Source organism: Hominisplanchenecus faecis (assembly GCF_020687205.1).
Classification (GTDB): domain Bacteria; phylum Bacillota; class Clostridia; order Lachnospirales; family Lachnospiraceae; genus Hominisplanchenecus; species Hominisplanchenecus faecis.
In genome coordinates, this window is sequence record NZ_JAJEQE010000021.1 from 1 (window position 1) to 45,893 (window position 45,893).

General features: G+C 45.2%; 47 protein-coding genes, 2 pseudogenes and 1 riboswitch. Of the genes and pseudogenes, 3 read left to right on the forward strand and 46 right to left on the reverse strand.

Features of this window, described 5'->3' with window-relative positions; translation table 11 throughout:
• Nucleotides 1–77: 77 nt before the first annotated feature.
• From LKD42_RS07540 to LKD42_RS07620, 17 genes are all read right to left on the reverse strand, one after another.
• Entirely contained in the window at nucleotides 78–1,457 is a 1,380-nt protein-coding gene (locus LKD42_RS07540) for a phosphodiester glycosidase family protein (RefSeq protein ID WP_248835298.1), read from the reverse strand.
• 90 nt (nucleotides 1,458–1,547) lie between these two features.
• Nucleotides 1,548–1,856, reverse strand: coding sequence for a hypothetical protein (locus tag LKD42_RS07545; protein WP_248835299.1), 309 nt, complete (start codon nucleotides 1,854–1,856; stop codon nucleotides 1,548–1,550).
• A 72-nt stretch (nucleotides 1,857–1,928) separates the two neighbouring features.
• Nucleotides 1,929–3,215: a bifunctional phosphoribosyl-AMP cyclohydrolase/phosphoribosyl-ATP diphosphatase HisIE gene (gene hisIE, locus LKD42_RS07550; RefSeq protein ID WP_173866378.1), complete on the reverse strand. Its 1,287-nt coding sequence runs from the start codon at nucleotides 3,213–3,215 to the stop codon at nucleotides 1,929–1,931.
• The gene (gene hisB / locus LKD42_RS07555) at nucleotides 3,215–3,802 is read right to left on the reverse strand and encodes an imidazoleglycerol-phosphate dehydratase HisB (protein WP_022118561.1); all 588 of its coding nucleotides are present in this window, start codon (nucleotides 3,800–3,802) and stop codon (nucleotides 3,215–3,217) included. Before hisB ends, hisIE begins: the two co-directional genes overlap by 1 nt.
• Nucleotides 3,795–5,102: a histidinol dehydrogenase gene (gene hisD / locus LKD42_RS07560; RefSeq protein WP_248835300.1), complete on the reverse strand. Its 1,308-nt coding sequence runs from the start codon at nucleotides 5,100–5,102 to the stop codon at nucleotides 3,795–3,797. Before hisD ends, hisB begins: the two co-directional genes overlap by 8 nt.
• Before the next feature lie 4 nt (nucleotides 5,103–5,106).
• A complete protein-coding gene (gene hisG / locus LKD42_RS07565; RefSeq protein ID WP_248835301.1) occupies nucleotides 5,107–5,754 on the reverse strand; it encodes an ATP phosphoribosyltransferase in 648 nt (215 codons plus the stop codon).
• Entirely contained in the window at nucleotides 5,751–6,980 is a 1,230-nt protein-coding gene (hisZ, locus tag LKD42_RS07570) for an ATP phosphoribosyltransferase regulatory subunit (RefSeq protein ID WP_248835302.1), read from the reverse strand. Before hisZ ends, hisG begins: the two co-directional genes overlap by 4 nt.
• Before the next feature lie 195 nt (nucleotides 6,981–7,175).
• Nucleotides 7,176–7,709, reverse strand: coding sequence for a Holliday junction resolvase RecU (locus tag LKD42_RS07575; protein ID WP_248835303.1), 534 nt, complete (start codon nucleotides 7,707–7,709; stop codon nucleotides 7,176–7,178).
• Nucleotides 7,682–8,680, reverse strand: a complete 999-nt coding sequence (locus LKD42_RS07580) for an RluA family pseudouridine synthase (protein WP_248835304.1) — start codon at nucleotides 8,678–8,680, stop codon at nucleotides 7,682–7,684. Before LKD42_RS07580 ends, LKD42_RS07575 begins: the two co-directional genes overlap by 28 nt.
• 70 nt (nucleotides 8,681–8,750) lie before the next feature.
• Nucleotides 8,751–9,326 (reverse strand): hypothetical protein, encoded by a 576-nt coding sequence (locus tag LKD42_RS07585; protein WP_022118555.1) that lies wholly within the window; start codon nucleotides 9,324–9,326, stop codon nucleotides 8,751–8,753.
• A gap of 63 nt (nucleotides 9,327–9,389) precedes the next feature.
• On the reverse strand, nucleotides 9,390–10,166 hold the full coding sequence (locus LKD42_RS07590) for an SDR family NAD(P)-dependent oxidoreductase (protein WP_248835305.1): 777 nt from the start codon (nucleotides 10,164–10,166) through the stop codon (nucleotides 9,390–9,392).
• 1 nt (nucleotide 10,167) lies between these two features.
• Complete coding sequence (locus tag LKD42_RS07595) at nucleotides 10,168–12,159, reverse strand: YgiQ family radical SAM protein (protein ID WP_248835306.1); 1,992 nt, start codon at nucleotides 12,157–12,159, stop codon at nucleotides 10,168–10,170.
• Nucleotides 12,156–12,884, reverse strand: a complete 729-nt coding sequence (locus LKD42_RS07600) for a pseudouridine synthase (RefSeq protein ID WP_248835307.1) — start codon at nucleotides 12,882–12,884, stop codon at nucleotides 12,156–12,158. Before LKD42_RS07600 ends, LKD42_RS07595 begins: the two co-directional genes overlap by 4 nt.
• Nucleotides 12,881–14,263: an RsmF rRNA methyltransferase first C-terminal domain-containing protein gene (locus LKD42_RS07605; protein ID WP_248835308.1), complete on the reverse strand. Its 1,383-nt coding sequence runs from the start codon at nucleotides 14,261–14,263 to the stop codon at nucleotides 12,881–12,883. The genes LKD42_RS07600 and LKD42_RS07605 overlap by 4 nt, the downstream gene beginning before the upstream one ends.
• Before the next feature lie 87 nt (nucleotides 14,264–14,350).
• Entirely contained in the window at nucleotides 14,351–15,154 is an 804-nt protein-coding gene (locus tag LKD42_RS07610) for a GTP pyrophosphokinase (protein WP_147631247.1), read from the reverse strand.
• An 84-nt stretch (nucleotides 15,155–15,238) separates the two neighbouring features.
• On the reverse strand, nucleotides 15,239–16,072 hold the full coding sequence (locus LKD42_RS07615) for a M23 family metallopeptidase (RefSeq protein ID WP_248835309.1): 834 nt from the start codon (nucleotides 16,070–16,072) through the stop codon (nucleotides 15,239–15,241).
• Nucleotides 16,050–16,385, reverse strand: a complete 336-nt coding sequence (locus LKD42_RS07620) for a hypothetical protein (protein WP_248835310.1) — start codon at nucleotides 16,383–16,385, stop codon at nucleotides 16,050–16,052. Before LKD42_RS07620 ends, LKD42_RS07615 begins: the two co-directional genes overlap by 23 nt.
• Between LKD42_RS07620 and LKD42_RS15500 the strand changes: the two genes are divergently transcribed.
• Nucleotides 16,299–17,090: a hypothetical protein gene (locus LKD42_RS15500; RefSeq protein ID WP_408610694.1), complete on the forward strand. Its 792-nt coding sequence runs from the start codon at nucleotides 16,299–16,301 to the stop codon at nucleotides 17,088–17,090. The genes LKD42_RS07620 and LKD42_RS15500 overlap by 87 nt on opposite strands.
• On the opposite strand, the gene LKD42_RS07625 is transcribed toward LKD42_RS15500, so the two are convergent.
• The 18 genes and pseudogenes from LKD42_RS07625 to LKD42_RS07710 all read right to left on the reverse strand — a co-directional run bounded on the left by LKD42_RS07625 (nucleotide 17,087) and on the right by LKD42_RS07710 (nucleotide 33,073).
• Entirely contained in the window at nucleotides 17,087–17,686 is a 600-nt protein-coding gene (locus tag LKD42_RS07625) for an ATP synthase F0 subunit B (protein WP_147631245.1), read from the reverse strand. The two genes, LKD42_RS15500 and LKD42_RS07625, sit on opposite strands and share 4 nt — an antisense overlap.
• A gap of 87 nt (nucleotides 17,687–17,773) precedes the next feature.
• Nucleotides 17,774–18,265: a pantetheine-phosphate adenylyltransferase gene (coaD, locus tag LKD42_RS07630; protein ID WP_022118546.1), complete on the reverse strand. Its 492-nt coding sequence runs from the start codon at nucleotides 18,263–18,265 to the stop codon at nucleotides 17,774–17,776.
• The gene (gene rsmD / locus LKD42_RS07635; RefSeq protein WP_022118545.1) at nucleotides 18,262–18,840 is read right to left on the reverse strand and encodes a 16S rRNA (guanine(966)-N(2))-methyltransferase RsmD; all 579 of its coding nucleotides are present in this window, start codon (nucleotides 18,838–18,840) and stop codon (nucleotides 18,262–18,264) included. Before rsmD ends, coaD begins: the two co-directional genes overlap by 4 nt.
• A gap of 110 nt (nucleotides 18,841–18,950) precedes the next feature.
• Entirely contained in the window at nucleotides 18,951–19,616 is a 666-nt protein-coding gene (phoU, locus tag LKD42_RS07640) for a phosphate signaling complex protein PhoU (RefSeq protein WP_022118544.1), read from the reverse strand.
• Between the two features lie 14 nt (nucleotides 19,617–19,630).
• Complete coding sequence (gene pstB / locus LKD42_RS07645) at nucleotides 19,631–20,389, reverse strand: phosphate ABC transporter ATP-binding protein PstB (RefSeq protein WP_022118543.1); 759 nt, start codon at nucleotides 20,387–20,389, stop codon at nucleotides 19,631–19,633.
• A 19-nt stretch (nucleotides 20,390–20,408) separates the two neighbouring features.
• A complete protein-coding gene (gene pstA, locus LKD42_RS07650) occupies nucleotides 20,409–21,284 on the reverse strand; it encodes a phosphate ABC transporter permease PstA (RefSeq protein ID WP_147631243.1) in 876 nt (291 codons plus the stop codon).
• Complete coding sequence (pstC, locus tag LKD42_RS07655) at nucleotides 21,274–22,218, reverse strand: phosphate ABC transporter permease subunit PstC (RefSeq protein WP_173896250.1); 945 nt, start codon at nucleotides 22,216–22,218, stop codon at nucleotides 21,274–21,276. The genes pstA and pstC overlap by 11 nt, the downstream gene beginning before the upstream one ends.
• Before the next feature lie 29 nt (nucleotides 22,219–22,247).
• Complete coding sequence (locus LKD42_RS07660; protein ID WP_248835326.1) at nucleotides 22,248–23,192, reverse strand: phosphate ABC transporter substrate-binding protein PstS family protein; 945 nt, start codon at nucleotides 23,190–23,192, stop codon at nucleotides 22,248–22,250.
• A gap of 203 nt (nucleotides 23,193–23,395) precedes the next feature.
• Nucleotides 23,396–23,971: a xanthine phosphoribosyltransferase gene (locus tag LKD42_RS07665; protein ID WP_022118539.1), complete on the reverse strand. Its 576-nt coding sequence runs from the start codon at nucleotides 23,969–23,971 to the stop codon at nucleotides 23,396–23,398.
• 148 nt (nucleotides 23,972–24,119) lie between these two features.
• The gene (locus LKD42_RS07670) at nucleotides 24,120–24,689 is read right to left on the reverse strand and encodes a chromate transporter (RefSeq protein ID WP_248835312.1); all 570 of its coding nucleotides are present in this window, start codon (nucleotides 24,687–24,689) and stop codon (nucleotides 24,120–24,122) included.
• Nucleotides 24,686–25,255, reverse strand: coding sequence for a chromate transporter (locus LKD42_RS07675; protein ID WP_248835313.1), 570 nt, complete (start codon nucleotides 25,253–25,255; stop codon nucleotides 24,686–24,688). The genes LKD42_RS07670 and LKD42_RS07675 overlap by 4 nt, the downstream gene beginning before the upstream one ends.
• A gap of 415 nt (nucleotides 25,256–25,670) precedes the next feature.
• A complete protein-coding gene (locus LKD42_RS07680; protein WP_022118728.1) occupies nucleotides 25,671–26,681 on the reverse strand; it encodes a GGGtGRT protein in 1,011 nt (336 codons plus the stop codon).
• 19 nt (nucleotides 26,682–26,700) lie between these two features.
• Complete coding sequence (locus LKD42_RS07685; RefSeq protein WP_022118727.1) at nucleotides 26,701–27,393, reverse strand: iron-sulfur cluster assembly scaffold protein; 693 nt, start codon at nucleotides 27,391–27,393, stop codon at nucleotides 26,701–26,703.
• Between the two features lie 172 nt (nucleotides 27,394–27,565).
• Nucleotides 27,566–28,618 carry a lysylphosphatidylglycerol synthase transmembrane domain-containing protein gene (locus LKD42_RS07690; protein ID WP_248835314.1) on the reverse strand — a complete coding sequence of 351 codons (1,053 nt, stop codon included), beginning with the start codon at nucleotides 28,616–28,618 and terminating at the stop codon, nucleotides 27,566–27,568.
• Nucleotides 28,608–29,168: a hypothetical protein gene (locus tag LKD42_RS07695; RefSeq protein WP_022118725.1), complete on the reverse strand. Its 561-nt coding sequence runs from the start codon at nucleotides 29,166–29,168 to the stop codon at nucleotides 28,608–28,610. The genes LKD42_RS07690 and LKD42_RS07695 overlap by 11 nt, the downstream gene beginning before the upstream one ends.
• A gap of 17 nt (nucleotides 29,169–29,185) precedes the next feature.
• Nucleotides 29,186–30,214 (reverse strand): annotated as a pseudogene (locus LKD42_RS07700) (glycosyltransferase family 2 protein).
• Between the two features lie 315 nt (nucleotides 30,215–30,529).
• Nucleotides 30,530–32,020, reverse strand: coding sequence for a threonine synthase (thrC, locus tag LKD42_RS07705; RefSeq protein WP_248835315.1), 1,491 nt, complete (start codon nucleotides 32,018–32,020; stop codon nucleotides 30,530–30,532).
• Nucleotides 32,021–32,215: 195 nt separating this feature from the next.
• On the reverse strand, nucleotides 32,216–33,073 hold the full coding sequence (locus tag LKD42_RS07710) for a cell wall hydrolase (protein WP_147631236.1): 858 nt from the start codon (nucleotides 33,071–33,073) through the stop codon (nucleotides 32,216–32,218).
• A gap of 392 nt (nucleotides 33,074–33,465) precedes the next feature.
• Nucleotides 33,466–33,541, forward strand: a riboswitch (Fluoride riboswitch).
• Nucleotides 33,542–33,677: 136 nt separating this feature from the next.
• Here LKD42_RS07710 and LKD42_RS07715 point away from each other — a divergent pair.
• Entirely contained in the window at nucleotides 33,678–34,883 is a 1,206-nt protein-coding gene (locus tag LKD42_RS07715) for a cation:proton antiporter (protein ID WP_248835316.1), read from the forward strand.
• Nucleotides 34,884–34,919: 36 nt separating this feature from the next.
• Here LKD42_RS07715 and LKD42_RS07720 read toward each other — a convergent pair whose 3' ends face one another.
• From LKD42_RS07720 to LKD42_RS07765, 10 genes are all read right to left on the reverse strand, one after another.
• Complete coding sequence (locus tag LKD42_RS07720) at nucleotides 34,920–35,402, reverse strand: helix-turn-helix transcriptional regulator (RefSeq protein WP_248835317.1); 483 nt, start codon at nucleotides 35,400–35,402, stop codon at nucleotides 34,920–34,922.
• 95 nt (nucleotides 35,403–35,497) lie between these two features.
• Nucleotides 35,498–35,638, reverse strand: a complete 141-nt coding sequence (locus LKD42_RS07725) for a hypothetical protein (protein WP_248835318.1) — start codon at nucleotides 35,636–35,638, stop codon at nucleotides 35,498–35,500.
• A complete protein-coding gene (locus LKD42_RS07730) occupies nucleotides 35,601–35,972 on the reverse strand; it encodes a hypothetical protein (RefSeq protein WP_248835319.1) in 372 nt (123 codons plus the stop codon). The genes LKD42_RS07725 and LKD42_RS07730 overlap by 38 nt, the downstream gene beginning before the upstream one ends.
• A gap of 1 nt (nucleotide 35,973) precedes the next feature.
• Nucleotides 35,974–36,573, reverse strand: coding sequence for a helix-turn-helix domain-containing protein (locus LKD42_RS07735; protein WP_248835320.1), 600 nt, complete (start codon nucleotides 36,571–36,573; stop codon nucleotides 35,974–35,976).
• Between the two features lie 204 nt (nucleotides 36,574–36,777).
• Complete coding sequence (locus LKD42_RS07740; protein WP_147631222.1) at nucleotides 36,778–38,463, reverse strand: Na/Pi cotransporter family protein; 1,686 nt, start codon at nucleotides 38,461–38,463, stop codon at nucleotides 36,778–36,780.
• 416 nt (nucleotides 38,464–38,879) lie between these two features.
• Nucleotides 38,880–40,025 carry a lactaldehyde reductase gene (gene fucO, locus LKD42_RS07745; RefSeq protein ID WP_248835321.1) on the reverse strand — a complete coding sequence of 382 codons (1,146 nt, stop codon included), beginning with the start codon at nucleotides 40,023–40,025 and terminating at the stop codon, nucleotides 38,880–38,882.
• A gap of 221 nt (nucleotides 40,026–40,246) precedes the next feature.
• A complete protein-coding gene (locus LKD42_RS07750) occupies nucleotides 40,247–40,813 on the reverse strand; it encodes a TetR/AcrR family transcriptional regulator (protein ID WP_331464834.1) in 567 nt (188 codons plus the stop codon).
• 31 nt (nucleotides 40,814–40,844) lie between these two features.
• A complete protein-coding gene (locus LKD42_RS07755; protein WP_248835322.1) occupies nucleotides 40,845–43,274 on the reverse strand; it encodes an Ig-like domain-containing protein in 2,430 nt (809 codons plus the stop codon).
• Between the two features lie 75 nt (nucleotides 43,275–43,349).
• Nucleotides 43,350–43,553: an Rrf2 family transcriptional regulator gene (locus LKD42_RS07760; RefSeq protein ID WP_248835323.1), complete on the reverse strand. Its 204-nt coding sequence runs from the start codon at nucleotides 43,551–43,553 to the stop codon at nucleotides 43,350–43,352.
• Nucleotides 43,554–43,607: 54 nt separating this feature from the next.
• Entirely contained in the window at nucleotides 43,608–44,156 is a 549-nt protein-coding gene (locus tag LKD42_RS07765; protein ID WP_248835324.1) for a class B sortase, read from the reverse strand.
• A 306-nt stretch (nucleotides 44,157–44,462) separates the two neighbouring features.
• Between LKD42_RS07765 and LKD42_RS07770 the strand changes: the two are divergent.
• Nucleotides 44,463–44,642 (forward strand): annotated as a pseudogene (locus LKD42_RS07770) (IS110 family transposase); the annotation flags it as partial.
• Nucleotides 44,643–44,846: 204 nt separating this feature from the next.
• Here LKD42_RS07770 and LKD42_RS07775 read toward each other — a convergent pair.
• Entirely contained in the window at nucleotides 44,847–45,728 is an 882-nt protein-coding gene (locus tag LKD42_RS07775) for a leucine-rich repeat domain-containing protein (protein ID WP_248835325.1), read from the reverse strand.
• Between the last annotated feature and the right edge of the window lie 165 nt (nucleotides 45,729–45,893).

A 45,893-nucleotide genomic window follows, 5' to 3' on the forward strand; every position in this document is an offset into this window, starting at 1 on the left:
ATTCTATACTAATAACCTGCAAAATTCAACAGTTGTTTATATACTTTTATAAGTTTTATTCAGCTGTTCTTTACCTCTTATTCTTTGAACAGCAGGAAATCTCCACATGCCCGCTCTGCTCCGTCGGATGGATGGTTCAGCACCGTTCCGCGGTAAGCAAGGGTTGCTGATCCGCCGCCGTCCATATTGTAGGCGTAGGTACAGCCGTAGCTTTTGAAAATATTCTGCATCTCGGTTCTGGTAAGTCCGAGGGAACCGCCGATCCCTCTTCCGTCTGCAACGAGTAGAATGTAATGGCCTTTCTCTACCATACCGACGGCACTTCTTGGATCTTTATAGAACATCAGTGACCAGTCGTTTGCAGAATTTGCCATATTGTATGTAACTTTTTTGCCGTTTTCGATCAGCGGCGGTCCGAAATTGTAGCTGTCTTTTACGCCCATTTCCACCAGATCTTCGGCGGAAAGATGTACTTCCGGCGTAAACATGGTTCCGTCCCAGAGAACGGCACAGTTGGAATAGCTTGTACCGCCTGCACGGTTGTAGATCTTGCCTTTCTGGATCTTCACTGCATCAAAACAAGGTCTGCCGTCCGAATAGGAAAAAGCACTGGCATTGATGCCGATGATTGATTTGGTGCGTTTTACCGCATGCGAAGTCGTCTCTCTTGTTCCGCCATACGTCCCATAGGAAAATGCTGAAAACATCTGGTTTGGATTGTTGATCTTAATATCCGCAGTCCAGTAGCAGGTGCTGTACGCTCTGTGTTTGCGAAGGATGACTTTGAGCGTGGAAGTGCGGTACTCGATCTTGGTTGCTGTCAGGCGGCTTCCTGTGTTCATACGCTCGCCTTTGTACACCGAGCCGGTCGTGCTGGTCGGGTAATACCAGCCGCCTTTCTTTTTCCAGGAAGTACTCCGCTGTTTACCTTTTTTCGTAAAATAGTAGGTGGTATTCTTGATCTTCTGCCACTTGGTCAGACGCACACCGTTTTTATCCAGATAGTACTTATTGCCTTTGTACTTTAACCAGCCGGTTTTCTTTACGCCTTCTTTTGTATAATAATACCACTTTTTGTTGATCTTATACCAGCCGCCCTTGAATTTCTTGATCCACTTTCCGTTTTCACCGACAAAATATTTGCCGATCCACTTGTTTTTTTCCAGGGCTCCGTTGTCGCCGACGTGATAATTTCCAACCCATTTGTTGCGGATCAATCTGCCCAGCTGGTCAAAATAATAGTAATTTTTGCCGATCAGCTGCCATTTGCCGCGTACATTCTGCAGAGTAGATGGATCACAGTAGTACGTCTGCCCTTTTTCCTGTATCCAGCCGACCTTTTTGCCGTGTACCGTGCCTGCTGCCTGTGCCGAAAGACTTGCCGGAAATGCCATGCATGCCGCAAGTGCTGCCACAAGCAGTCTTTTTTTCATTTTTCCCCTTTGTTTATTCCCCATGTGGTTCCTCCTGATGCTTATATTACCTGTATTTATTTATGCTTTCTCCTGTTTCGCGAGTCTGAAATCCATGACGTTCTGACCCACATATTATTTTATTCTAACAGAATCTGCCACTTTCTGCAAGTCTATGCTCTGACTGACCGCCGTGACTGCCTCCCGGCTGTTATATCCAAAGATCGAACTGCCGCTCAAATGAAACTGCAAAAACAGTGCCAGCAGCAGCATTGCCGCCAGAAGGCGTGTAAAAAAAGAACTCCCGTTCTGTGAAAGTTCTTCTGTTTTTTCTGAAAAATCATTCACTTTTTCTGCCGTTTTCCGGTAAACCGGCATACGGCCGCTCTGCCGCCGCATCTTTTCGATCTGCCGTCTCTGCTCTTCACTTAAGCCTGTATGCATAAAAATCCCGCCTTTCTGCTATACGCTATGCAAAAAGGCGGGGTTTTATTCGGTTATATCAAAATCATACCCTTAGCGGTTTGCAAGCTCTCTGGTGATATCATCCCAAGTCACACCGCGTTCAGACATCAGTACCATCACATGGTACAGAAAATCGGAAATCTCGTACTTGATCTCCTCCGGATTCGGGTTTTTCGCTGCAATGATGATCTCCGTCGCTTCTTCTCCGACTTTTTTGAGGATCTTGTCAATGCCCTGTTCAAGCAGGTAGTTGGTGTAAGATCCTTCTTTCGGATGCTGTTTGCGATCCTCGATCAGCTTATAGAGATGGTCGAAAACGATCGCCGGATTGGTCTCATGGTAATCTTTCTTTAAGATCTCACGGTAGAAACAGCTGCGGTTCCCGGTATGGCATGCGGCACCGATCTGCTGCACCTTTGCCAGGATGGTATCGTTGTCGCAGTCGATGGAAAGCTGTTTGACATACTGGACATGTCCGGAGGTCGCACCTTTCTGCCACAGTTCGTTGCGGCTCCTGCTCCAGTAGGTCATCTTTCCGGACTCCACAGTCTTTTCAAAAGCTTCACGGTTCATATAAGCGACCATCAGCACTTCCAGATTTTTGTAGTCCTGCACAACAACCGGGATCATGCCGTCGGAGTTCAGTTTCAGCTCATTCCAGCTCATCTTGCTCTCGAACGTATTGATCTCAACGCCATGCTTTTTCGCTTCCAGCTTGGCTGCCATCAGATCTTCATTCAGATCAGAGAATGTATCTCCGCAGACACCGCAGATATTGTCGAGCATCAGAAGCTTCAGCAGGCCGTGACGGTCTGCACGTGTGGAAACCGGAAGTACCGGCACTTCTACAAGGCGGGCAGTTGTACGCACATCCACTTCATCGCAGAGCAGGATCACACGGGAGGTATATTCATTTACCCTCGCCTTGTTTGCCTGCAGCTGTGCAAAACTGTCTGTACAGATCGCGATTTTTTCTTTTCCGAAACGTTTGGATACTTCTTCTGTCAGGTCGATATTAGCTGCTTTGGCATAATTTAAGAAAACCTGCTGGCATCCTGCGTAGAGAAGCTTTTTCACATCTTCCAGATTTTTAATATGGCCGCCACCACTCATCGGGATATCGATCACCCGGCTGATCTGGCGGATCAGATTGAGAGACTGCTCGTGATCTGCATCGTCATCCGACAGATCAAAGATCAGAAGCTCATCTGCCCCGTTGTTGCTGTAATGCTGGGCAATACTCATCACATCGCCATCTTCAAGCAGTTCTTTTCCGTCAAATCCGGTCACTGCTTTCCCGTTTTTCAGATACATATGTACCACAATTTTCTTCTGCATTATAAACTTCCTTTCGTCGAAAGCACATCTGTAATGCGGCTATCCATTCCAACCGCCATGTCCAGTGCTTTCGCAAATGCTTTGAACATTGCTTCCATCATATGATGATTATTTCCGGGTGTCAAGACTTTTATATGCAGATTCATTGCTGCCGCATAGGAAACAGCATAGAAAAATTCACGTACCATTTCGGTGTCCATATCCCCGCATTTCGGTACGGTAAATACATCATCAAAGGATAAATACGGTCTTCCGCACAGATCGACGGCACACACGACCAGGCACTCATCCATCGGAAGAATGAAATGTCCGTAGCGTTTTATGCCTTTTTTGTCACCGACTGCCTCGCGGATCGCATTGCCGAGCACGATCCCGGTATCTTCGATCGTGTGGTGGGAGTCCACATAGAGATCTCCTTTTACGGAAAGTTTCATATCAAACAGCCCATGTCTGGTAAATCCGTCCAGCATATGATCAAAAAATCCGATGCCGGTACTGATCTTGGATTTTCCGCTTCCGTCAAGGGAAAGCGTCATTGCGATATCCGTTTCTTTTGTTGTCCGGGTGATGGTGGCTGTCCTACTCATTGGCATCTTCCTCTTCAAAACGGACACGGATCGAATTTGCATGTGCCGTCAGTTTTTCTGCCTCGGCAAACTGGATGATATCTTTGTGGATATCTTTGAGTGCCTCTCTTGAATAATAGATGATGCTGGAACGTTTGATAAAGTCATCTACGCCAAGCGGGGAGAAGAATTTTGCAGTTCCGTTGGTCGGCAGTACGTGGTTTGGTCCGGCAAAATAATCGCCCAGCGGTTCGCTGCTGTATTCTCCGATAAAGATGGCTCCGGCGTTGCGGATCTTCATCATTACTTCAAACGGGTTGGCCGTCACGATCTCCAGATGCTCAGATGCGATCTCGTTTGCAGTCTCAATCGCCTCGTCCATCGTCTCTGCAATCAGTGCGTAGCCATAATTGTCCAGTGATTTGCGGATGATCTCGCTTCTTGAGAGAGTTTTTAAATAGCCTTCGATCTCTTTGGAAACTTTATCTGCAAAGTCACGGCTTGTCGTTACCAGGATCGCAGAAGCCATCTCGTCGTGTTCTGCCTGAGAGAGCAGATCGGCTGCCACATAATGCGGATTGGCTGTCTCATCTGCCAGTACCAGGATCTCGCTCGGTCCGGCGATGGAATCAATGCTGACATGTCCGTAAACAGCTTTTTTGGCAAGTGCCACATAGATGTTTCCAGGACCTACGATCTTGTCTACTTTTGGTATACTCTCGGTTCCGAATGCCAGAGCTGCAATCGCCTGGGCACCACCCACTTTGTAGATCTCATCGGCTCCTGCCTCCATAGCGGCAACAAGTGTGGACGGATACACTTTTCCGTCCTTTCCGCAAGGGGTCGTCATGATGATCTTCTCCACACCTGCCACTTTTGCCGGTACAACATTCATCAGAACAGAAGAAGGATAAACTGCTTTTCCACCCGGAACATAGACACCGACTTTTGCAAGCGGCATGACTTTCTGTCCAAGCATGGTTCCGTCCGGTTTGCTGTCAAACCAGCTGTATTTTTTCTGTTTTTCGTGATATTCACGAATGTTGACCAGTGCTTTTCGGATAACATCCAGAAGAGACGGATCAACCTGTTCGTAAGCTTCGTCAATCTCTTCTTTTGTCACTTTGATGTTTCCGGCGTTGATATCGGCACCGTCAAATCTTTTCGTATATTCAAACACTGCCGCATCTTTGTTGTTTCGTACATTCTCAACGATCTCTGCCACAGCATCCTCGAATTCTCCATAGCTGCTCGGGCTGCGTTTCAGCAGATTCTCAAGCACGTTTTTTCTGGTTTCCTCTGTAAGTGCTATTGTACGCATTCTTTTATGCCTCCTGTTTGATCACAGATTTCAGATCTGTCAAAATCTTTGTAATTCTTTCATTTTCCATACGCATGCTCACCTGGTTGACTACCACTCTGGCAGATAACGGGCATATTTCTTCGAGTACGACCAGACCGTTTTCGCGAAGTGTGGAACCGGTCTCCACAATATCGACGATCACATCGGAAAGTCCGACGATCGGTGCCAGCTCGATAGAACCGTTCAGTTTGACGATTTCTACTGTCTGGTGTTTTTTATTATAAAAATAGTCTTTTGCAATATGCGGATACTTGGTTGCCACGCGGATCTGCTCATGATGTTTCAGAAGTTCTGCCGCAGACTGTGGTCCGCAGACGCACATCCGGCATTTTCCGAATCCAAGATCCAAAACTTCATACAGTTTCCGCTGTTCTTCCAGGATGGTATCTTCGCCTACGATACCGATATCAGCCGCACCGTATTCGACATAAGTCGGCACATCCGGTCCTTTTGCAAGAAAGAAACGCAGTTTCAGCTCTTCATTGACAAAGATCAGTTTTCTGGAATCTTTGTCCTTCATCTCCTCGCAGGTGATCCCAATTTTCTCAAACAGCTCCAGTGTTTTCTTTGCGAGCCGTCCTTTTCCCAGTGCAAATGTCAGATATCTCATTCTTTTTCCTCCTGCGGTTTCACTGTCTGTACGTTTCCGTCCGCTGCAAAATAAACAACCTTTTCCAGTGCATTGCGTTTCGCATAGGCGCTGTAGAAAGAAAGCGGATAACCTTCTATTCTTCTCATCAGAGCTGCCTTTCCTCCGTCCCTGCGGATCTGAATGGATGCTTCGATCGCCTGATCACGGACGAAACTGTCATAGAGAACCAGCGTCGGTCCTTCTTCGACCGGAACCGCAATCTTCTGTCTGGAAAGTGCATTTAAAAGCTCATCTGCCTGCACGACAAATCCGATCGATGCTGCCGGCTTTCCAAAGTATCCCATCAGCTGATCATAGCGACCTCCTTTTACAACGGCATCTCCCGTTCCGAACGTGTAGGCACGAAACAGTACGCCGGTATAATAACCGTAGCTTCCAAGCATACCAAGGTCAAAGGAAATATATTTCTCATATCCATATTTGCGGATGATCTCATACAGTTTACGCAGGCGGGCGATCGCCGCCAGAGCCTGTGTATTATCCGTCATACTCTCTGCCTGATCGAGCACTTCGATGTTTCCGAACATCTGCGGAAGGCGTTTGAACAGGTTCGTCAGCTTTTCATTCATGTTCCGCTCTTCGAGCAGTGTCTCGACACCGAAATTGTTTTTGTTGGTGATCAGTCTGCGAAGTTCCTGCTCGGTAGCTTTGTCAACACCGGCCTCTGCAAGCAGGCTCTGGAAGAACTCTACATGTCCGATGCTCACCTGAAATTCGGTAAGTCCGGCTGCCAGCAGCATCTCTACGATCATTGCCGTGATCTCGGCATCGGCTTCCACGCTGCCGTCCCCGATCAGCTCCGCACCGAGCTGTGTCATTTCTTTTAAATGTCCCTGAAGGCTTGAGTTGTTTACAAACGTATTTCCCATGTAAGAAAGTCGGACACCCAGTTCCTCATTGGAAAAATATTTTGCATAGGCTCTGGCGATCGCCGGTGTCATATCTGGGCGAAGTACAAGGGTGTTTCCCTCGCGGTCAAAAAATTTATACAGATCTTTGGACGGAGTCGTTCCGATCTCTCTGCTGAATACATCAAAATATTCAAAGGTCGGTGTCTCAATATCACAGTAACCGTAACCCTCTACGACTCTGTGCAGTTTCTGTAAAAGTGCTTTCTTTCTGGCGTACTCTCCGCTGTAAATATCACGCACGCCCTCCGGTGTGTGCAGCAGTCTCTGTTCCATAGGTTCCTCCATTCTCCTCTGCCCTTGCTCTTTGTGAGAATATGCAATAATCCCGTCATGTAAATATCGGCATTACCGTATAAAATCATGCATTAGATCCTTCAAATTCTCCATCTGTTTCACTTTATTGTATTAACGTGTTACCTAATTATCATGCAAAATCAGATGTTATTATATGCTCAATTCTGATTTCTGTCAATCCCTGGCATCCAAATCTTTTTGAATCGCTTCCAGATACGGTACAAATACGCCGTGTCCGGCTTCAATCTGATAGGAAAGATCTACTTCTTCAAAACGGAAACTTTTGCGTCCTCCATTCTGTGCCCGTTCCCAGAAGCGTATCATATCCCTGAACGGAAGATATAAGATCAGATTTCTTCCGGTATAATAGATCAGCAGAAAGGCGATCCCGCCCTGTTTTTCAAAATCCTGCATAAAAGCGACCTGATGCGGATGGATATTCTGGAGAGCAAAGGTATCTGACGCACATTCTTTTGCATCAAAGCAGACCGGGATCCCCTGCACTGCCCCGATATAATCGACCGTACTTTTCTGATCAAAATACGCCAGCGTGATATGACGCTTTTCTTTGTCGATCTTGATCGGCGTGATCGGAGTCGGGATCTTCTGGATCAGTGCCAGCCCTTTCTCGCGATACTGTTCGTTCGTGCGGTTGATCAGTTCCTCAAGTGCGGACCCTCTTAAACCTCTGGAATTCCATGTTCCCATGTTCCAAGTCCTCTTTTCTGTGCAATACTCACAAACTGCTTCGGTGCCGGAGCGTAGATGCTTTTACCGGAAAGTCCTTCAAAATCACCGGAAAGCTCTGGAAATACCAGATGCCAGGCATGCAGAAGCTGCATGTGAAGTCCGTACCCGGAAGTCAGTTTTTTATTCAACACTGCGTCTCCGTATTTCGGATCACCGAAGATCGGATGTCCCATATAGGACAAATGGGCACGGATCTGATGCGTGCGTCCTGTCAGAAGCTCGATCTCCAGAAGCGTCTCCTGCCCATTGTCTGCAAGCGGACGATATTTTGTGTGGATTGGTCTAGCATCCTTTGTCTCGTTTTTGAAAATTCTGACCTGGTTGGTCTTTTCGTTTTTCAGAAGCCATCCTCTGACATCCTGTTCTTCTTTGATCACGCCTTTTACAATACAAAGGTAATATTTGTGCAGGGTACGTTCTTTGAAAAGCCCGGAGAGTATCTGCAAACCCTGCAGCGTCTTGCCCGCTGCCACGATTCCGCTCGTATTGCGGTCCAGACGGTTGCACAGGGACGGCCGGAATGTTTTTAACATTTCTTCGGTCACTTCGCCGGTATCCAGAAGATGGGAAATCAGATGCTCCACCATGGAAATATCGCCTTTTTCCGCCTTCTGCGAGAGCATCCCTGCCGGCTTGTTGATCAGCATGACCTGCTCATCTTCATAGAGAATATCCAGCTTTGCCCCGGTATGTACGGCTCTTTTTTTCTTTTCCCGGAATCCTTCGATCGTCTCTTCGGAGAGAAACAGTTTCACTGTATCTCCCTCTTCCAGTTTTTCATTTCCTGCTGCTTTTTTACCGTTCAGCGTGATGTTTTTCTTTCGCATCATCTTATAGAAAAAGCTTTTCGGTGCCAGTTCCATATATTTTGCGAGAAATTTATCAAAACGCTGCCCTGCCTCGTACTTTGAGATCACAAGTTCTCTCATTGCTTTTCCTTTCCCGGTATTTTACTGTTGTCAGGCGGATATTCGCAATCCTCTTTGCTGCCTGATTTTGTTAAAGTACGATCGCACGCAGCACGTCGCAGATATATTCTGCCTTCCGGCTGCCCGTCGTCTCATGTTCACTCTGTTTCTGGTTCATCTGCTTTAACTGATCCAGAAAACGTTTTTCCTCTCGGAACAGTTTCACACCGACCGATTTACATTTATTGTTCTTTAAAATCTCCCGGATGTGTTCTTCTCCAAACGAAAGATCCGCTTTTTCACTGCTCACATAACCGATCACCTGCGTCCCGCTCACGGCAACTGCATCGACCGGAACTGTTTTCTGATAAGCAGTAAAGGTCATATCATATAAGATCCGTACATTTTCGTTTACCTGCTCGATCTTTTCTTTTAATGCTTCCGATGCCGGTTTTTGCATCAGCATCATGATAAACCCGGTTGCTGCTCTGGCTGCCGGGATACACCCCATGATCGCCACAAAGGTAAACATATTCAGCCTTGTCTTTGTGATAAAAAGCCCGGTCAGAAAAATGATGATCGGGATTGCGAACATCACCAGCGTGATCAGTCCGCGTTTGATTTTCTGGGATTTGATATACCCAAATTCTCCTTTGTCTCTCTTCATGATTTCCTCCAGTTGTTTCCGATTCACAGTCGGTCCTTTCACAGAGTCTGGCTGCCGGTTGCGTTATGGTTTAAAAAATATGGCAGTCAGGTCAATAATCAGACGATGCGGCAAAATCTTGCACGCAAGAAACAACGCTTTCATCGACCATCCGTAAATGGACAATGCCCGCCCGCAGGCCGCATCATAAACGGCCTTTTCCACGACAGGCTTTGGATCTGCCATAGATTTTTTCTTAAACAGCGGCATTTTATGGTATTTCTCGGCTCCTTCAAAAAAAGCCGTGTCCACCGGTCCCGGGCACACACAGGTCACGGTGATACCTTTTTTTCGCACTTCGCTTCGCAGTGCTCTGGAAAAGCTCAGCACATAAGCTTTTGATGCTGCATAGACGGCAAATCCCGGCTGCGGCACAAACGCCGATGCCGATGCCATCTGAATGATATGGCTGCCTTTCTCCATATAAGGAAGGCACAGATACGTGACGGTCATCAGTGCTTCGTCGTTCAGCCTCGTCGTCTGCTGATGCTCCGGAAGTGTGATCTCTTCAAATGTTCCGATCCGTCCCATTCCGGCGGCATTTACCAAAATCTTGACCCGGACATCCTCCGCAAAGAGCCTGCATCTTAACCGCTTCTGCTGTGCTTCCTGCAAAAGATCCAGCGGCAGAAGCACGATCTTTGTCCCAAAACATTCCTGCCACATCTCTTTTTGCAGATGCCTTGCAATCACCCAGATTTCATCGAGTCTGCGGTACTTGTCCATGATCTGCTGTACAAATGCTCTTCCCATACCGGAAGAGGCTCCCGTTACAATGGCAATCTTTTTTCTTTCTGACATATCACTTCTTCTTTCTGTTATGCGTGTTGCGGATTGTCTTCTTTTTGCCTGTCGGACGCTCTTTTGCAGTATTTCGTCCATTTTGATTGCTGCTGTTTCCTGTATTTTTTCTGCCTGCGTTTTTGCCACCCATGTTTCTGTCATCTTGTCCCCGGCGATTTTTATCCGTGCCCTGATAATTTTGACGATTTTTATCCGGACGCGGGCGGATCAGACATTTGGCGTCAAATCCGATCAGGTCGCTGCGGTGTGCCTTTAACAGTGCCTCTTTGACCAGCTCATAATTGGCCGGATTGCGGTACTGGATCAGAGCTCTCTGCATCGCTTTCTCATGCGGATTTTTCGGAACGTAGACCGGCTCCATCGTCCGCGGATCGACACCGGTATAGTACATACAGGTCGAGATCGTGGACGGTGTCGGATAAAAGTCCTGCACCTGCTCCGGCATATAGCCAAGATCACGGAGATATTCTGCCAGTTCCACAGCTTCTGTCAGGGAACAGCCCGGGTGAGAGGACATCAGATACGGCACCAGAAACTGGTTCATACCCTCCTGTCTGTTGAGCTGTTCATATTTTTTAACAAATTTCTGATAAACAGCATGCTCCGGTTTGCCCATCTTTGCGAGCACTTTGTCCGCCACATGTTCCGGAGCCACTTTGAGCTGTCCACTGATATGGTATTTGACCAGTTCCCGGAAGAAGCTCTCATCCTTATCTGCCATCAGATAATCAAAGCGGATACCGGAACGGATAAACACTTTCTTGACTTTCGGGATCTTCCGCAGTTTACGCAGCAGGATCAGATAATCTTTGTGGTCTGCCCGCATATTCTGGCACGGTTTTGGAAACAGACATTGTTTGTTCGGACACACGCCCTTTTTCAGCTGTTTTTCGCATGCCGGATGGCGAAAGTTGGCGGTCGGTCCGCCGACATCGTGGATATAGCCTTTGAAATCCTTATCTTCCGTCATCTGTTTCGCTTCTTCGATAATGGACTCATGCCCTCTCGTCTGGATGATCCGTCCCTGATGGAACGTCAGTGCACAGAAACTGCATCCGCCAAAACAGCCGCGGTTGCTGACCAGGCTGAATTTGACTTCCGAGATTGCCGGAACGCCGCCCCTGGCATCGTAGGACGGATGCCAGGTTCTTTTATAAGGCAATGCATAGACATCATCCATTTCCATCTGCGTAAGTGGTTTTGCTGACGGATTCTGCACAATATAAAGATGCTCTCCGTAAGGCTCCGCAAGCCGCTTTCCGGCAAATGCGTCGGTATTACAGTACTGTGTATAAAAACTTCTGGCATACCAGAGTTTGTCTTCTTTTAATTTTTCATAGGACGGCAGCACGATCGTATCGACGGCTTCATCCAGCATCCTTGTTTTGTAAACGGTTCCCGCAATAAACGTGATATCGCGTACATGGATTCCCGCATCCAGTGCTTCCGCAATCTCTATGATGCTGTGTTCTCCCATCCCATAAGAGATCAGATCTGCCCCCGAATCCAGCAAAATGGAGCGTTTCAGGCTGTCCGACCAGTAATCATAGTGGGCGAGTCTGCGAAGACTCGCCTCGATCCCGCCAATGATGATCGGGGTATGCTTGTAGGTGCGGCGGATCAGGTTGCAGTAGACGATCGTAGCATTGTCCGGGCGTTTTCCCATCACACCGCCCGGTGTGTAAGCATCTTTCTGTCTTCTTTTCCTGGAAACCGTATAATGGTTGACCATGGAATCCATGTTTCCGGCCGACACCAGAAATCCAAGACGCGGCTTCCCTAAAATGGAAATACTCTTTTCATCCTTCCAGTCGGGCTGTGAAATGATCCCCACCCGGAAGCCATGTGCCTCCAGAAGCCGACTGATGATGGCATGTCCGAACGACGGATGGTCCACATAGGCATCTCCGATCACATAGACAAAATCCAGCTGCTCGATCCCTCTCTCTTCCATATCTTTTCTGGAAACAGGCAAAAAATCTGTGCTCATTCTTTTTCCTTTCTTGGCGGCTGTAAAAGTGCCGCAATCTCTTCTTCGGTCAGTTTGCGGAACGCTCCTTTTTCCAGAGCCGGATCCAGCTTAAGGCTTCCCATGGAAAGTCGTTTCAGATAGATCACTTTGCAGCCGATCGCCTCAAACATCCGTTTGACCTGGTGGTAACGTCCTTCGCAGATCGTGACTTTCGCTTCGGAAATCTCTCCCGACGAGAGGATCTCAAGGTCCGCCGGAAGAGTCTTCTTTTCATCTCCGATGTCCAACCCTTCCTTGAATCTGTGGATATCTTCTTCATGGATCTGCCCGGTCACTCTCGTAAAATAGCATTTATCCACATGTTTTTTCGGGGAAAGCAGACGATGAGCCAGCTCTCCGTCGTTTGTGACAAGAAGCAGTCCTTCCGTGTCTTTGTCCAGCCTTCCGACCGGGAACAGATCCTTTTTCTGCTGCAAAGTAATCAGATCCATGACGGTCTTTTCTTTTTTATCTTCGGTTGCGGTGACCACACCTGCCGGTTTGTGCAGCATCAGATAGCAATGCTCTTCATAATATACTGGTTTTCCGTTTAGCGTGATCTGCTCGTTCCCCAGTACTTTTCTCTTTGCCTGCTTTTCGGTGATACCGTCCACCTGGACAAGTCCCTTTTTCAGGAATTGTTTCACCTGGGAGCGACTTCCCTCGCCGGCAAGTGTCAGATACTGATCCAATCGATAACTCATGACTGCATTCTCCATCCTGCATAATACTTGTTTTTTAAGATACCGCCGGCCGCTTTGCCCCAGCCAAGCCCGTAACCGTCCACGCAGACCAGTACCCAGCCTTTTTCGTTTTCCGCCTCTGTGTCGGATAAATCCAGGGTCTCTCCTTTTAAGTAACGGATCACACGCTCATCGTCCCCTTTAAAAGAGACGCTCTTCTTAAAATCTTCTGCTTTTAAGCACATGGCAAGAGCCTGCGACGGCTCAAACCGCTTTTTCTTCTGATCTCCAAGATAAAGCCCGGTGCGAAGATAACGGATACCCCGTTCGATCTTCGTCCCTTCCGGAAGCAGATAGATGCGTTCTTTCTGAACTTCCGTTTTTCCGGATAAAGGCTTTGTTATCTGCTGCATAAATACTGCAAATTCCGGGCAGTCCTTGAGGTCAGACACCGGTGTTTTTTTGCTTTTCGCCGGTTTTTTCAGACATTTTTCACTCTGTTCTTCGCCGTCGGTGCGTTTTCCAAGCAGAGCCGCAAAATGACCTTCGCCCGGTGCCAGATGCGGGAAAATGCGGATACAGTTCTCAAATCCTTCTTTTTTTCCATGGGAGAAATATTCATCCCATTCTGGCATCAGAAGTTCCATATCCGGCCGCTCCTGCAAAAGATAAGCGATGTTTTCTTCGTTTTCTTTTACAGAAAATGTACAGGTCGAATACAGGAGCATTCCGCCCTTTTTCAGCATATCCGCCGCATCGAGCAGCAGCTTTCTCTGGATCGGCACATAGTAATCCGGTCCTTTTTGCAGCCAGTCTTTTACCATTGCCTTATCCCGGCGGAACATCCCTTCTCCGGAACACGGTGCATCGATCAGGATCTTGTCAAAATACGCCGGATAAGCTTTTTTGAGCTTATCGGACTCTTCACTTGATACAAACAGATTCGAAATGCCAAAAAGCTCCAGATTCTTTAAAAGCCCTTTGGCCCTAGAATTGCTGATGTCATTTGCAAGCAGCATGCCTTTTCCTTTTAATTTTGCACCAAGCTCCGTCGCCTTGCCGCCCGGAGCCGCACAGAGATCCAGCACAAAATCGCCCGGCTCTACCGGAAGGTGTGATGCCGGGATCATCGCACTTGGCTCCTGCACATAATAAAGCCCCGCATAATAATATGGATGCTTTGTCACCGTCTGCTTTTCATCAAAAGCAAAGCCGTTCTCACACCACGGTACACATTCAAGAGAAATATCTGCCTTCTGCCTGAAGGTTTCCGGTGCGATCTTCGCGGTATTTACACGAAGTCCCTGTCTGGTTTTCTGCTCAAAACTTGCAAGATATGCCTCATACTGATCACCGAGCAGTTCTTTCATCTCTTCTAAATAATTTGAAGGCAGTTCCATCTTTTTATCCTTTCTTGTTTCTTATTATTTGCTTTTCCTATACCACATCTGCTCAAAAATGCCTCTGACATTCTTCATACATCAAGATCACTTAAATGCCTGCACATGGTAACCTTCTGTGATATTGTCCAGATCGCTGTGAAAACGACGCAGCTGTTCCAGATCCTTTGTCTCATAGATCCGGTAAAACTCATCCTGGATCTTGACAAGTTCCCGTTTGTTGGCAATCGTATACAGATTCTGGATATTATTTAAAATATCTTTGACCAGATTCGTCTGGATCTGGCAGGAATTCTGTGCATCCATGATCTCGCTGCGTACCGTTGACATCTCATTGTCCAGCACAATGATCGCATCGGCAACGCGGCTCAGTTTCTCCCGGATGTGATCCGGCATATGCTGTTTATATTTATACTGAAGCGAATGTTCGATCGTAGACCAGAAATTCATCGCCAGAGTACGGATCTGGATCTCCACGCGGATGGTCTTTGTTCCGGAAAAGGTCTCCACCGGGTAAGACACGATCATATGGTAACTGCGGTAACCGCTCGATTTCATATGATTGATATAGTCCTTTTCCGTAACGACCTGCATATCGGAGCGGTTTCTTATAAGATCTGCCACCTTCTCAATATCCTCCACAAACTGGCAGATGATGCGGATGCCTGCGATATCATCCAGCTGTTCTTCAATCTTGTCAACTTCAATGTTTTTCTTCTGTGCTTTATCTAAAATACTGGAGATCGATTTGACTCTGCCGCAGACCTGCTCCATCGGCGAGTACATACCCCGATCCTGGTACTCTTTGATCAGATGATTAAATTTTACCAGCAGTTCCTCCACCGCCAGCTCATATGGATTTAAAATATCCTTCCATAACTGTATTTCCATAAAAACCACTCCTCCTACATTACTTACCGTCCTTCCTCAGTCAGACCAGTATAGCATAATTTTTCCTTTTTTCCAACTGTCACCTCAAGGTTCTCCCTCCAGACCTTTTAAGATCCAGTAAGGATCGACACTGACTTCCTGCCCGTCTGCCGTCTGTATGTAAATGCCAAAATGCAGATGTACGGCAAACTGACCGACCGTGCCCTCTTCTCCGTAACCGCTGTCCCCCATATAGCCCAGCATTTCGCCGGCTTCTACTGTTTTCCCTTCTTCCATCCTCGGTGCATATTCCGAGAGATGGGCATAATAAAAGTAACCGCCCTGTTCACTGCGGATTCCGATCCGCCATCCGCCCTTTTGAAGCCATCCCATATGCTCAACCGTCCCGGCTGTGGCAGAAAATACCGGATAAAACCCTCTCTGATTTGTCGGCGGCATCAGATCCGTCCCCTCATGCCCCCGTTTGCCGCCGTAGGTGCGTTCTTCCATCCAGGAATCCTCATAAGATACCCTGCATTTTACTGGAAAGCAGACAAGATCATCCCATACCGCACAGAACGCATTTTCCAGCATCTCATATTGTTTCGGGCGATAACGGTACATCCACTTCGCCGTCTGCTGCAGCTCATCGATCGTCGGCATTTTCTTTGGAAAAGACGCCTGAGCACCCGCAAAAGCAAGTGCCAGCAGTTTTCCTTTCGAAAGTCCGCTCTGTTTCTGAAGTTCTGCTGTTTCTTCCTGCAAGCTGCCGCCTGCCTGCATAGAACGGAAATGTTCCATTTCAATGACTCTGTCATGCAGAGCATATTTTCTCTTTTCATGATGGAATATCGCCATTCCGACAAAAAGAACAAGCACTGCAAGGAACAGAAAACAGATCCTTTTTCTAATCGTATCATCCGGTCGCTTTTTCTTCATCCGAAGCTCCCCTCACAAATGCTGTCTTATTTTTATATGCATATGTTTTTGAATTGATGCATACGATACGCAAAAAGAGGAATTTTTTATGAAATCTTTCTTTTCTTCGCTTCTTGGTGCTACCCTGTTTGTGATTCTGCTGTTTTTCCCTGGTCTGGTCTTTGAAGGTGCAAAAATGGGACTGAACCTGTGGTTTTTCACTCTGGTTCCCACCCTTCTGCCGTTCATGGTCTTTTCCAACATCCTGATCCAGAGCCGCCTGATTGAACATCTTCTCTTCCTGCCCGGACTTTTTACCCGAAAATATCTCCATCTCTCCCCGGCCGGGCTTTATGCGTTCCTGTGCGGCTTTTTTTTCGGTTATCCTTCCGGTGCCAAAATTCTTGCCGATCTTTTAAAAACCGATCAGATCGATCCAAAGGAAGCTTCCATGCTCTTCGGTTTCTGCAACAACGTAAGTCCGGCTTTTCTTATCACCTATTTTCTGACACTGCACTTAAAACACCCGGAGAAAGCCGGGATCACCGTCTCTTTTCTGTACATAATACCTGCTTTTGTCTGTCTGATGGCATTTTTCTTTTGCGGCAGTTCCTTTTCTCTCCGTGAAAAAAAGACATCGAGTCCCGTGCTTTCTCTTACACTGCTTGATGCCTGCCTCCAAGATGCCCTCTCAGTCCTGTTAAAGCTTGGCGGTTATATTATATTGTTTGCTGTCTTATCCAATGTGATCACACACATACCCCGCATACGTGCAGAAAGTGCCGCTTTTTTCTCCTGCTTTCTGGAAATTACAGGCGGAATCCCTGCCGTCACTGCCGCATTTGCTTATCCGCAAAGTTATGTGATATTGCTCCCGTTTCTGGCTTTTGGCGGTCTTTGCTCTTTCATGCAAACAGGGAGTGTCATAAAAGACACCCCCTTATCTCTTCGTAGCTATTTTTTTACCAAAATACTGCTCGCTCTGCTGATATTTCTGTGTGAAATACTCTGCATTACGCTGCTTCCGGGCCTTTTTTAAGCCTCGTCGTCATCGTAATCCGCATCCTGCTGCGGTGCTGCATAAGATGCAGGGTTTCCGCCCGGTGACAGCTCGCGTCTGTTCTTGTTTACGATATCGTAGCAGGACTGGATCGAATTGATGAAAGTATTGTATTTCTCGCCTGCTGCATCGATCGTATGGCTCATGATCTTTTCCAGATTTGCCAGCATCTCATCGGTGTACTGCAGTGCACCCATACGGATGTTGTTGGCATCGGTTGTTGCATTGTCCATGATCTCCTGTGCCTGCTGGTTGGTGTTCTCCAGCAGCTCATTGGACTGTGCATATGCCTGCTGCATAACTTCACTTTCCGTAACCATCTGCTGTGCCTGTGTCTTTGCGTCTGCGATGATCGCATCTGCTTTGGACTGTGCGTCTGCCAGGATCGCATCTTTGTTGCTGATGATCTTCTGGTAACGTTTGATCTCATCCGGTGTCTTCATACGAAGCTCACGCAGAAGCTCTTCCAGTTCTTCTTTATTTACCACGATCTTTGTAGAAGAGAGTGGCTGGAATTTACAACTGTCTACATACTCCTCGATTTCTTCAATAATCTGCTCAATTCTGCTGCTCATCGTTATCACTCCTATTTTTTATTCTGATTTCTGGTTCTAGTTCTAATTTAAAGATGCCTTACGGATTGTTTTGTACTTCGCACTTTCTCAATCCTGCTTTGACACTTCCATTTTTTGATATATCTTCTCAATCACCGACTCCGGCACAAATTTGGAGATATCGCCATGGTAGCTGGCGATCTCTTTGACCGTTGTCGAACTTAAGTAGGCATATTCCAGACTGGTCGATAAGAAAATCGTATCAATATCTGAGCGCAGGATGCGGTTGGTCTGCGACATCTGCAGTTCGTAATCAAAATCGGTGATCGCCCGCAGACCCCTCACCATAAACTGTGCTCCGCAGTTCCTTGCAAAATCTACGGACAGACCATCAAATGCCTTTATTGTCACATTTCCGATATCCTTGGTGACATCAGCTAATATATTAACACGTTCTTCGGCAGAAAACAACGGCGTTTTTGCACTATTTGTCAGCACACCGACGATCAGTTCATCCACCAGAACAGCGGAACGACGGATGATATCAAGATGTCCGAACGTAACCGGATCAAAACTTCCAGGGTAGACAGCTCTTCTCATAACTCCTTTTTCTCCTTCTCTATAAACATATGAACATTTGTCTTATATTCTTTGCGTTTCAGTACACGGAACCCAAATTCCTTAAGATAGGAAAAATCAGTCTCCAGAGATGCCTCTATAATGATCAGGGTACGCTCATCTGCCACTTTGCTGTCTTTTAAGCAGGAAAGGACTCGCTTTTCCAGCTCCTGGTTGTAAGGAGGGTCCATAAAAATGACACCAAAGCTCTCCTTGCCGTCCTCGATCTCACGTCTCAGACGATCCAGTGCAGCAAAAACATCTGACTGCACAACAAAAGCATCCGCGTCCAACCTAGTAAACTTCAGGTTTTCGCGGATGCAACACACTGCGGCAGGATTTTTTTCCACAAAGACTGCTTCCTTTGCTCCTCTGCTGAGTGCCTCAATTCCTATCGCACCGCTCCCGGAAAACAGATCCAGAAAACGGATACCGTATAGTTCATCCTGTATCATATTAAAAAGCGTTTCTTTAATCCGGTCCGTGGTCGGTCTGGTCTCCATTCCGGGAACCGTCTTAAGTGCCAGTCTCCTGGCTTTGCCTGCGATAACTCTCATAATTTCTTCCTTTGTTCTGTGTTTTTTCTATTATAAAGGTTTTCACACTTCACGTCAAGCCGAAAAAACAGGAAAACAACGGAAGCAAGCAGCATTTGTGAGCTCATGTATCAAAGGATTCTTTCGTTTTTGATGCTTCCGGTCTCTTTAAATACTTCCCACTCTGAGATATTGACTGCATGGTCACCGATACGTTCCAGATATTTTGCAACCATCAGAAGATCCACACAGGCATCGGTGTCTTTTTTGCCTTCTTTCAGGCAGGCAACCAGTTCCTCTTTCACCTGGTTGAAAAGGTCATCAATCTTATCGTCTCTTTTATAAAATTCTTTTGCCTGCTCTTTATCTCTTGCCATAAAAAGCTCTACCCCATCACAGAGGATCTTTCTGGTCTCTTCGAGCATCTCCGGCATGGACGGTGCATACTCTTTGTAGCTGATACCGTTCAGACGCACTGCCATATCTGCGATATCCGCTGCATGGTCACCGATACGTTCCATGTCACCGACTGCTTTCATAACAGAAGATACGATACGCAAATCACTTGCCAGCACCGGCTGCTGCCTGGTCAGAAGCAGCAGACATTCTGCTTCAATCTTACGCTCCATCTCATTGATCTTACGGTCATTTTTCTGGATTCTGTCCAATTCTTCCAGATCATTAAGTGCAATCGCTGAGAGCAGATCTGCAAAAGCCTGCTGAATCCCCTTTCCCATGGCATCCATGTTTTCGCGAAGAGTCTCCAGTTCGTGTTCAAAATTCATTCTCACTGACATTGTTTTTCCCCCAATCAACCAAAACGTCCTGTAATATAATCTTCGGTCCTCTTATCCTGCGGTCTCGCAAAGATGTCATCGGTATGGTTAAACTCGATCACTTCTCCTACCAAGAAGAATGCGGTGTCATCCGATACACGTGCTGCCTGCTGCATGTTATGGGTGACAACAACAACCGTATATTTTTTCTTCAGCTCTACCATCAGCTCTTCAATTTTTAAAGTAGAGATCGGATCAAGTGCCGATGTCGGCTCATCCATTAAAAGCACGTCCGGCTGTACGGCCAGTGCTCTTGCAATACAGAGACGCTGCTGCTGTCCGCCGGAAAGCCCCAGTGCTGATTTTTTCAGGCGGTCTTTTACCTCATCAAAGATCGCTGCTCCACGCAGACTCTCTTCCACGATCTGATCGAGTGTCGCTTTATCTTTAATGCCATGGATCCTCGGTCCATAAGCGATATTATCATAAATGCTCATCGGGAATGGATTTGCCTGCTGAAATACCATACCCACTTTTTTTCGAAGCAGTGTGGTATCTGCCTTCGGACTGTAGATATCTTCTCCGTCAATCAGGACTTTTCCTTCTATTTTTACGTTCTCAACCAGGTCATTCATACGATTTAAGCACTTCAGAAAGGTGGATTTACCGCATCCGGACGGACCGATAAATGCAGTGATCGCATTTTCCCGAATCTCCATATTGACATGTTTTAACGCATGATTCGTTCCGTAGTGCAGGTTCAGATCCTGCACACTGATTTTTGTATTTTCCATGGTGATGCTCCTCTTTCTTTTATTTCATCCGCGTTACATCGAAACGCTTCGCCAGATATTTTGTCAGGAAATTGATGCACAGTACGATCACAAGAAGTACAAATGCAATTCCAAACGCTACATTATATTCCGCTTTTGAGCTGCTAAGATACAGCTGGATCGTCAAAGTTCCGCCCGGCTGCAGGATCTTGGAAAGCCATCCTCCCGCTTTCGGGAGCAGATAACCGCTTCCAGCCGTAAAGAGCAGGGCTGCCGATTCTCCGACGATACGTCCGATCGCCAGAATCACTCCGGTGATGATACCGGGCATGGCAGACGGAAGCAGGATCGTGCGGATCATATGCCATTTTGTTGCTCCCATGCCAAGTGCTCCGCTCCGGTAAGAATCCGGAACCGTACGCAGAGCTTCCTGCGTGTTTCGCGTGATCAGTGGCAGGATCATAAGGCTCAAAGTCAGAGCACCGGTCAGCAGAGAATAACCAAGGTGCAGCGTTGTTCCAAAAAATACGCTTCCGAAAAGTCCGAAAATAATCGACGGGATACCGGAAAGTGTCTCGGTTGTAAATTCAATGATCCTTACAATCTTGCCCGGTTTGGCATACTCATTCAGATAAATGGCACTTCCCACACCGATCGGCGTTGCGATCACCAGCGTGATCACAATGATATACAGCGTATTGACAATATTTCCGGCAATGCCGACCGTTCCTTTTCTTGCACTTGTTACCGTTGTCAGAAACTCCAGGCTTACACTTCCGATTCCTCTTACCGTTACATAACAGATGATCATCAGAAGAACAGAAACTGCTATGGCTGCTGACAGATAAATGCATCCGTACAGGAACTTGTCCATGCCATGTGTTTTTTTATTATAAATTGAATTCTCACTTTGCATCGTCGTCTATTCCCTTCTTCAGTATCCGTGTCAGAACCACATTGATCAGCATGATGAATACAAACAGCACCAGACCGATCGTGAATAAAACCTGTCTGTGTAAATCTGCTGCATATCCCATTTCACTTACGATCGCTGTTGTCAGAAAGCGAACCGAATTGAATGGGAACGGCGGATTTACCGAACTTCCTGCTACTAAAGTGATCGCCATCGCTTCACCGATCGCTCTTCCTGTTCCAAGTACGATGGCTGTAATGATACCGGATTTTGCCGCCGGGATCATCACCTTGAAAATAGTCTGGATATGGGAGGCTCCCAAAGCCAGCGATGCTGATTTCAGATTCTGCGGTACTGCTTTCAGTGCAGACTCACTGATATTTATTACCGTTGGGAGGATCATAATTGCCAGTACGATCACAGCTGAAATCAGGTTCGCTCCTCCGGTGAACTGGTGTGTTTTTGAATTTTGAAAGAGAAACAGCTCCAGTTTGTACATTACCGGATTGAGCACCAGGATGCCGACCAGTCCGTAAATAACCGAAGGAATGCCTGCCAGAAGTTCCACCGCCGGTTTTACAACGGCTGCCAGTTTTTTCGGTGCAGCTTCCGCAAGAAAGACTGCGGTCAGAATACCGATCGGCACACCGATCAGGATGGCAAGTGCCGTTCCTACGATCGATGTGAGGATAATGTACAGGATACCGTAGGATGGCGTTGCCGCCGTCGGTGCCCAGACACTTCCAAAGAGAATGTCAAGGAGACCGACTTTGAAAATCGCAGGGGTTCCGCTGATGATCATGTAGAGTGTGATCGAAAAGACTGCCGCAACTGCAACGACCGAACATATGGTAAATATGATCTGTGCCGTTGTTTCTACCGCCGAGCGGGATCCTTTTGCACTTAAAATACTGAATTTGCTTTTCTTATCTTCCATTCTTTACACCAAGCCTTCGTTTTTTCCAGTTAGTCTACAGTGATCAGACCTACGGAGCTGATCAGATCTTTTCCTTCTGCGGAAGAAAGATAGTCAAACAGTGCCTGTACCGGTTCGCTCTGTTCTGAGATCTCTCCTTTTGTCGCCATAACAAACGGGCGGCTCAGGAAATAATTTCCTGCTTTGATGTTTTCTGCTGTCGGCTCTACACCTTCCAGTTTCAGGGCTTTTACCGTGTCATCCAGGACATCCAGAGATACGTATCCGATGGAGCCCGGTGTGGAAGCTACTTTTGCCATAACAGCTCCGGTGCTGTCCAGTTCGCTTGCATATGTACATTTATCTGCAACATCCAGCAGTTCTTCAAAAGCTCCTCTCGTACCGGAACCTGCTTCACGTCCGATCACAACAATCGGCGCGGAGTCTCCGTCTACATCTGCCCAGTCTGTGATCTCACCTGTGTAGATCTGTGCCAGCTGTTCTTTTGTCAGATTCTCTACTTTTGTATCCGGATTTACTACAACTGCAATACCGTCGATCGCTACGATGTTTTCTACTGCACCATTCTGTTTTTCACTGTCTTCCAGTGCACGGGAAGAGTTTCCGATATCTACGCTTCCGGAAAGAAGGGATTCAATACCTGCGGAAGATCCGGTAAATTCTGCATTTACGGTTACATTCGGATATTTCTCCATGAAAGCTTCTGCAACGGCGTTTGCCAGTTTCTCCATAGAAGTACTTCCTGCCATGGTAATGCTGCCGCTCAAATCTGCGGAAGCTTCACTTGCTGCCTGTGTATCTTTGGCACTGTCTGCAGTGCTTTCAGCCGCCTGGCTTCCTGCCTCTGTCTGTGCTGCGTTTGTATCTGCCTTTGTCTCTGTTGTCGTGCCTGACTGTCCGCATGCTGCCAGACTTGCTACTGTCACTGCACAAATTCCTGCTAAAGCTGTCAATTTCTTAAGGTTCTTCATAATAATAATCTCCTCTCCTGACCCGCTGTGCCGTTTTCGTTTTATTTTTACCAGTTTTTCATTCGGCATCTGTCAGTTTCTGATTTTTCTGTTCTTTGTGAACAACCTTAAGATAACACAAAACCAGCCCACAAAAAGCATGGGCTGGTTAATCCTTGGTTATGTTTTTGTAAAGAAAATCTGCAATTGTAAAGAAATCGTAAAGCTTATCGGAATACGATCTCTCCGGTTTTTTCATCCATACTCTCTACGATAGCGAGAGATTCCAGGTGTACTCCCTGATCACGCAGGGCATCGCCGCCTGGCTGGAAGCCTTTCTCGATCACGATACCGGCTCCGACCAGCTGTGCACCGGAATCTTTTACGATCTGGATCAGTCCCTCCATTGCCTTTCCGTTTGCCATAAAGTCATCGATCAGCAGCACTTTGTCATCCGGTCCGAGAAACTCCCTGGAAACGATGATGTCGTAGATTCTTCCGTGAGTATAGGACTCCACCTGTGTGGTATAGACATCTCCTGCGATATTTTTGGTCTGCGTCTTCTTTGCAAAGACAACCGGAACGTTGAAAACTTCGGCAACAACACAGGCAATACCGATACCGGATGCCTCGATCGTCAGGATCTTTGTGATCTCTTCCCCTTCAAATCTGCGTTTGAACTCTTTTCCGATCTCACGGAACAGGGATACATCCATCTGATGATTCAAAAAGCTGTCCACTTTCAGCACATTGCCTTCTCTAATCTTACCGTCTTTTCTGATTCTGTCTTTGAGTATCTGCATTTCTTTATCCTCCATCATCGTTTCGTTCATTTTATTTTGATATACATCATCAGTTTTTTCAATTTTACCCTCTATAGCCTTAAATGTCAATGTACAGAAAATGTATTTTGATCCACAACGGTGAAGCCACTGAACAATTACCAGAATTTTACAAAATCTTCTGACCTTCTGCCAGCAAAACTTTCAGAATACCGGCCAGAAACATAACGGTCACCGGATTCATTTTACATTTCCGAAGCAGCACGATGCAAAGGCCGAACAGAATCACCATGCCCCAGTCGGTATCCGGCAGACGGATCACAGTCTGTCCGTTCCAGAAGGCAGAAACCAAGATGGAAATGCTGGCCGATGCGATCAGTGCGATCACTGCCGGACGCAGGGAAGAAAGAATACCATGAAGTGCTGCGAGCTTTTGATATTTTAAATAGAAGTAAGCAATAAATGTAACCAAAATACAGGACGGCAGAATACATCCAAACGTTGCAATCAGAGCTCCCGCAAGCCCTGCCGTGTTCATTCCGACAAACGTAGCTGCATTTGTGGCGATCGGACCAGGTGTCATCTGCGAGATCGTGACAAGATCTGCGAACCCTTTCCCATCTAACCAGTGATACGTGTCCACTACCTGGTGCTGTATCAGAGGCATTGCCGCATAACCGCCTCCAAAACTGAACATTCCAATCTGAAGAAATGCAAAAAATAATTTCAGATAAATCATGATATTTTCCTCTTTCCGTACTTTGAACGTAAAAATCCCAACAGACCGCTTGCGATCACAATGTATACAACATTGACTTGAAACACCGTTGCCGCCAGAAAGGCAGCTGCCATAATGATCCAGGAAATGGCATCTTTTTGTTTTGCCACCTCACCCGCCATCTCATATACCACAACAGCGATCACTGCCCCGACTCCGGCCTGCATGCCAAGCAGCATCTGGCTTACAATAAAATTTTTGCAGAAGATCTGATAACAGACCGAGATTGCCGCAATGATTACAAACTGTGGAAGCAATGTCCCAAAGACGGCTGTCACCACGCCGGTAAGCCCTGCCAGCTTATAGCCGACTGCGATTGCTCCGTTCACTGCCACAGCTCCCGGTGCCGACTGTGCGATCGCCACCAGATCCAGCATCTCATTCTCATCGATCCAGTGATACTCATCAACAAATTTCTTTTTCATCAGACTCACGATCACATAGCCTCCGCCAAACGTGAATGTACTGAGATAAAACGTAGACAGAAAAAGTTTCCATAAGACAGTTTTTTTTGATTTTGACTCCATATCTATACCTCTTTTGTGCTTTTTATGCTTAAAAGGATGTCACAACGAAAAGTCTGAAATCACGATGTACCTGTGCAGAAATAATGTTATGACTTGATGACCTGATCAGGCATCCCCTGACAATTTTAGCACATCTTCTTTGCAAAATACATCTTTTTACATAATCTTTACGTTTCCCTTCGTGACGGATCATTCCTCTTTTTCCTCTTTTTCACAGGGTATGGTCTGAGAATGTTTCAGCCCAATGCCAACAAAATATAAAACCAGTGCCACTGCCAATAGCTCTGGTTTTATATAATCGGTGCTCTGCACACTTGAAGCGGGGGAATGCTTCTCTGCGTTCAAAATAACAGGCACTCTCCTTTACGGAAAGTGCCTGTTATTTTCATTTAAATAAAACTTTTTTGTTTATTTTTTAGAATTTACCAGCTTTTGCTGCTTCCTCGATCGAAACTGCAACTGCAACAGTCATACCAACCATTGGGTTGTTACCTGCACCGATCAGACCCATCATTTCTACGTGAGCCGGAACAGAAGAAGAACCTGCGAACTGTGCATCAGAGTGCATACGTCCCAGAGTATCTGTCATACCATAAGAAGCTGGACCTGCAGCCATGTTATCCGGATGCAGTGTACGTCCTGTACCACCACCGGAAGCTACTGAGAAGTATTTCTTACCTTTTTCAAGACATTCTTTTTTGTATGTACCTGCAACCGGATGCTGGAAACGTGTCGGGTTTGTGGAGTTACCTGTGATAGAAACGTCAACGCCTTCTTTCCACATGATAGCTACACCTTCCGGTACACTGTTTGCACCGTAGCAGTTTACTTTTGCACGAAGTCCTTCAGAATAAGCTTTTCTGGATACTTCTTTTACTTCGTTTGTGTATGGATCATACTCTGTCTCAACGAATGTGAAACCGTTGATTCTGGAGATGATCTGTGCAGCGTCTTTACCCAGACCGTTCAGGATAACACGCAGCGGTTTTTTACGAACTTTGTTTGCTTTTTCTGCGATACCGATCGCACCTTCAGCAGCAGCGAAAGATTCGTGACCTGCCAGGAATGCGAAACATTCTGTTTCTTCTTCCAGCAGCATTTTTCCTAAGTTACCATGTCCCAGACCTACTTTACGTGTGTCAGCAACAGAACCCGGAATACAGAAAGACTGAAGACCTTCACCGATTGCAGCAGCAGCATCAGCAGCTCTTCTGCAGCCTTTTTTGATTGCGATTGCAGCACCTACTGTGTAAGCCCAGCAAGCATTCTCAAAACAGATCGGCTGAATGCTCTTGACCTGAGCATATACATCCAGTCCAGCATCTTTTGTGATCTTTTCAGCTTCTTCGATAGAAGCAATTCCGTAACTATTTAAAACAGAATTGATCTTGTCAATTCGTCTCTCATATGATTCAAATAAAGCCATTTCCTGTTACCTCCTCTAATTATTCTTTACGCGGGTCAATAATCTTAACAGCATCAGCTACGCGGCCATACTGACCTTTGGATTTTTCCCATGCAGTATTAGGGTCATCACCTTTTTTGATGAAGTCTGTCATCTTTCCAAGGTTTACGAACTGGTATCCGATGATCAGATCATCAGCATCCAGAGCGATGCCTGTTACATAACCTTCTGCCATTTCAAGGTAACGAGGACCTTTCTTTAATGTACCGTACATTGTACCAACCTGTGAGCGAAGTCCTTTACCCAGGTCTTCCAGACCAGCGCCAACTGCCAGACCATCTTCAGAGAAAGCACTCTGGCTTCTTCCGTATACGATCTGCAGGAACAGTTCTCTCATAGCGGTATTGATAGCATCACAGACAAGGTCTGTATTCAGAGCTTCCATTACAGTCAGACCCGGCAGGATCTCAGCAGCCATAGCAGCAGAGTGTGTCATACCGGAACATCCGATGGTCTCTACCAGAGCTTCCTGGATGATACCTTCCTTTACATTCAGGCTCAGCTTACATGCACCCTGCTGAGGAGCACACCAGCCTACACCATGTGTAAATCCGGAAATGTCTTTAACTTCTTTTGCCTGTACCCACTTTGCTTCTTCTGGAATTGGAGCAGCGCCATGATGAACGCCCTGTGCAACTGGGCACATTTCTTCTACTTCACGTGAATAAATCATTTTAAGACTCCTTTCAAAAATAAATTGCATATAGTAATTAGCCGCCTCCCTTTTTTTGCGATCACAGGAGGCTGCAAAATACTTTCACATTATTTTCTCATAAATCGACGATTTCGTCCAGTCTTTTTTTAACAAACCGGATTCTTTTGTCTTTTTTTGTCCGGAAATGCCTCTAAGATTTGGCTTCTTCGCTTCGCCAGGATCCTTTCAGGCCTTTTCTGCGGACGCTGAAATGACAGTACATGGCGGTAACAGCACTGACGATCAGCAGAAAATAGAAATTCAGACCTCTTGTCAGGCACATGGACGCCGGAAGCAGTGCCCCTTTAAAGACCTGTCCAAAGGATGCTTTGTACATAATCTCTGTGATTCCCTGTGCTCCCGGAAGCGGCAGCATATCAACTGCAATATAAACAGATGCCTGAAGGATCATGATACTGAGCACAGATTCTCCGGTAAGCCCCATGCCTTTGTAGATCAGCCAGGTCATAAAAAACACACTGCATCTCTGGATAAACGTCAGGATCAGCACAAATGCGATCTTGTTTTTATGCCCGATCAGAAATACAACTGCTTCATGGTACTGATCTGCCATCTCGATCAGTTTTTCTTTTCGTTTTCCTGATTTTTTGAGAATGTGCAGTTTTTTGAGCACTGCTTCGCCGCCAAGTACCAGACTCTTAAAGCAGCGTGGGCTGATCATGACAAACAGCAGGATCACCACCAGTGCCGTATTCAGAAACAGTCCAAGATAATAAAGATAAATATAGTTTCCAAGATATCCCATCAGCTGCGTGCGGTAAAAAAGCAAAATGGCAACGCCCATAAGGGCCAGTACCAGTTTGTATACCACCGCCACCGTCATAAGCACCACGCTGCTGTCCGATACTTTATGCCCTTCTTTCTGCATGTAATAAAGCTGCATCGGCTGTCCGCCTGTTGCAGACGGTGTGATACCGGAATAAAAAAATCCCACAAACGAATATTTGATGCAGGAAAAAAGAGGGGTTTTCCCCTCCAGACTGTCAAGAAGATACCAGATCATAATGCCTTCCGCGGATGTAAAGAACAAAGCCGTAAGAGCTGCAGCCACCAGATAAACCGGGCTTAAAGTCTGCATGGCAGCAACTACGGTATTCATATCATTTCCCTGAAAAATAACCACAATGGTAGCGGTCAACAGTAGCAGGAAAAACGCCGCACTGATCAAATTTTTACGATTCATAAGCTGCTCCTATCATTAAATAAACCTTTCTGTTAAAATCATGCAGAGATCCTTCGAAAATGGTTTCTGTCTGTTCCAGTTCGTAAAAATCCCTTGGTGTCACAAGCGAGAAATGCTTCTGGAAAAGCGAAATGCCATTCTGCTCCAGGATATTCGTCACAAAAGAAGAACAGGTATAATGATTCTTCTGATAAAACGGTATCTGAAACAGGATGAAAGGCAGTCCGATAATACAGTAGTGATATCGCTTTCTTTGTTTATAGCACTGCAAAAGCTGTCTTGCAATACTTTTTTTCTGTTCTGCCGTACACTGCATACGGACTACTTTATATTTTGCATGCGGAAATACTGCCTCGATCTCCAGCGTATTTTCTTTTTCAAAGCCGGCGATCAGCGGAACGGCCGGATTCCTTCTACCCACACTGTAGGCCTCTCTTAGATCGGCATCCATCGAAAGGACCACATGCACATAAGGGATCCCGATCACCCTACGGATGATGGACGCAAAGAATCCCGGTGTATCCACAAAAGCCAGATAAATCTGTTCCATAGCTTCTCTCCTTCCGATCAGTTAAAATGATAGCACTGTTTTGCCAGGCGATAACCTGCCAGTGTAAGTGCCGTCCCTGCTTTTCCAGGCAGATAAGTAAAACCGCTCACGGTCCCGAAGCGAAGCTTCCAATAAAGACCGTTTCCTCTTCTTCTCATATACTCCCACAGTTCGTTTCTTTTTTCCATTGCCTCTTCCGTTCCGATCAGCAAAAGATGAATGGAAGAAATCGACAGCATGATTGACAGATTCCGTACCAGATAATCCGCCAGTTTTGGATGTTCCTTCTGTACTTGCTTCAAATCCGCACACCCGGAAACCATTTTTGTGACCAGAATCTGTTGGTCGATCCTTTTCATCAGCACCTGCTCATTGACCGACTGATCCTCTCTTCCAAGGAAATAATGGTAGAGATCCAGATCCAGGTACAGGATCGTCTTTACAAACGGAAGCGGCTGGTTGGCAAACAGATCGTCCACATAAAACGTATGCCGCGGCAGGCGTACGCCTGACCTTCGAAGTACTTCTGTCCGGCAGATCTGAGCGTGCATCACAAGGTACTGCGATGGATGAAATTTCCCGATGGTATCCCAAGTACAGACTTTTCCATCGCGAAATACATTCTCATAGCCCATCCGTTTCTGTTTTCCTTCATATAAATGGTCGTACAGATAGTTGCAGATGATCAGATCCGCTAAAGCCCTCTGTCTCTTTCTTTTTCGGATCTCCGTCAATAACTTTTTCAGAGCTTCCTCATCCAGCCAGTCATCCGAATCCACCACTTTGAAATATTCTCCGGCTGCCAGAGACAGTCCTTTGTTCACTCCGGCTCAGTGACCACCGTTTTTCTGATGTACCGCTCTGACTGTTTCCGGATACTTTTCTGCATAGCAATCTGCGATTTCACCGGTCCGATCCGTGGAGCCATCATCGATCACGATGATCTCTACCTCCTCGCCTCCCGCCATCAGCGACCTCAGGCATCGCTGCATGTAATCCTGCGAATTGTAGCATGGCACTGCAAACGTGATCAATTTTTCTTTCATCTATTCATAAATCCCTTCTTAATAGTTTTTGTGTTCATCTTGGTATCATGATACCTGTGAATTGCTCCGTTATAAAGTAACTTCCATCTGATATATTATACATAGTATAATATGCCGCCGCAACGCCCGCTTTCTTAAACTTTATTTAATTTCTTATTGCATTCTTCAGAAACCACAGCTTCCCGGATACGCAAAAACAGGAGATGGAACATGGAAAAACGGTGCTCCTTCTCCTGCTTTGGTTTTAAAATATGATGTTATGTTTCAAAGATGTCCTGCCATTACTTCATGCTTTATAGCTTCAGATCCGGCATCTCAGATATTTAAGAACTGTTTTACGATCTTTGGCATATCCTCTGTCTCTACCACATTCTTGTGAAGAACCGGTGCGGTACGGATCTCTTCGATCGCCTGCGGAACTTTCACACCGGACAGTTTGCTCAGTGCGTCTACCAGTTCGAAATCACCCATGCCTTTGTACTTTTCTGCATCAAGGGCATCCATAACACTTCTGGTGAATTTATACGGACTTGCTGTTGATGCGATCACGGTCTTGGTCTGATCACCGGTCTCTGCCACATACTTGCGGTATACTCTGGAAGCAACAGCGGTATGTGTGTCCATAATATAACCTGTTTTTTTGTAAACTTCTGCGATTTCTTCGGCAGTTTCTTTTTCATTTGCATAGTTGCCGTAGAAATCTTTCAGCTGAGCTTTCATCTCATCTGTAATCTCATATTTGCCTTCTGCTGCCAGATTCTGCATCAGAGTTACATCTTTTGCTGCATCTGCACCTGCGATCTTGTAGATCAGACGCTCCAGGTTGCTGGAGATCAGGATATCCATGGACGGAGATGTTGTCAGAATAAACTCACGATTTCTGTCATACGTTCCGGTGCGGAAGAAATCATAGAGAACCTTGTTGTCGTTGGAAGCACAGATCAGCTTGTCGATCGGCACACCCATGTTCTTTGCATAGTAGGCTGCCAGAATATTTCCGAAGTTTCCGGTAGGTACTACGACATTGATCTTTTCTCCCTTTGCCACTTCACCGTTTGCATACATTTTTGCATAAGCATATACATAGTAAACAACCTGCGGAACCAGTCTTCCGATATTGATGGAGTTTGCGGAAGAGAACTGGTATCCTGCCTTGTCCATCTGTGCTGCCAGTTCTTTGTCACCAAACATTTTTTTCACGCCTGTCTGTGCATCATCAAAATTGCCATGGATCCCTACTACAAAAGTATTGGCACCTTTCTGTGTTACCATCTGCTTTTCCTGGATCGGGCTTACGCCGTTTTTCGGATAGAATACAATGATCTTTGTTCCAGGTACATCTGCAAATCCCGCAAGTGCTGCTTTTCCGGTATCTCCGGATGTTGCTGTGAGGATCACGATCTCATTCTTCACCTGATTTTTCTTTGAGGATGTGGTCAGAAGATGCGGCAGAATGGACAATGCCATATCCTTAAAAGCAATCGTCTTTCCGTGGAACAGTTCCAGATAATAAGCCTCATCTTTTTTTACAAGCGGAGCGATCTCCTTTGTATCGAATTTCTCATCGTATGCTTTTGCGATGCAGTCTTTCAGTTCCTCTTCCGTAAAATCGGTAAGAAACTGACGCATAACTTCATATGCAGTCTCCTGGTAGCTCATCCCTGCAAGGGTGTCCATATCTGCTTCCAGTGCCGGAAGACTCTCCGGTACAAACAGACCGCCATCATCTGCCAGTCCTTTCAGGATTGCCTGGGATGCAGTTACTTCGACATCGTTACTTCTGGTACTTTTGTATAAAAGATTCATAACAGCCGTCCTTTCCTTCAAACGCCATATTTTGCGATAAACTTTACGGGAGTCACCTTACATCTGATGCAGTCTCTCCACGCTTAATTCCAGATTATAACATACCTTTTTTCACTGTGCAAGAGCAAAGGAACGAAGTTGAGAAAAACCGGAGACACTTCTTACCATGCCCCCGGTTTTTTCTCATGCAGCGGATCATTCATCCGCAAAACAGAAAAATTCGTGTCCGCCATATTCAAACATCTGCACCAGATTCTGGTCAAACCAGACCATATTCTGGGCTTCCGCACTGGCACGTGCTGCAAAGAACAGTGCCCCCTGCGAATAATCTTCCCCGGCCAATGCCCGGTCTACCGCCTCGATCGTATCATCCGTGATCGAGACCGTATAGATCCTGCCGTCGTCGGTAGGGGAAAACTGCGGCGAACCGCCCGCCGTCTGCCAGACAACATCGTAGATCGTATCTGGAAATCTGGAATCCTTTACACGATTGAGCACGACATTGGCGATCAGGATCTTACTTTTGATGTCTCCCCCTGTCGCCTCCGCTTCTACGATCTGAAGAAGTGTGTAATAATCATTCCCATCCATCTGATTTTCCAGCACTTTCTGCTGTGCATAATAGCCGATGCTTCCGATGTTTTTTGCACACTCCTCCACGTACTTCTGGTAGAGGGCATTTTTTCTGATTCGTGATGTTCCGGCAAGGATCTCCTGATTCGCCGTCTCAAGATCAACGCCATCCGCTGCCTGCGAGTACGCTTCCAGCTTGTTTACGCTGGCAACAATTCCCATCAGACCTGCCTGAAGCTCCTCTTCCTTCACATCCTCACCCTCACCTGCTTCTTCTGCATTTCGGGAGGCTTTTACAGCATATACCTGATTCTTTCCTCCTCCGGTAAAACTGCCCGCTGTAAAAACCAATACAGCCACCACAACTGTACCTGTCATAAGAACTGCACAGTTGCGATAAATCTGTTTGCTGAGTGTACGTGAAAAACATACCTTAAAAAAACCACAGATATTATCTAAGATCACTCCCAGCAGCCACATAATGCCATTCCTCCTTCCGCAGTTGATGTACCTGCATTATAAGTGAAGAATTTGTTACATGTCAAGGTAAATGTTACAGATTCGTTACATTTTACAACATATTTTTTTCAGTCACATACAATTTTATGAGATGTTTCCATAATTTTATCACATTTCAAACATTATTTGTTGCAATATGTATAACCTGTTTTCTTGATTTTTGTCATTTTACCCAAGTAAATTTTCGGCATTTTTCAACTTTTGAACAATAGATGTTTCATTTTCGTTTACTTAATTGTTGATTATGTCATTTTAACATTTTTGAAATATTTGTAATATTTTGTAGTTATCCACATTTTCCTCTGAGCAGCTTATTCACTTTCTCCTTTACAAACAAATTCTTCCATTATATAATGACTGCCGGGAATGAGGTTCTCCCTGGTTTTTAACCAAACCGCTTGTATATAAGCTGATGACTTCTGCGATTTCGCAGGATCACCAGCTTTTTTTATGCGAGCAACAAGCCAAAGTCCGTGCTTGCACGAGACCTTGGCGACTGCCGCGATAACTTGAGAAACCCGCAAAGCGTGTTTCTCATAGTTTCATTATAATAAAGGAGGTCTTTATGTTAACATCACTTGCACTCATTTTTCTGACCGGCCTGCTCCTGGCATCTCTTTTTGAGAAGCTGAAGCTGCCCCGTATCATCGGTATGCTGCTTGCCGGCATTTTGCTTGGTCCGTATGTGCTGAACCTGCTGGATGATTCCGTATTATCCATATCATCCGATCTGCGGCAGATAGCACTGATCATTATCCTGATCAAGGCCGGGCTTTCTCTGAATCTTTCTGACCTGAAAAAGGTCGGTCGTCCTGCGATTCTGATGTCCTTTGTTCCCGCCACATTCGAGATCATCGGATATGTTCTGCTGGCACCGACTTTGCTCGGCATTTCCAAAATCGAGGCAGCAGTCATGGGATCTGTGCTCGCTGCCGTTTCCCCTGCCGTCGTCATCCCGCGTATGGTCCAGCTCATGGAAACAAATTATGGCACCGAAAAAAGTATACCCCAGCTCATTATGGCCGGGGCATCCTGTGATGATATTTTTGTCATTGTACTGTTTTCTACATTTTCGAGCATGGCTCAGGGTGGTTCTGCAAACATCATGGATTTCGTAAACATTCCGGTATCCATCCTGCTTGGCATCGTGATCGGTGCCATGATCGGTTACCTGCTCGCCCTGTTTTTTGAAACCTGCCATAAACAGGAGCATAGCATCCGCAGCAGTCTGAAAGTCCTGATCCTGCTCAGCCTTGCTTTTCTCTGCATGGCACTGGAGAACCGCCTCAAAGGAATCGTTGCCATTTCCGGACTTCTTGCCGTTGTCAGTATGGCATGCGTGTTAAAGCTGAAAAGTCCCATCGATGTCACCAATCGTCTGTCACTGAAGTTTGGCAAGCTCTGGATCGCTGCCGAGATCCTGCTCTTTGTACTGGTCGGTGCCGCTGTAGACATCCGCTATACGATGCAGGCCGGAATCGCCGCAGTCGCCATGATCCTGCTGGCTCTTGTTTTCCGTGCCGTCGGTGTCTGCCTGTGCATGACAAAAACTTCACTGAATTTCAAAGAACGTCTTTTCTGCGTGATCGCCTATCTTCCAAAAGCAACCGTTCAGGCTGCGATCGGTTCCGTCCCACTTTCCATGGGACTTGCCTGCGGACAGATCGTGCTCTCTGTCGCAGTGCTGGCGATCCTGATCACCGCACCGCTTGGAGCGATCGGTATTGACCGGACTTACAAAAAGCTGCTTGTCCGCGAGGATACGCAGTGATTCTGAGAAGAATATGTCAGCTTTCGCTGACCAGAATCACGCACCAAGTCTCACGTGCGTTCGACTTGAATTTTGCCGCAAAAGCCAGATGCCGAGAACAATCCCCGCAACTGCAAGAACGGTGACACCAAGCATCGGAAATTCTGTCAAATAATACAGGAAATTGGTATAGGCACTTCCTTCTGCCATGAAAATCCATTCCTGATACATTTTTGCAAACAAAGGAAGTAAAAGGGTCAGAATGATACCGCCTCCAAGGCATAACATTCCGCTCTTTCGCTTCCTGTCTTTTTTTCCGTTCTCTTTTGGATATCTTTCTCTTCCTATTAAAATATAGTCCGTTGTTACCTCATACAGATTACTCATCGCAATGATATTATCCAGATCCGGAGCAGTCTGTCCATTTTCCCACTTTGATACCGCCTGCCTGGAAACCTGAAGTCTCTCCGCCAGCTGCTCCTGAGAAAAATGATGCTCTTTTCGAAGTCTCTGCAAACGTTCTGCCATCGTCATATCCATCCCTCGCTTTCGTTTTTCTTTATCATACCAGCCGTGAGGAAAAATAACCAGCATAAAGCGGTTGCAGAGGAGAAAAACTACATTATAATCCGCTTTCAGCTTCCCAAAAATCTCTTGATCAGTCCGCCAAGCAAAACCGTACTATTCACCGTATATACCATAGCTGCTGCACCAGTCCCTGCCAGTGCAAATGTAGTCTCACCGGCAAGTACCGGCAAGAAAAAGAAGCCAGCCATAGGAACAATTCACGATCTCTACAGACTCTTTCACTTCTTTAATCTCAGTCAGATGGTTTTCTTTCGGTTTTTGAGGTTTTCCATAGATCACCCTTTTCCCAGCCTCTAAACCAACGTTTTTGACAAATGTTCCAACTAATTCCATCCCTGCTTTTTCTATAAATGATGCCGGCATAATCATTTCCTCCTTGTCCAGAACTTCTGCCAGACTTTCATATCCCATATAATCTGCCTTATACCATCTGTCTCCAACTTTCCATTTTCGCTGATCTCCTTTCGAAGTATGACCTGTTTTATGAAATGGAGAATGGTTATCGAGATTCAGTCTTTTCATTTCATTCCTCCTTTTTCAGAATCATAATCCACTGGTGATCTCCTTCCATACGCCCCTGTGTTTTCTCTACAATCAGCAGTGGATCATAAAATGGAAGATTCATTTCTCTTAAAATTTCTTTTGCATGGTCACGAGTCCTTGGAAAACAGCGATCTTCCAGAAAATATTCAAAATCTTTCCAATCCGGATTTTCTATAACTCCAAAAGCTCTTAACAAAATCTGTTCTGTATAATTATGGATTGTGATCTTCTCATGTCTAAAATCAATATCAATGGTAGTACATAAATCATTATGATTCATAAAGTTCATTCTCATTTTGACATCTGGATCTTCACTGAATCGATGGGCACGTTTTAGCTGATTATAGATTGTCTGACGTGAAACCTGATATTTTCTTGCAAGATCTGAGATACTCTCTCCATGACTATATAATGCCACCATTTCTGCTGCTTGTATCTCTGTAAAAGAATTCTTTCTTCCGGAAATATTTCTCTGCTTTTTTTGATTATAAGATGCCACATCTCTTGAAATTTTCTTCAGCTGTTCCAGATCTGTTGTTCCAAAAATTTCCAGTATTTCATTTTCAAATGTTGTCCCCATGTGACCATTCCTCCTTTTTTCAAGTATAACATGCTTTACATGAATGTTAAGAAATTATTATTTGACACTTATTGTCTCCAAAAGGCATAAAAACCCCCGGTGTGCCAGCACCGGGAGTTTTTTCAAGTATAGTTCTTTTTATTATTTTTTATTCACAAAATATTTTTTTATTTCTCTTAACTTTTTCTCCTGTTTTTCTTTCCTTTATGCTACGGTCTCCAGATAGGTCTGACCTGCTTTGCCCTGCACGGCATCTACGATGTTGATACAGCAGTTGCCCATTCGGTCAATATGGTGGATAATGCGGTTGTATGGCTCGGTAAGTTTTGCTTTGCATTTTCCTTCACCAACACGTTCTACATGGGATTTTCGCATCTTGATACCAAGATCGAGGATCTTTTCTTTCTGTTGCAGAATATCTTTTGCAGCCTCCGTATTTCCGGTCGCCATCATCTGAACGGCTTTCGTAAACATTTCTTGGATTAGCTGCAGGCTGTGCCGCATATCACGCATGGCATCTTTGGAATATTTATATTTTTTCTCCTCTTTATCTTTCAGGGAGAGACAGACTTCTCTGCAAAGGGCACTCATACGATCCACATCACTTAAAATATACATGATACCTGCTGTCTGGTTTGCCTGCTCTTCGGTCAGTCCGCCGGATGCAAACAATTCGGAGAGGTATTCGGTGATTCGTTCGTAAAGTTTTCTGGTATCTTCGGAGTTCTGGATCACTGCTTTTATTTTCTCGCTGTCACTTTCTGTGGATACTGCGATCAGTTCTTTTAAGTTGTCGCTGACCAGCTCGATACATCTTGCCACTTCTTTTACGACCAGCTGAAGTGCTGCGGTCGGCTGTGAAACCAGTTTGGAATCCAGAAACTGCGGTTCTGCGTTGCTGTAGACTTTTTTCTGTCCGTCCGGAATGATTTTCATAACGATCTTGACCATCAGCCAGATCAGCGGTACCCAGATGACCGTCATGGTAATATTAAACAGGGTATGTGCATTTGCAATCTGTCTGGAAATAACTGCAATCTCCGGTCCTTTCGGAGAGATATACTGGATCAGGGCTGCGTATGGTTTTACAAACCAGATAAACAGAAAACATCCGGAAATGTTGAAAATGCAGTGTGCAAGTGCGGTTCTTTTTGCATCTTTGGTCTGTCCGATACTTGCAAGCAAAGCTGTAATCGTGGTTCCGATGTTATCACCAAGCAGAATCGGGATTGCTCCGACAAGACCTAGGATACTGCTGACGCCGTCCGGTCCAGGCTGTTCTGCAAAGTTCTGTAATACTGCGATCGTGGCACTGCTGCTCTGTACGACAAGTGTCATCAGGGTTCCTACGGCTACACCAAGAACCGGAATATGAGAAACCTGCTCGATCATGTCTGTAAATATCGGGCTGGATGCCAACGGTTTCATGACGCTTCCCATCGTCTCGATTCCAAGGAACAGAAGGCCAAATGCAAAAATGGTTTGTCCGATGTTTTTTGCACGTTCGGATTTTACTACAAAACTAATGATAAATCCGATAAAAATAATTGCATAAATATAATCACTTAACTTAAAGGCAATGATCTGTGCCGTCATCGTCGTTCCGATGTTGGCTCCGAGGATGATGGAGATTGCCTGCGGCAGATTCATCAGTCCTGCACTTACAAAACCAATCGCCATAACGGTTGTCGCACTGCTGCTCTGCAGAACGGCGGTTGTCAGTGCTCCTGCCAGAACGCCAAGGATTGGATTCTTGGTAAGCAATGCCAAAATCCGTTTCATTTTTTCGCCTGCTGCCTTCTGAAGGCAGTCGCTCATCATATTCATTCCGAAAATGAACACTGCCAGACCACCGAGCAATCCAAATATTACCTCTAATGTACTGTTCATGATTTCTCCTTCTTCGCTTTACATACGTTTTTCATTTCAGATTCGTTCTTTATTCGGTATGCAGCACATTTTTTCAGGGGCTTGGAACTTTCGCCCCGCACCCCCTGCATCACCAAAGCATCTACAGTATAACGATGCAATGTAAAGTCCACGACAGTGTAATGTAAAATCTGTGTAAAGTCTCATAAGGACAAAGCCACTATTCTTCAAAATTTTTCTTATCAAGTTTATGTAAAGCAGGCAATGGTATGCTTCTGTATGCATCAAAAAGATCACATATCAAAATGTTTTTATGCATTTCAGTATGTGATCTTTAAGGTATGTATATCTTATTTCAAGTCGAACACACGTGAGATTTGGCAGACAATTCTGGTCAGCTTTGCTGACATTTATCTACTTTGCAGCAATATCTGTTTTTACATAATTTTGCGGAACAGATCTTTCAGGTCTTCTACGCTTGCATCTTTGGGATTGCCCGGTGCACAGGCATCTGCATGAGCAGATTCTGCCAGGAAATCAAGGTCTTTTTCTTTGATTGCTTCCAGTTTTGTCGGGATTCCGACATCAACAGAAAGTTTTCTTACGGCATCGATTGCTGCTTTTCTGTATTCTTCTACGGACATATTATCAACACCTTTGACTCCCATCGCACGTGCGATCTCACGGTATTTCTCGCCTGTGCAGTCCTGATTGTATTCCATAACGATCGGCAGCATCATTGCACATGCAACACCGTGCGGTGTATCATAAACAGCACCTAAGGTATGTGCCATGGAGTGTGCGATTCCAAGTCCTACGTTTGAGAATCCCATGCCGGCGATGTACTGGCCAAGTGCCATGCCTTCGCGGCCTTCCTTTTTGTTTTCTACTGCATCTCTTAAAGAAGCGGAGATCAGTTTGATCGCTTCCAGATGGAACATATCGGTCATTTCCCATGCAGCTTTTGTAGTATATCCTTCGATTGCATGTGTCAGGGCATCCATACCGGTCGAAGCAGTCAGTCCTTTCGGCATGGAGGACATCATTTCCGGATCGATCACTGCGATGATCGGCATATCGTGCGGGTCTACGCAGACAAACTTACGTTTACGCTCTACATCGGTGATAACATAGTTAATCGTAACTTCTGCTGCTGTTCCGGCTGTGGTTGGTACCGCAATGATCGGTACACATGGGTTTTTGGTCGGTGCAGTTCCTTCCAGACTTCTGACATCTTCAAATTCCGGATTGGCAATGATGATACCGATTGCTTTTGCAGTATCCATGGAAGAACCGCCGCCGATGGCGATGATATAATCTGCTTTGGAATCTTTAAATGCCTGAACACCATGTTTTACATTGTCGATGGTCGGGTTCGGCTTGATATCAGAATAGAGCTGGTATGCAAGTCCGGCTTTTTCCAGCAGATCTGTCACTTTTGAAGTAACGTTGAATTTAACCAGATCCGGATCAGAGCATACAAATGCTTTCTGAAAACCGTGTGCCTGTGCTTCGTTTACGATCTCTGTGATCGCACCTGCACCATGAAAAGAGGTTCCGTTTAAGTTGATTCTGTTTGCCATAGTTATTACATCCCTTCTGTAAAATTTTAACGTTTCCGGCAATGATTTTGCTGTATCTATATAGCTGTGCATCATCATTCCGTTTCACTTTGTTATTATCTTAACACTTTTGCACAAAAAGAAAAGTGACAAAACAGACTAAATGTAACATTTATCAAAAATACTTTGCAACGAAATCACAGGCAGATATCTGCCTGTCAGAATCCGGGACAATCTATTGTTTACCTGACCATATCCAGTTTCTCAAACAGTTCTTTTAGTTTTACCGGCATCGCTTCTACCATCAGTTCTGCCAGTCCTTCTGGTGCGGCCATCTTTTTCCCAAGCACCCATTTTACGGTCATATAGACAGAACTTCTGCAATACATTTCCAGCAGATCATGCATCTCTTCTTTCATTTTACATCCGGTTTTTTCCTGGATCAGATTTTCATAAAATGCCAGAATCAGTTCAAAATCATGTTCCCTCAGAGAATTCTGTTCATCATAGCGGAACGCTGCAGCAAAAAACTGTTTCTCCTGCTCAATGTAGGTAAATTTCCGCACAAGTGCATCGTAAACGCTTGTTCCTCTTCCCATATGCTCAAACGACTGATCCAGGATTTTTCCAAAATACCAGTTGATAAGGTCAAATTTATCCAGAAAATTGCGATAAAAGGTCTGTCTGGTCAGACCACATTTTTCTGCCAGCTGCTTTACTGTGATCGCATCCACTTTGGAAGTCTTCATACATTCCTTCATGGCTTCTGCTAATTTATACTTGGTTTTTTCGTTTTTCTCCATCTCCATTCCCTCGTCTTCAAATACTGAGGTGGCGGCTTTATCTGTTTTTTACTTTTCTGACTGCAGACCATGCACCGAATTTTTTCGTTCCGTTTATCTTCTGATAAGCCCGTATCCTTACATAGCATCCTTTTTTGTTTTTTAATTTCTTATTCTTTACGACGAGTTTTTTCGTATTTTTCGTTATGTACTTTGTTGTTATTGCACCTTTGTTTTTCTTTGCTTTTCCTGAAGTCGGATAGACTTTGATCTGATATCCGGAAGCTTTTGACACTTTTCTGGCAAGCGTTATGGTCACTGTCGGGGACGCCTTTCTCTTTTTTGCACTTTTGATACTCGCTTTTCCGAGCTTTATGCTGCTTTGTGTATCCGGCTTTCTGTCAGGCGTCTTTTCATCATCTTTTCCGGTTATCGTTTCCGCCTTTTTCTGCACCACTGTAACTTTGCAGTTCGCTTTGATATTTCCCGCCTCGCTTACCGCTGTGATTACAGCAGTTCCTGCGGCATGTGCTGTAATTTCTCCACATTCATTGACGGTTGCGACTGCCGGATTTGTGCTTGTAAAATAAATCCTCTTATTTCTGGCATCTTCCGGATGTATGATCGCTGTCAGTTTTTCCGTGCTTCCCGGCGTCAGCTCCATACTCTCCTTATCAAATAAAATCTGCTGCGGTTCTTCCTTTCCATCTGAAGAAAGATATGCTTTTTCATATACCGTTCTGTAAGTATAGGAGGCATCTTTTCCATCCCGGTCATTCAGATGCTCATAAGTGATCTCATAGACGCCGCCCACTTTAAAAGCAATGGAATTGTCCGCATATGAGATCAGCGTACCATTGACCTGATATGCCTGAGAATCCAGAAGATTCGCCGGATCAATTTTCCAGACTGCTCCACTGTTCAGACATCTGACCGTCACTGTCGTATCTGACGTCGGTTTCAGTCCATTGTAAAACTGGCATGTCCACATTCCGGACGGTGCAAAACCACTCTCTGAAATGGTAACTCCTTTTGCCGGCCATGCCACAACTTCTGCATCATAATCCTGTGTTCCTGTCATTTTGTGGCATCCCTGCTGCAATGTATTTCCTACACCGATGTATTTCCATGACGGATTCAGCAGATTATAGCGATGTCCTCTGCTATAATATTGCCCGGTTCCATAACTGTCGTCCAGGGCATTACTGATACTTCCAATGATGTTTGTGCTGAGAATGCCGCACATAAACAGATTTTCTCCGGAACCGCTCTGGCACTTTGCATAGTATTCATCGCTTAATCCGTCCAGTTGAGGCGGAAAATGCGGATTTGGATTGCTGATCTTGTTTTTGGACAGATACACCGTATAGGTTGATTTGCACTGTGCATCTGCGGATAACTCTTCTGAATACTCCAATGGATTCAGTCCACCGCCTGCACGGATCGCATTCAGAAAATCCACTGCCCCTTTTGCAATTCCTTCGCTTAATTTTCCTCCTTCTATTGTATCCAGAGAATCATAGGACGGTTCTACTTCATAATAAGATTTTTCTGCATTAAATTCTTCTACTGATTTTGCATAATAATCTCTCGCCTGTTTCAGCTGCTGCTTTTCCTGTGCCGTGTACGCTACAGGATTCCATTCTGCCAGCAATTCCTTATTGACAAATCCATTGATCACCCAGTACTGGCTCTTGTCGCTTCCTTTTGGATAATACATGAGTCCTATCGCATTTCCATTTTTACAGGTATAATTTTTCCCTTTTTCTGCAAATTCCAGCGGATTTGGATAGCGATATTCCGGAAAACTGATCAGGCTGCTTCCCATCAGCTGATAGCAGGCACTCTGCCCAGTATCATTACAATAATCATATACCGTGCTGTAATTATCTGCAAGCTGTGCCCCGACATTAAACAATTGTTCGTCAAAACAGGTCGGCGTGTCATATCCATGCAAATAAGATACTGCATTCCACATCTCTGCCGCATGTTTATTGAGATTTCGGTTATTTTCCGTCAGATTTGCCCCAAATCTTTCGTAGGCATCCGAATGATACTTTGTATAATAAATCACACCATATAAATTATCATCATAATCTGTGGCTTCATAACCCAGGCGTACATAATGGTCTACCTTATCTTCATAATTATATACATTCGTCTCAAATCCCGGGCTGACGCTTCCATAGCAGACGATCACACCATCCGCATCTGTCTCCAGATACAGATAGTCACTGTACTTATCCCCGTAAAACGTATAAGCATATCCGCCCCAGTAAGATGGCGTTGTAAGCTTTGGTTTCCCAAACAGCTTTTCTACCTCTGCGATCTTCATGCCACTGTTTACTGTTTTTCCTCCTACTGTGATCAGTCTGCCTTCTATATTTGCTGCAGCACTTACAGTCACAGACATTGCAGGAACAAACGTCATGATCAGAAGCATCACTGCCATAACAAGACATCCCGTTTTCTTTCGCAAATTTTTCATTTTGCTCTCCTCCTTTTGCCAAATATCCGCTATTGTGAAGCTTTTTAAAAATTATAGCATCTGCCGGTTATTTCTTCAATAGACAGGTTTGCAAAATACCATGAAATAGTTTCTCCGAAAGGTCATTCTAGCGTCTTTTAATCTTTTTGTTATCTTTGGAATATAACTTTCCGGTATTTTCAAGGCTTCCGACAGTTGTGCCGCCGTGACAGTCTCTTTTCGCAAAGCCAGGTAATATACGATCCTTACTGCATAATCTGTTGTAATTTTTAACTGCATAATGCTGCCCTCATTTCTGTAATCTTCCTTTTTTTCGTCTCTGGTTTTCATTTATCAGAATGCCGAAATAGATGGCTGAATCAATGCATAAAATTCTGCTCCATGGTCCTTGCCATTAAAAAACAGATTCCCGTATGGATGTTCCTCGAAATATGTTTTGTCGGTAAACATTCCTACATCTCCAAACATCTTGTGTTTTTCCATATGGTGCCCATAGATCATGGTATTAAAATCGGAAAAATCCGGCTGATTGGCACAGTGCAGAAAAATCGAACTACTTAAGGAATATTTCCCCTCTGCATCTGTGTTCATGTAAGTATCATCATCTTCTGCCTGCAATAACGGATAATTGATGTTGGTGTCATTCACCCGGATCCAGCCGATGATGTCCGGATTGATCTTCTGTAATTCTTTAAAAGATTTTGTATGTTTTTCTGTCGGTATATAAGCTTCATAATTTCTGGCATCTGCCGCCTGATATACCTGGTTTGAATCCCAAAGCATATAGCAGGAGAGGAACATTACCATAAGGATCAATAATAATGCCGTAAAATTTACCAGATGATCGAGCATTCTGACTATGAACTTTGCCGTTTTTTTCATATAAGCTATTCCTGTAAGATCCTTTCCTGTCTGTTAGATTTTGTATCTGTCAGATTTTGCATCTGCTGGATTTTGTATCTTTTATATGTTTGGAATTTCGTAATAGATTCTCCTTGCCTGTCGCAAAATTCCAAGCATACAAATTCCGTTTTTTTTGATAAAAGGGAATGCGATGGAGTTTCGCCGCATTCCCTTTGCTGTTTCTTTTATGCTTTTATGAAATTATTTCTGTACTTTTTTGCGTTTGAAAGCAACGAATCCAAACAGTGCCGCACCGCAAAGAGCGATCATCAGAACGTATGGAAGATTCTTACTGCCATCTACCAGATGCTGTCTACCGGTGAGGAGTGGAATCCGAGCAATCTTTATAAAATCGATATGCCTGTAGCTCTTGTTGAAAAACAAAAGGCAAAAGCTATCAGACAGGCAAAGAAGCTATTACAACGTGAAGGAACACTTCCACCTGATAAGCCATTAGCTTCTTAATCTATTTTTTTAACTCTATAACACTTCAAAAAAGTTGCCTGCCTTAGACAGCTTATTCAAGTGCGCCAATTTATGGCTTGTTTCTACTTTCTTTCACACTATCTCCCTCTTAATAAACTTATTAGAGGCTACCTTTTCGCAGAATACAAGACATACATGACATGTCCAACTCTTGAAAAGCTAGCCTCTTTAATTACTTTTTAATTATTTAATTTTAAGTTTCTTCTTAAACAACTTAATGGCTTTCTTATTTCCTTTAAGTTTAGTCTTCTTAGACTTAATATTTTTCTTTGCTTTCTTGCTAAATGCATTCTTCTTTACAGTCTTAAGTTTGTCACCTTTGAATGTAATCTTCTTAATCTTGTTATCTCCTATAAATGCCTTAGAACTTATTGTCTTAACTGCTTTTCCAATTACTACTGTTTCAAGTTTTGAGCAGTTCTTAAATGCATTTTTTCCGATAACAGTTACCTTGTTACCTATTGTAAGCTTCTCAAGGGCCTTGCAGCCGGCAAACGCATTGTTACCAATTGTTGTTACATTTAATCTATATCCCTTACAATCTGCTCTGTCCGGAATTGTAACTTTCTTTATTTTATTCTTTTTAGCAGCTACTACACCAATAACCTTTGATTGTCCTACTGTTGCAGTATCAATTGATGTAATCTGGTATATTAAATTTCCTGCCGTATATGTCATTCCAACGTATACGCCGTAGCTATTGGTATGGCTGCTGCCTGTTGCGGGGATCGTTGCGGTTTCAAGAACCTTCTTGCAGACGGTGCATTCCTTATGCTTAGCGCCTTCTGCGGTTTCGGTAGCTGCCGTGTCAATGATCCACTCGCTGGTGCTGTGAGCCGCTTCGTCATTTTTGTCGTGGCAACGAGAACATTCATGCCAGTGGTTAGTATCATCAGACTTCCATTCTGTGCCTGCGGTATGTCCGGGAGCCGGAATCTTCACACTGGTTTTATCGGTAATTTCTACCGATCCTGTTGCATCTGCGAACCACTTGTCACAGCCATCGCAGGTGTAGTATGCGGAATTGCCCGCAGTAGTGCAGGTGGCAGCTTTCGCAGCAACCAAAGTCAGATTGTGAGTGTGCGGTACAGTTTTGTAATATCCGCAGGTGTCGCAAACATTGTCAGAACCGTAATCGTGAGCCGCTTCGTCCTTTTTGTCGTGGCAACGAGAACATTCATGCCAGTGGTTAGTATCATCAGACTTCCATTCTGTGCCTGCGGTATGTCC

What these genes read in the sequence shown, in the direction of transcription:
- LKD42_RS07540 (WP_248835298.1), bottom strand. Translation starts at nt 1,457, where the DNA reads ATGGGGAATAAACAAAGGGGAAAAATGAAAAAAAGACTGCTTGTGGCA.
- pstA (WP_147631243.1), bottom strand. Translation starts at nt 21,284, where the DNA reads ATGCAAAGTGAGAATTCAATTTATAATAAAAAAACACATGGCATGGAC.
- hisG (WP_248835301.1), bottom strand. Translation starts at nt 5,754, where the DNA reads ATGAGATATCTGACATTTGCACTGGGAAAAGGACGGCTCGCAAAGAAA.
- LKD42_RS07750 (WP_331464834.1), bottom strand. Translation starts at nt 40,813, where the DNA reads ATGGAGATGGAGAAAAACGAAAAAACCAAGTATAAATTAGCAGAAGCC.
- hisB (WP_022118561.1), bottom strand. Translation starts at nt 3,802, where the DNA reads ATGAGTAGGACAGCCACCATCACCCGGACAACAAAAGAAACGGATATC.
- LKD42_RS07595 (WP_248835306.1), bottom strand. Translation starts at nt 12,159, where the DNA reads ATGAGCACAGATTTTTTGCCTGTTTCCAGAAAAGATATGGAAGAGAGA.
- LKD42_RS07610 (WP_147631247.1), bottom strand. Translation starts at nt 15,154, where the DNA reads ATGGAAATACAGTTATGGAAGGATATTTTAAATCCATATGAGCTGGCG.
- LKD42_RS07765 (WP_248835324.1), bottom strand. Translation starts at nt 44,156, where the DNA reads ATGAAAAAAACGGCAAAGTTCATAGTCAGAATGCTCGATCATCTGGTA.
- LKD42_RS07740 (WP_147631222.1), bottom strand. Translation starts at nt 38,463, where the DNA reads ATGAACAGTACATTAGAGGTAATATTTGGATTGCTCGGTGGTCTGGCA.
- LKD42_RS07580 (WP_248835304.1), bottom strand. Translation starts at nt 8,680, where the DNA reads ATGAGAGAACTTGTGATCTCAAAGTACGAGGCAGGGCAGCGTTTTGAT.
- LKD42_RS07755 (WP_248835322.1), bottom strand. Translation starts at nt 43,274, where the DNA reads ATGAAAAATTTGCGAAAGAAAACGGGATGTCTTGTTATGGCAGTGATG.
- LKD42_RS07735 (WP_248835320.1), bottom strand. Translation starts at nt 36,573, where the DNA reads ATGGGGACAACATTTGAAAATGAAATACTGGAAATTTTTGGAACAACA.
- LKD42_RS07600 (WP_248835307.1), bottom strand. Translation starts at nt 12,884, where the DNA reads ATGAGTTATCGATTGGATCAGTATCTGACACTTGCCGGCGAGGGAAGT.
- LKD42_RS07725 (WP_248835318.1), bottom strand. Translation starts at nt 35,638, where the DNA reads ATGGCTGGCTTCTTTTTCTTGCCGGTACTTGCCGGTGAGACTACATTT.
- coaD (WP_022118546.1), bottom strand. Translation starts at nt 18,265, where the DNA reads ATGAGAAGAGCTGTCTACCCTGGAAGTTTTGATCCGGTTACGTTCGGA.
- LKD42_RS07605 (WP_248835308.1), bottom strand. Translation starts at nt 14,263, where the DNA reads ATGGAACTGCCTTCAAATTATTTAGAAGAGATGAAAGAACTGCTCGGT.
- LKD42_RS07675 (WP_248835313.1), bottom strand. Translation starts at nt 25,255, where the DNA reads ATGGAGTCAAAATCAAAAAAAACTGTCTTATGGAAACTTTTTCTGTCT.
- LKD42_RS07685 (WP_022118727.1), bottom strand. Translation starts at nt 27,393, where the DNA reads ATGATTTATTCACGTGAAGTAGAAGAAATGTGCCCAGTTGCACAGGGC.
- LKD42_RS07715 (WP_248835316.1), top strand. Translation starts at nt 33,678, where the DNA reads ATGTTAACATCACTTGCACTCATTTTTCTGACCGGCCTGCTCCTGGCA.
- LKD42_RS07670 (WP_248835312.1), bottom strand. Translation starts at nt 24,689, where the DNA reads ATGATTTATCTGAAATTATTTTTTGCATTTCTTCAGATTGGAATGTTC.
- LKD42_RS07575 (WP_248835303.1), bottom strand. Translation starts at nt 7,709, where the DNA reads ATGGGAACATGGAATTCCAGAGGTTTAAGAGGGTCCGCACTTGAGGAA.
- LKD42_RS07545 (WP_248835299.1), bottom strand. Translation starts at nt 1,856, where the DNA reads ATGCATACAGGCTTAAGTGAAGAGCAGAGACGGCAGATCGAAAAGATG.
- hisIE (WP_173866378.1), bottom strand. Translation starts at nt 3,215, where the DNA reads ATGCAGAAGAAAATTGTGGTACATATGTATCTGAAAAACGGGAAAGCA.
- LKD42_RS07620 (WP_248835310.1), bottom strand. Translation starts at nt 16,385, where the DNA reads ATGGAGATATTTTCGGGTAAAAAGTCCGGGCAGGAAGAGAAGATGTTC.
- hisZ (WP_248835302.1), bottom strand. Translation starts at nt 6,980, where the DNA reads ATGGAACAGAGACTGCTGCACACACCGGAGGGCGTGCGTGATATTTAC.
- pstB (WP_022118543.1), bottom strand. Translation starts at nt 20,389, where the DNA reads ATGGAAAATACAAAAATCAGTGTGCAGGATCTGAACCTGCACTACGGA.
- thrC (WP_248835315.1), bottom strand. Translation starts at nt 32,020, where the DNA reads ATGAATCTTTTATACAAAAGTACCAGAAGTAACGATGTCGAAGTAACT.
- LKD42_RS15500 (WP_408610694.1), top strand. Translation starts at nt 16,299, where the DNA reads ATGGTCTTTTCCAACATCCTGATCCAGAGCCGCCTGATTGAACATCTT.
- LKD42_RS07625 (WP_147631245.1), bottom strand. Translation starts at nt 17,686, where the DNA reads ATGAGCAGCAGAATTGAGCAGATTATTGAAGAAATCGAGGAGTATGTA.
- pstC (WP_173896250.1), bottom strand. Translation starts at nt 22,218, where the DNA reads ATGGAAGATAAGAAAAGCAAATTCAGTATTTTAAGTGCAAAAGGATCC.
- LKD42_RS07710 (WP_147631236.1), bottom strand. Translation starts at nt 33,073, where the DNA reads ATGTGGCTGCTGGGAGTGATCTTAGATAATATCTGTGGTTTTTTTAAG.
- hisD (WP_248835300.1), bottom strand. Translation starts at nt 5,102, where the DNA reads ATGCGTACAATAGCACTTACAGAGGAAACCAGAAAAAACGTGCTTGAG.
- LKD42_RS07730 (WP_248835319.1), bottom strand. Translation starts at nt 35,972, where the DNA reads ATGAAAAGACTGAATCTCGATAACCATTCTCCATTTCATAAAACAGGT.
- LKD42_RS07760 (WP_248835323.1), bottom strand. Translation starts at nt 43,553, where the DNA reads ATGCAGTTAAAAATTACAACAGATTATGCAGTAAGGATCGTATATTAC.
- LKD42_RS07690 (WP_248835314.1), bottom strand. Translation starts at nt 28,618, where the DNA reads ATGAATCGTAAAAATTTGATCAGTGCGGCGTTTTTCCTGCTACTGTTG.
- LKD42_RS07590 (WP_248835305.1), bottom strand. Translation starts at nt 10,166, where the DNA reads ATGTCAGAAAGAAAAAAGATTGCCATTGTAACGGGAGCCTCTTCCGGT.
- LKD42_RS07585 (WP_022118555.1), bottom strand. Translation starts at nt 9,326, where the DNA reads ATGAAGAGAGACAAAGGAGAATTTGGGTATATCAAATCCCAGAAAATC.
- LKD42_RS07615 (WP_248835309.1), bottom strand. Translation starts at nt 16,072, where the DNA reads ATGAAGAAAAAGCGACCGGATGATACGATTAGAAAAAGGATCTGTTTT.
- LKD42_RS07680 (WP_022118728.1), bottom strand. Translation starts at nt 26,681, where the DNA reads ATGGCTTTATTTGAATCATATGAGAGACGAATTGACAAGATCAATTCT.
- LKD42_RS07665 (WP_022118539.1), bottom strand. Translation starts at nt 23,971, where the DNA reads ATGCAGATACTCAAAGACAGAATCAGAAAAGACGGTAAGATTAGAGAA.
- LKD42_RS07720 (WP_248835317.1), bottom strand. Translation starts at nt 35,402, where the DNA reads ATGGATATGACGATGGCAGAACGTTTGCAGAGACTTCGAAAAGAGCAT.
- rsmD (WP_022118545.1), bottom strand. Translation starts at nt 18,840, where the DNA reads ATGAGAGTTATCGCAGGCAAAGCCAGGAGACTGGCACTTAAGACGGTT.
- fucO (WP_248835321.1), bottom strand. Translation starts at nt 40,025, where the DNA reads ATGGCAAACAGAATCAACTTAAACGGAACCTCTTTTCATGGTGCAGGT.
- phoU (WP_022118544.1), bottom strand. Translation starts at nt 19,616, where the DNA reads ATGTCAGTGAGAATGAATTTTGAACACGAACTGGAGACTCTTCGCGAA.
- LKD42_RS07695 (WP_022118725.1), bottom strand. Translation starts at nt 29,168, where the DNA reads ATGGAACAGATTTATCTGGCTTTTGTGGATACACCGGGATTCTTTGCG.